We start from the raw sequence: 51,763 nt of genomic DNA on the forward strand, positions 1-51,763 counted from the left end.
GCGGCCCTCAGTGCTTGAGGTTGTCGCGGATCTCGCGCAGCAGCAGCACTTCTTCACTCGGCGCCGCCGGGGCGGCCGGCTCGGCCTGCTTCTTGCGCGCCAGGCGGTTGATGAACTTCACGACCATGAAGATCGCAAAGGCCACGATCACGAACTGCACCACGGTGTTGAGGAAGTCGCCGTAGCCGATCACCACCGCCGGAATTTCCTTGCCATCGGCGGCAATCCGGGCCGGGGCCAGGGTCCAGGCCAGCTCGGAGAAGTCCACGCGGCCGATCATCCAGCCCAGCGGCGGCATGATGATCTTGTCCACCAGCGCGGTGACGATCTTGCCGAACGCCGCACCGATGACCACACCGACGGCCAGGTCGATGACGTTGCCGCGCATGGCAAATTCTTTGAACTCAGTCAGTACACCCATCGGGCTCTCCTGTCGCAGTGGGGAAAAAGACGCCGCAGCGTAACGCAGCCGATGTCATCCAGCGATGATGCCGTGGCGTTCGGCCACGTTTTCCAGGCGCGCGCTGAAACGGTCGCCCGGCTTCAACGCGGCCACGCCCGACGGCGTGCCCATGAAGACCAGATCGCCTGCGCGCAGCGCCCACAGCTTGGACAGCTCATGCAGGATTTCCGGCACGTTCCAGATCATCTGGTCCAGCAGCGACTGCTGGCGCACTTCGCCATTGATCTCCAGCGACAGGTTGAGGGCGGCCAGGTCGCCCACTTCGCCGGCCGGCACCAGCTCGCTCACGGGGGCGGACTGATCGAATCCCTTGGCCGGATCCCACGGGTGGCCCTTGGCCTTGGCCTGCGCCTGCAGGTCGCGGCGGGTCAGGTCCAGGCCGACGCCGTAGCCGAACACCAGCGCTTCGGCCTGGTCGACCGGCAGCTCGCCGGCGGGAGCGTCCTTGCCGATCGCTACCACCAGTTCCACCTCGTGGTGCAGGTCCTGGGTGGCGAGCGGGTAGGGGATCACATCGTCATGCCCGACCACAATCGCATCGGCCGGCTTGCTGAAGAACATGGGGCGGCCGCGATCGTCGGCGGACGGCACGGCCGCGCCCATTTCGCGCGCATGATCGGCGAAATTGCGACCGACACAGTAGATGCGACGCACCGGGAAGGTACCGCCACCGGCGACCGGAATGCGGGGCTGCTCGGGGGTGGGGATTACATCGGTCATGCGTACGTCCTGTGGAGAGGTTTCGCCGCAGTCTAGAGCGTTTTTCCGCCCCCACAAACAGAAACGGCCGCGCAGGGCGCGGCCGTCATCAGGAGGGAAGCGCGTCGATCAACGCGACATCGGCAAGGCCTGCTTGCGGACCACCCGGTATTCGCCGTCCACGACCTGCGACGGAACGGTGCGCGCACTCTTGCGCTGGGCGAGCAGCTTCCATGCAAGACCGGCGATGATCATCGCCGCGCCCACGAACACACCCACGAACACCAGCGCGGCCAGGATCGCCAGGCCCAACAGACCGACCGCAACGCGCACCAACGGGTGGCGCGGCTTGCGCGGCGCGAACAGGGCACGGAACTGGTTGAACTGGAAGATGCGGCTGTACATGGCACTCTTTTTGGCTGAGGTCAGCAGTGGACGAGTATCCGTGCTGGCCTTTGTTACTGAGTGAAAAAAGCGTTAAACGTATCCCACACGCATTGCAAATCAATGACTTGTATTCATCCGGCAGCCAGTGACATGAGCGCGTGAGACACTGTGCCTCCACTGCCTGTTGTCTGGATGCCATGTCCCTGCCCGAGACCACCACCACCGCCCTGATTGTCCTGGATGTCTTGGCTGACGGGGGTTTCGCCGAAACCGATGCAAGCATTGAGGGCGACAGTGAATCGGTGGTGCTGTATCGCGAGGGCGACCAGGTGCGCGCGTGGCTGAACATCTGCCCGCACGCGGGCCGCCGGCTGGATTGGGCACCGGGTCAGTTCCTCAAAAGCAAGGAGGGCCATCTGGTCTGCGCGGCGCATGGCGCCTCGTTCTCGCTGGAGAACGGCGACTGCGTGGCCGGCCCATGTCGCGGCGATCGCCTGCGCGCGGTGCCTGTCCAGGTGCGCGACGGCCAGGTCTGGCTGGCGTGACAACGACCGGTGGGCCCGGGCCCATCGGTAGGTAGCGACTGTCGGCCGCTACGTTTCAGAGGTCGCCCACTGACCGGTAGTGCCGGCCAGCGGCCGGCACTCCCTAGAACATCAGGTTGATCATCAGCACCACGACCGCTGTATAGATCAACGACAGCGGGGCGCCGACGCGCCACAACTCACGCGGGGTGTAGTTGGCCGGACCGGTGATCATCGAAATCACCGGGTTCGAGGCGGTCATCAGGTTGTTGGAGGCCGACAACGCCACGATCAGCGCGAACGCGGTTGGGCTGCCCCCGGCGGCCAGCGCCAGGTTCACCGCGATGGGCACCATCACGATGGTCGCCCCCACGTGACTGATCACCAGCGAGAACATCGTGGTCAACAACGCCAGCGCGATTTCCAGCACCCACACCGGGATACCCGTGGGCAGGCGGTCGATGGTGTGGCCGGCGATCCACGCCGCCGCGCCACTGCTGTCCATCGCCCAGCCGAGCGGAATCAGCCCGGCCATCATGAACACGGTTTTCCAGTTGATCGAGGCGTAGGCCTCGTCCATGCGCAGCACGCCGGTCAGCAGCATCCCGGCCACGCCGGTCATCAGGGTCAGCGCCACCGGCAGCTTGGAGGTCAGCGCGATCAGGATGGTGAGGGCGAAGATGCTCATCGCGATCTTGAACTTGTGCGGGCGCTGCTCACCCTTGGGATAATCGGTCACCACCACGAAGTCGCGGCTCTTGGCGGCCTGCGCCAGGTCGGTCCAGATGCTGTGGAAGACCAGCATGTCACCGGCACGCAGGGCCACATTGCGCACGTCTTCGCGGATCACCTGCTTGTCGCGGTTGATCGCCAGCAGGCTGATGCCGCGCTGTTTGCGCAGGCGCAGGTCCGAAGCGCTCTTGCCGATCACATCGGAGGTTGGCGGCACCACCGCTTCGGAAATGCCAGCGCGGCTCGGGTTGAACAGATCGCCCAGGTGCTTCAGGCGCGAGGACATCCGCAGGAACTGGTTCTGCGCGAAATCGCTGACCTGCTGGCGCGCGCCCATGACGCCGAGCACGCTGCCCACCCAGATGCGCATCTCGGCCGGTGGCGCCAGGCGGGTGTCATTGCCGGTCTTGAGCGCCAGCAGCAGCGGTGCATCGTGCACGTTCTCGGCCTCGCCCAGGGTCATGCCGACCAGCGGGCTTTCGGCGGTGACCACCAGCTCGAATACATCACCTTCGATGCCGTAGGTCTTGGCGAAGTAGCTTTCGGTGCGCGAGGGGGTGACGCCATCGTTGGCCAGCGTCTCTTCCTCCACCAGCTTGCGGTCGCCGAAGTAGCGGAAGTACAGCAGCGAGGCGATCAGCAGGGCCACACCGATCGGCAGCGGCGCGAACATGCGCAGCGGTTCGATGGTGGCCAGGCCGGAGGGCAGGTTGTTGTTGGCCGAGGCCAGCAGATCGTTGAGCAGGATCAGTGGCGAGTTGCCGACCATGGTCAGCGCACCGCCCATCACGATGGCCGCCGCGATCGGCAGCAGCAGGCGCTGCAGGGTCAGCCCGGTGCGCGCGGCCAGCCGCGAGGCGACCGGCAGGTACAGCGCCATCACCGAAGGGTTCTGCATGAACGAGGAGTTCAAGCCGGCGATCGCGGTGGTCATCATCAGCAGGCGTGTTTCCACGCCATGCCCGCGCCGCAGCAGCCAGGCCGCCAACCGGTTCAGCGCCCCGGTGCGGTCCAGGCCCGCGCCGAGGATGGTGGTGGCGATGATGCTCATCACCGCGTTACCGGAGAAGCCCCCGAAGATTTCTTCCGGGGCGATCAGGCCGGTGACGCCGAGCACCACCAGCACCACCAATGCCACCACGTCGGCGCGGATGCGCTCGAACAGGAACATCGCCATCGTGAAGCCGACCAGCCCGAGGACGAGCTTCATGTCGGTAGTCAGCGTCAGCGCGGTATCCATGGGGTGGCGCGGTTCCTTGTGGGATCAGGTGCGGTCGTACAACAGGTCCCACACGCCATGGCCGAGCTTCTGGCCACGGGTTTCGAAATGGGTCTGCGGGCGCCATTCCGGCCGCTCCACCTGGCCACGCGGACCGGCGCGGTTGGTCAGCCCGGCGGTGGCGTCGAGCACGTCCCACATCTGCTCGGCATAGTCTTCCCAGTCCGTGGCGCAGTGCAGGCGGCCGCCGACGCGCAGCTTGCGCACCAGCAGCTCGGCAAAGCCAGGCTGGATCAGGCGACGCTTGTTGTGGCGCTTCTTATGCCACGGGTCGGGGAAATAGATGCGCACTTCATCCAGCGCGCCATCGGCGATTTCCTTCTCCAGCACCTCCACGGCATCGTGGTGGTACAGGCGCACGTGGTCGGCGTTGTCGTCGGCCAGGGCATTGAGCAGGCGACCCACGCCGGGGGCGTGCACTTCCAGGCCGATGTAATCGCGGCTCGGGTCCTGCTGTGCGGCGAAGCGCAGGGCGGCGCCATTGCCGAAGCCGATCTCCAGCACCTTGTGCGCATCGCGCCCGAAGGTGGCCTCCAGATCGCGTGGCTCACCGGTGAAGTCCAGCCCGAAGCGCGGCCAGCGGTCGTCGAACGCACGCTGCTGGGCGGGGGTGAAACGCCCCTGGCGCAGCACGAAACTGCGGACCTCGCGGCGGCCTTCGGTGATGGTGAAGGGCTTGGGCGGTGCCTTGGCACCGGCGCTGTCGAACGGATTGGTCATCAGGCGATCAACCCGTCGATCGGCGAGGACGCACTGGCGTAGCGCTTGCGCGGAATGCGCCCGGCCAGGAAGGCCTCGCGGCCGGCTTCCACGGCCTTGCGCATCGCGCTGGCCATCAGGATCGGATTGCGCGCACCGGCGATGGCGGTGTTCATCAGCACGCCATCGCAGCCCAGTTCCATCGCGATCGCCGCATCGGAGGCGGTGCCCACGCCGGCATCGACGATGATCGGCACCTTGGCGTCTTCGATGATCTGCAGCAGGTTGTACTTGTTCTGGATGCCCAGGCCCGAGCCGATCGGCGCGGCCAGCGGCATCACCGCAGCGCAGCCGATCTCTTCCAGGCGCTTGGCCAGGATCGGGTCATCGGAGGTATAGACCATCACCTCGAAGCCATCCTTGACCAGCTGCTCGGCCGCCTTGAGGGTCTGCACCACATCCGGGTAGAGGCTCTTCTGGTCGCCCAGCACTTCCAGCTTGGTCAGGTTGTGGCCGTCGAGCAGCTCGCGGGCAAGCCGGCAGGTGCGCACGGCGTCTTCGGCGGTGTAGCAGCCGGCGGTGTTGGGCAGGATGGTGTAACGGTCCGGCGGCAGCACGTCGAGCAGGTTCGGCTCGCCCGGGTTCTGCCCGATGTTGGTGCGGCGGATCGCCACGGTGACGATCCGGGCGCCAGCGGCCTCGGTGGCCAGGCGGGTTTCTTCCAGATCCTTGAACTTGCCGGTGCCGGTGAGCAGGCGGGAAGCATAGGTCTTGCCGGCAATCACCAGCGAATCAGTGGGGGCAGGTGCATTCATGGCCCGAATTATCGCCTATCGCGCGTCACGATGCTGCCTCAGCCGCCGCCCAGTGCATGCACGATCTCGACCACGTCGCCCTCGCGCAGGCCATGGCTGGCGTGCTGGCTGCGGGTCACGATCTCGCCGTTGACCTCGACCGCAACGCGGCGCTCGAGCAGGTCTTCGCTGCGCAGCAGATCGTGGACGGTGGCGGTGTGCGGAAGCTGGCGGTTCTCGCCGTTGAGCCGAATGTTCATGACGGTATTGTCCCGCAATCGCCCCGCAGTGCGTACCCTGTGCGCCCCGCGGCAGAGGTGCCGCGCGCGTCAGGCCAACGATGGCCGGGCGGCGGGCTGTAGCAGTTCATGCCGCAGCGCAGCGTGATGCCGGCGAGGTGCAGTGGAAACATGGCACCGTGCGCCGGCGTACGTCCGCCGTTTTCCCCACCTTAAAGGAATTTTCATGTTGCTCAGCAAACGCCCGATCCGCTCCCTCATGGCCATGGCCATCGCCTTGGCTGCGGTGCCGGCCATGGCGCAGTCGCCGTACACCAAGACCGTCTTCATCGGCGACAGCCTGACCGATGCCGGCTACTTCCGTCCGCTGCTGCCCGCCTCGGTGCAGCCGGTGACCGGCCAGTTCACCACCAACCCGGGCTGGACCTGGGCCCAGCACGTGGCCAACTACTACGGCACCAACGGTGCGGCCCACGGCAATGGTCAGAACGGTGACAACTACGCCATCGGCGGCGCCCGCGTCGGCGTGGACACCACCCAGGTGCTGGCTGCCGGTACCCCGGCCATTCCGGTGTACTCGCTCAAGACCCAGACCGCGCAGTACCTGGCGGCCAACGGCGGCAAGGCCGACCCGAACGCGCTGTACACCGTGTGGGGCGGTGCCAATGATCTGTTCGCCATCCAGGCCGGCGCGCCGCTGGTCTCGACCCTGACCAACGCCGTGCGCGACCAGGTCGGCATCGTTGGCACCCTGAAGGGCGCTGGCGCCGAATACATCGTGGTGCCCACCATTCCGGACGTCGGCCTGACCCCGGGCGCCCGCGCCGGTGGCCCGGCCGGCATGGCCGCCGGCACCGCGCTGGCCAAGGCGTACAACGACGCCCTGTTCGGTGGCCTGAAGGCCGCCGGCCTGCAGGTGATCCCGGTCGATACCTTCCACATCCTTCAGGAAATCGTCGCCAACCCGGGCCAGTACGGCTTCGTCAACGTGACCAGCCCGGCCTGCACCACGGCGTCGTCGCTGACCTGCAACCCGACCAGCTACGCCACCCCGAACGCGGCCAACAGCTACGTGTTCGCCGATGGCGTGCACCCGACCACGGCCACGCACGAGATGCTGGGCCAGTACACGCTGTCGATCCTGGAAGCCCCGCGCAACCAGCAGATCCTGACCCACTCGGCACAGACCATCGGCCGTTCGCGTGCTGACCAGGTCAGCTGGCACGTCGATGGCCGTCCGGCCGACGGCCTGAGCTGGTGGGGCAACCTGCGCGGCGACATGCAGCGCTACGCCCACGCCGATCTGTACGACGGCATGGCCCCGGCCGGCCTGTTCGGTGTGGATTGGGCGCGTGACGGCATGGTGGTCGGCGGCTTCGCCGGCTACGGCCGCATGGACGCCGATTTCGGCAACAACAAGGGTGACTTCACCCAGTCCGACACCACGCTGGGTCTGTTCGCCGGCTGGTATGGCGAGCGCGCCTGGGTCAATGGCCAGGTCAGCTACAGCTGGCTGGACTACGACGTGACCCGCAAGCTGCAGCTCGGCCCGGCAACGCGCATCCACAAGGGCTCGCCGGAAGGCAGCAACCTGACCGCCGCGTTGAACGCCGGCTACGAGTTCGGTACCGAGGGCGGCTTCCGCCACGGTCCGGTCGCGGCCGTGATCTGGCAGAAGGTGAAGCTGGACGGCTACACCGAGTCCAACCCGAGCGCCTCGGCGCTGGGCTATGCCGACCAGGACGTGGATTCGACCGTCGGCCGCGTTGGCTGGCAGGCCCGCTTCGATGGCGGCAACGTCAAGCCGTACGTGCAGGTCACCTACGACCACGAGTTCGAAGACAGCAAGCAGGCCAGCGCCTGGCTGCAGAGCATGCCGGACGTGGGCATGTACAAGGTGCCGGGCCTGGCGTTTGATCGGGACTACGCCACCGCCGTACTGGGTGCGCGCCTGAATCTGTGGGGCCTGAGCAGCAATATCGGCATGAGCACCACCACGATGCAGAAGCGTGCACGTGACGTGTCGCTGTTCGCCAGCTTCGGCGCCAGCTTCTGATCCAGCGTGCGCAGTGCCCGTTCGCGGGCACCGCGCACGGCAGCGGAAAGCGAGAAACAACGGGCGGCGCAGTGCCGCCCGTTGCCTTTCATGCCCCCGCCCGAATAGACTTACGCCGCGCCTTGCGGGTGTAGCTCAATGGTAGAGCTGTAGCTTCCCAAGCTACTGACGAGGGTTCGATTCCCTTCACCCGCTCCATATCCCCCAGTGCCTGCGGGGATTTGGGCCGCTCCGCAATATCCCAGCCGCTCCGCAATTCAGCGAGTCGGCGTAGCTTTAGAGCCCCTTTTCTTTCGCACGTAGATCTCGGTCGTGGTGACCGATGAATGCCCCAGCTGGGCCTGCGCTTCGCGAATGTCATTGGCCGAATCGGCCTTATCCGTGCCTGCCTTCGCGCGCAGGTCGCGGAACTGAAACTCCCCCTTTGCAATGCCGGCGTCGTCGCGCGCCTTGTCAAACCGGTAGCGCAGCGCTGCCCGGCCGAGTGCCAGCCCGCTATCGTCTACGATCAACCGGGTGCTGTATGGCTTGGATCTTCCGTCGGGTAGCTTCTCGCTTTTCCGTTTTGCGATCCGCTCCAGCAATGCTGCGAGCTCACCGGTGATCTCCATGATCACCTTGTTGGTGGACTTCGCCTGGGTGATGGCCAGGCCGCGAGGGGTGACCTGCCGCATATCCATGGACCAGACGTCGCCGACGCGCTGGCCGGTGAGGTAGGCAAGGTCCATCGCGTCGCGCAGTGAGGCGTCGGCGTGGCGGTAGACCGCCTGGAACACCTCGTCTTCCACGTACACGCCGCGGCCAGATTCCTTGTTCCGCCGGATGCCCTCGCACGGATTGGGAAGGTCGGTGACGCCCTTGCCGCGCGCCCAGTTCCATATGTGCGAGAACAGGGAGACCTCCCGGTTGGCGATCACCTTGGAAGGGCGCCAGTCCAGGTACTGCCGTATGTTGATCGGCCGGATTGCCTCGAACGGCGCCGGCGGCGCGTCGAAGAAGCTCAGCAGTGCAGTGATGCAGCGGTTGTTGAGGCGCTGGGTGGTGACTGCCTTGGTCGGCACGACCTCGGCTTGGTAGCGCTGAGCCACGTGGCGGAAGGTGACGACCGCGGCTGCCGGGATCGTATTGGCGTGTTCGAACTCGGCCCACTTCTTGATGGCCACACCATAGTCACTGCCCAGCGGCGTCTCCTTTCGGGGTCTCCCGCCGTGATCGTAGTAGTAGTGCACCACGCCAGACTTCTGCCGGCGTGCACGGAACCGGGGGATGGCCCCCGGCTTGTTCGGCTTCCTTCCCATTTACGCAACCTTGCTCGGGGTCCATGTCAGCGCCTGCTTGGCGCTCGCGCTCGTTCCTTCAACGCTGGAGCGCAACACGACAGGCCAGTCGTGCGCGTCCAGGTAGTGCTTGATCCCGTTCTTGCGAAGAAAGGCAGCTTGGCGCGCGCGCTGTGGCGTGCGGCACAGGGTGACGATCTCATCGCGCGATAGGAACATGTCAGCCACTGGCCACCCGTCCTTCGCCCGGCATAGGTAGGCGCATCTGGATAACGTTGTCCCCCGGTGCCGCGATTGCGGTGAGCACCTTTCGCGCGCTGCGGGCGGGGCGGTTGATGCGGCGCCATTCGGCGATGGCTGTATCCGGCTCAGCGTGCTTGCTGGTCATCCGGCATTTGCACTCGACGAAGTGGCCGCCGCCGGCGGCGATGCTGCGCAGGTCGTGGATGTGGCGCGCGGTGTGGCCGGCGGCGCAGGCCGGCAGCGGCTCGGGGTGGCTGATGTGTCGCTGGGTCATTGCCTGGCCTCTAAATCATAGCTTTTCATTGATTTGCCCATCCCGTTGTCACCGGAGGTAATCTCCGAGTGGCAATCCACAAGATATCCACAGGTTTGTGCATGGCTGGCCCGTGTTCGGGAGGCGTAGGATTTCATTGGCACCAACAGGAGGCCGCCATGAACTGGAATAACAGCGATAACAAGCACTATCGGGGTCCGATCGATCGCGTCTTTGTATCGATGAGCGAGCAGTACGAAGTGAGTTACTTCATCGACCAGTATCTGAAAACTCGTGGTTATGGCGTTACCGACGAAAATAGAAAGAAAGTAGGCAGTAAGCTCGAGAAATACACCGGGCGAGCGCCTTGGAAGCGAGAAGACCTCAACGCGTTCCTGGACCAGGGCTGGGCAAAGTGAAGTTTCAACGGGAGGGGAGCGAGTCTCTCCTCCCGTCTTGGTTGGAGCCTCTGCCACAGAGCGCTGGCGCTTCACGCTGCTTGCCTCAGTGAAGTCACCGCATGGTCTAAGTTGGCCTCAGCCAAAGCACGCAGCGGCGGAGGACTCACGCTGTTGCCAACCATGCGCACGGCGGCGCTGGTGGTGAGCGGCGTGCCGTCGGCGGTGCGATCGATGACGTACCCGACCGGGAAGCCCTGTGCGCGGTACAGCTCGTGCGGCTTTAGCATGCGCAGGCCGATATCCACGATGACGTAGGGCGTGCCTTTGATCACCACCGTGACCAGCGCCAACCGGTCCTTCGTGGTGATGGTATCTACCGGGTCAGCCAGGCTCGGCACGTTGGCGCCTGTGCCGTAGTACTTGATCAGGAAGGCGGCCACCCGCAGCGCGCCTTCCTGATGCTCGGGCGACAGCTGGGCCAGTTCGGCCTCGGCAACCGCGTGTCCACCGTTGCCGCTGGCAGTAACCGTGCCCACCGGCAGGCTGACGGATTTACTGCCATTTCCCCAGCGTTGCGCTCCGCCCGGACGGCCTTCGCCGTGCGCGGCCTGGACCATAAAGGCCGTGGACACCCCGAGCGCATGCGCGGCGCCAGCCGGCCGGGCAGCGCCCGCCCCTGAGGTGATCGTTGGGACCGGCTCTGTCACCGGCGTGCCGATGCTGTCGCCCCGGAACTTCACGAGGTGCGGCGCCGCGATCGCGTGCTTGATGCCACCGGCCACGACCGTGCCCAGCGGCTGCTGCAGGTCGAGCGCGCGCGGTGACTGGCCCTCGCGCTCGCCGTAGCCGGTCTGCACCAGCACCGGCGCCACCAGGGCGGTGTCAGCCTTTGCCGTCATCGTGTACAGCGGATCCGCGCCAGAGCGTGGCTCGGACTGGCCGGCCCGGCCGCCGACGCCGGCGAGGATCGGGGTAACCACGGAGAAGTGGCCGCCCTTCACCCCGGCGCAGACCGTGCGCAGCGGCTCGCCCGCATCCATGGTCCGCTGGGTGCTGGCGTTGGCATGCTCGGTGATGAAAGGGGCCAGTTCCGGCATCGCCAGCATCAGCTCGCCGCGGTGGGCAGCGGTGATGGTGCGCAGCGGGTCGTGCACGCCGTGGACGCGATCGGCGCCTTGATGCGTCGCCGGCACAATGAACGGGTCCGCAGAGTCGATGACGTGGCGCCTGGTGCCCTTGGCGATGCGGCGCATGGTGGCGTCGGCCAGCGGCCGCTTGCGCCCGAAGATGGACGGGCAAGGGATGCTGAAGTCCAGACAGTCGGCGGCGGATACGCGCGGCTTCTGGCCCGGCGCGGTGCCGTGGCTTGCCGCCGGCCACACGATCGGCTCGCCGTCGCGGCGGCCGAGCAGAAACAGTCGTTCCCGGCTGGTGCCGGCGCCGTAGTCGCTCGCGACCAGCTTGCGCCATTCCACCGCGTAACCCAGCGCCCGCAGGGCGGCGACGAACTGGCGCCAGGTGCGGCCGGTGTGCCGTTTGTCCGGCACCAGCTGTTGATGCTCGACCGGCACGCGCTCGCCGCGCGCCGCCACGGTGCCGTCCATCTTCAGCACGCGCCCGGTGGTCTTGCAGCGCTTGGCCACCAACGGACCCCAGGTCAGGATCTGCCACACGTTCTCCATGGAGAAGATGCGCGGCGCGGTGTTGGTGCCGTTGACCAGGTCGGCGCGCAGCAGCATGCCGATCCATTTCAGCACGACCCAGGACAGGGCGCGGGTCTTCCGGCTGCGCGGCTGTCCGCCCTTGGCCTGGCTGAAGTGGGTGCAGTCCGGGGACGCGTGGAACCAGCCGACGCGCCGGCCGGCCACGTCGACGCGCGGATCCGCATGCCAGATGTCCTCGCGGTGGTGGCTGGTGAGCGGGTGGTTCGCCGCGTGCATGCCGATCGCCAGGGCGTCGTGGTTGTAGGCGAGCGCAGGGTCTTGGCCCAGTGCCTGCTTCAGCGCCTCGCTGGCACCACCGCCGCCGGCGAACAGATCGACCACGATCTCACCGGGCCGCAGGCGGGAGCGCTGAGGCAGGGGGAAGTTGAAGGAGCGGGAGCCATCAGCCATGGGAGCAGTCCTTGTGTTCGGTATCGGGGCGCAGCCTGGTTCGCCGGTTACGCGGCGGCTTGACGGTGGCCAGGGTGGAGGGCGGGCTGCTCGCACGGTCAGCCGCTCTCTCTTCCACGCGGCAGGGCGAGGGCGTAAAGTGCTGCCGCCAATTCATCAGATCGTCTCGATGACAGACACCCCCTCGCGCCGTACCATTCGCGGAACTCTTTCCGGGCACAATTTCGTCGTGCTGGTTACGGAGGTCGAAGCAGGGCTCTTCGATTACAGCGTCACGGTCGATGGGGAGCCGGTTCCCTTGAAGAAGGCCGGTCGAATCCTGAGTAAGGGTGACGCGCTCCAGCTCGGCGTTGCCGCTGCCGAAATCCACATTGGCGCGTTGCCTCGGGGCTAGGGACTGTGCCGCCAGGGTGGCATCAGCCATTGCCCACCCCCGGCGCTGCATCGCGCTTACCGGCCTCACAGCTTTCGCCCAGATCCTGCGCCGTGACGGTGTGCACGTAGATGGTGCCGATCTGCCAAAAGGCAGGTTTCTCAACGCGGTCGGCCCACTCCGCGATCAGCGCCTCAAGTTCGCTCTTCTGCTCCTTGGTCACGCTGCCGAGGTAGTCTTCGGACGGTTCGCCGGCAAGGTCATATGCCTGGCAGGACATGTTGTCGATCACGCTGTCAGCGTCGACCAGCTGGCTGGCGTCAACTGGAATGATCTCGCCAATGGAGATCGTGGTGCCGATCTCCAAGCCTCCGTGGTGGTCCAGGGCCGCGGAAACTGCTTCTTCGATGCTGTCGCACTGGTCGCGGTACGTCTCTTCGTCCACGCTCCAGCTGTACTGGACGGATGCTGACTTGTTGTCGGGCGTCATGGCTGGCTTCCCTTCTCGTGGTCTCTGATGCGGTCGATGAGGTAGGTGGTTTCGTTGCGCCACTTGGCGCGGTCGAGCGGGCTGAGGAACTTGGTCAGGTACTGGAGCTTTTCGAGCGGCTCGATCAGCCAGGTGATGCGGAAGGGCATGGATGAGCGGTGGTCGCGGAGCGGGGCGTGCGGCCGGCAGTCCGGCCCTGCGAGCCATTCGGCTTCGTCGCAGTCAAGGCACCTGCCGTCACCGTTGCTTCCGGGCGGCCAGCGGTGCTGCTGCTTTCCGACCGGCGGGTGCAGGTAGAGCGCGCGGATGATCAGATTGCGGCGCCGCGGGTTGGCCACGTCCTCGGGCTCGGCCTCTTCCCAGGGCTCTCTGCTGCCGCGGCGCCGGCACTCGTACCGGACCGGCTTCTGCGAGCCGTAAAGCTGCTCCATGAAGACCTTTGCCCAGGCAGCGGCGACCTCTGCCGGCACTGGCTCGCCGGCGGCGCCAGCGCGGCGCATGGCGCGCACGGTGGAGGCCACGGTCGGATCAGCCATCGCGGCCGCGCCTCCAAGCGTCGGGCACTTGGGTGGCGCAGAGCAGGGCGCCCATGAGCAGGTAGACGCCGGTGTCCTGCATGCGGTGCCAGGCCATGGCGAAGGCGATGGTCGCGAGCAGGGCGCCGAGCAGCAGCAGGCCGCCGGCACGCCAGTGGCGGATCAGCCCGCGCATCGAATCTGCTCCATCAGGGCGGCGAAGTGCTCATCGTGGCGTCGCTGCAGCCAGGCGGTGGCCACGAGCGCGCCGGCGGCAAAGCCGACGATCAGGCCGAAGGTGAAATCGATCGCACTCATGCCGCGTCGCCTCCCGGCGCAGGACGGGCGGCGAGGGCGCGCGCTGCCATGCGGTTCTGCACGTCCTTCGAGTACCCGGCCCGGACCAGCTGGCCCACGGCGGCGCGGGAATCCCAGCCGCATGCGATCGCCTGCCGGCGGACGGACTGGGCGCGGTAGAACTGCTCGGCGGTCGTGACGCTCATGCGGCGGCCGCGCTGCTGACGGCCTCGCGAAGCTGTGCAGCTGCGCGCTGCAGGTCGACGGCAACGGCGTCGGCCTCATCGGCGGTGAAGTAGACGCGGCCGGCGACACCGACGTGCATCGCGACTTTGTTGGAGATGGGCTGCGCTTCGAACCGGACAGGCCCGGTCGAGCTGCTGAGGGTGAGGGTTGCCATGAAGTCTCCGCGCCCCGGCCCGAATGGGCTGTTACAGGGGTGATGGAATAAGATTAGGGGCGCTAATCTTCCTAGTCAATAGGGGCGCTTATAATTGTCTCTTACAGGCTGGTCAGTCCGTGCCTGTCACTCAGTTGACCAAAACAACAAACCCCGCATAAGCGGGGTTGACTGGTAAAGAAGCGTTGGCAGTTATGGCCCTACAGCAGCAGTGATCGCCTTGTAGACAGCCAAAGTAAGGGTTGCTATTCCCACCATCGCACCGAACACAGTAAGTAGAGCGCCGAACAACCAGGCGAGAACCTTGTAACCCGTTCCCATCATGGCGGTCTTGTTCTGTTCGCCTCCCAACTTGATCTCCGCAAGCAGCCGCCCAGCATCGGCGTAGAACTTGCTTGCGGCGGCGCTTGACTCAATTGCCTGAGCCTGCAGTCTCTCAGACTGCGCCTTCAACAGTGAGTTTCCTTCGCGAAGTTCGGCGCGAAGTTCAACGGAATCGGCTCGGAAGGATTCAACGACGGTCGCCACGCGTGCCTCCGAGGCGTCGATTGCGTGTTTCAGTTCTTCGCGAGTCAGGTCATTCACGGCCGGGAGTTCCTTGCCTACAGTTGAAGTCATTCCCCTAAGATGCGCCATCGAGCCTTGAGGCCTCATGAAGGGGCTACGTCTGCTGCGTTCCCTCGTCCCTCCATTGGAGTAGGGTCCCGTGTTCACTCATCATCCTCCGGCTTCGTCTTTTCGTCCACGTAAGGCTCTTTGGTAATACGAAGATGAACGGTCTCGTAGTCGAAAATCTTCATAAAACCGCAGGCGAAACAAATCACGGGAATTACGGGGCGCCCATGCATGTAGCTATTCACCATCGACTCGTTGCCCTCGTCAGGCAAGGCTGCGGCGGTTAGGGAGTACAACCCCTTAATCTCTTTTCCCTCTTCTCCTTCATACAAGTACTGGACTGCCCAACTAGTCACTCTCCGGCATTGAGGGCAGGCCGCATCTTTTGTGTTTTCGTTCAGGAACGTTGCAATTTGGTCAAAATTGATCATATCGGTCACTTAGTCAGCCCAGCCGCCAATCCAGTGGACACGGCCAATGACCGTGATGGGGTGCCGCTTGGAGGCCATGGGCTTCGGTTTGCGCCACTGATGGTCGCCATGCGGATTGTCGCTTTGGAAGTAGACGCCGGTATCGAGGACCATGGCCCGCTTCACGAAATACTCCGGTCGGGCCATGCCATCGACTTGGATCACATAAAGCAGGCCATCGACTACGCGAGTGTCTGACGTATCGAACAGGATGGCGTCGCCGTCCTTGATGGTCGGCTCCATGCTGTCGCCCTTGCCGTAGTAGACGGCTAGGTCTCGCCCGTAAATCCCGCGACGGCGCAGGCTGGTCTTCTTGAACTTGAGACTGTGCGTTTCCGCGTACTCGGCGGCCTCGGCACCTGCACCTAGGCCCGCAGCCTGTGAGTACCCGACGATGTCATCCCACGCGTCGTCGGGCGGATTAGGGGAGTTGTACTGCTGCTCGGGCAAATCATTCCTGATATCGGTGTCCTCAATTCCTAGAGATGCTGCGAACACCTTCAGAGTCCGGTAGTTCATCGGGATCTTGCCATTGAGGTACTGGCTGACCGCGCCCTGGGTGATGCCCAGTTCGTGTGCCAGCTTCTCTTGGGTGATGCCGAGTGAACGCGCCTTGTCAGCCCATGCCGCTTTCAGCCGCGATGCGGCTGCGATATCGGATGGGGTCGGCTTCGCCTTGCGTGATGCTTCCATATGAGGAACGCTAATTAATGCCTTCATGATTTGCCAATAGCGGCACTATTGACCGGAATATCAGGGGCACTCATACTTCGGCAATGGACATCCCCACCTACCGAAAAGAGAAGGGCCTGTCGCAGGCGGCATTCGCCGCATTGCTGACGGAAACGGGCACGCCCGCCACCCAAGGTCTCGTCTCCCAGTGGGAGAAGGGCACCACTGCCATCAAGGCGGAGCGAGCAATCCAGATTGATCGCGCTACCGGTGGGGCGGTTAGCCGGTTCGACCTGCTGCCCGCGGTGTTCGGACCGATGCCGGTCCAAGCCGAGCGGCAGAGCATTGCGGCGGAGGTCGACAGCCGGATGAGCAAGCGCGCGCTGCGGGCGAAGTTTGGTTTCAAGACCGATGCGCCCCTGGCGAAGCTGCTGAGACTGCCTGTTGAGCAGGTTGAGGCCTGGCCGGAAGAGCAGAGCGTCCCGTCGCTGCCGCAGGTGATGAGGCTGCTGGGCGTGCAGGAAACGCCGCCGGTCGCCCAAGAGGCGCCGAACGACCCGGACGCTGAGCGAATCATCAACGTGGAGGCGGCATGAGCCGGCCTCATCCTTCAAACGCTCATGCTGTATCGCTCCCCAGTATCGACCTCGTTGGTACAGGCGGGACAACGAGCGTGGATCGAACCGAGTGCGTACTGCCTCTGCAAGACCACCTTTCGCCCACTGTCGAAGCAAGGTTGACAGAGGTAGTGCATAGGCTCCGAGTTTCCTGGCTCGCTGGACCCGCTCTGCTGTGGAGCGACATTCACGCGATAGGCGTAGTTCCCGGCAGTGAGCTCGAACAGCGAGTAGCGACCCCGCTCCGCGAGGGATTCCTCCGCTTTTCGCAGCTTCTCTGCGGTCTCGAACTTCTCTCGCTGCAGATCGAAGAGCGCGGTGTTCTGAGCAAGCAGAGCCGTCTGAGCACTGATCAGGGCTTCGTTGAGCTTCGCGAGTTCTGCAGCTGCCTTGTTGAAGTCGCGCAGCTCGATAGCTGCCCCAAGTCCCTTTCGAATCAAATCGATAGCTGTGAAAGCAGTGCCGATTGAGGCCATGTCCATGTCGCCCTCCTTGCGGGCTGTGTTGTTCGCACATCCAGCGTACCGCAAGGCGGGCGACGCCTTCCTTCCCTGAGTAGTTGTTGTCCATGGCGCCAATCGTGCGCCGCCCGGGCCCGGCCCGAAACCTTGAAACACCCGCCCACCCAAGGTGAACCCATGACTTGCCGCACCTCTGCCCTCAACTGGATCGACGTCCTCTACAACTCGGTGCGCCGTACGCCCGGCGGTGTGGCTGACGCGGCCGCGTTCCTGGCCGATCGCCGCGGCAAGACCATGCACCCCGAGACGCTGCGCGCAAAGCTGCGCGGCTTGGAGGGTGAGTCGGTATCGATCGAAATCGCCGAGCTGCTGACCGAGTGGATGCAGGAGAAGGCCGGCGGCGGCGAGTACGCCCTTGAGTGGATGCAGGCGCTGGCCGGCCGCTTCGGCATGGCCGTGGACGTGGTGCCACCTCCGCCGGAGGGCGGCTGGTCCGACGAGATCGGTGCGCTGCAGATGAAGCTGCTGGACATCACCACCCGCGTTGGCCGGCTGACCGGCACGGCCGTTGAGGCGATGGCGGACCGCTGCATCGACAGCGACGAAGCCGGGCTGATGGTCAGCGAAGCCCGTGCGCTGCGGACCATGGCGCACCGCCTGGAGCGGAACGTGGCGCGTGCTGCGGCGAAGGGCAAGCAGCCGAAGAGGGCGTCCCGATGAGCCATCTGGCACGTTCCACCGATATCAGCACCAGCCATGAGGCTGCCGCGCACGTGGTGTCCAGCGGCCTGCAGGCAGCCCAGCAGGACCGGGTTGCCTGCGCGATCAAGGCGCATCCCGGCCTGACGAGCATGGAACTGGCCAAGGCCACCGGCCACGACCGCTACATGCTCGCGCGCCGCCTGCCGGAGCTGCTGGAAGACGGCCGCGCATGGCGTGGCCCGAAGAAGCCGTGCGCCGTGAGCGGCCGCAGCGCGTGCACCTGGTGGCCTGTGGCCCCCGGCGACAACTACACCTTGGCGGTCTGAACCATGTCCACGATCATCATGAGCCAGTGCTGGCCGCTGCAGGGCCTGAGCGTCACCCAGAAGGCTGTACTCATCTCCCTGGCCGACCAGGCCAACGACGACGGCGTGTGCTGGCCGGCAATCGGCACCATCGGCAAGCGCTGCTGCATGTCCGAGCGCGCAGTACGCACCGCCATGGATCACCTGGAAGCCGTTGGGCTGCTGAGCCGTGAGCGGCGCTTCAACAGCAGCAACGTGTATTCGGTGACTCCGGCCAAGTTTGACGCTTCGGCGGCTGGCACAAAGGCGAAGCGCAAGGCCAAGAAATCGGGTACTGCACCGGGCGCAGGGGGTGCAGCAGATGCAGGGGGTGCGCCCGGTGCACCCGGGGGTGCGCCCGCTGCAGGGGCTCCGGCACGGGGCGCAGGTCTGGAGGTGCGCCCCGTGCCGCCTAACCGTCATATAACCCCCATTGAACCGTCAGGAGAACCGTCATTTCCGGCGGCCCTGCCGGGCACGCCGCCGATGGCGGATTCGGAGACCGAGCTGCAGACCGCATGTCGGGCCACGTGGACGGCGTACGCCATCGCCTACCGAGCCCGCCATGGAGCGACGCCGGTCCGCAACGCGAAGGTCAACGCCAACGTGAAGCAGATCGTCCAGCGCTTGGGCCACGCCGAGGCGCCGCTGGTGGCTGGATGGTTCCTGCGGGTCAACGAGCGGCTGGTGGTTCAGGGCATGCACGACCTTGGCCTGCTGCTGGCTCGCTGCGAGGCCTACCGCACCCAGTGGGCGACCAATCGCCAGGTGACCGAGACGAGCGCGCGCCAGACGGACCAGACGCAGTCCAACGTCAGCGCGGCAGACGAAGCGAAGGCCATCCTGCGCCAGGGGAGGGCTGCCAATGCTGGCTGATCACGAACAGGACCGGCTCGTTGAGCTGCTGGTGGTTACGGCCGAGGTGATCGGCGACCAGCTGCGCCCCACCGCCGCCGCGTACATGGTCGGGGACCTGTCCTGCTACCCGCTGGCGCAGCTGGAGCGCGCGCTGGAGGGCTGCCGCCGGGAGCTGAAGGGCCGCTTGTCGCTCGCGGCAGTGTTGGAGCGCATCGACGACGGCCACCCGGCGCCGAACGAAGCATGGGCGGTGGCCATTCAGGCAGCGGACGAGCGCAATACCGTGGTCTGGACCACGCTCACCCAGCAGGCATGGAACACCGCGCTGCCGTTGGTGCAGGCCGGTGACAAGATCGCCGCCCGGCCCGCGTTCCTGGAGACCTATGCCCGTCTGCTGAAGGACGCGCGCGCTGCACGCCTGCCGGCCAGCTACACGCCGTCGCTGGGCTTCGACCTCACCAGCCGCAATGCGGCGCTCACGGATGCGGTGAGCAAGGGGCTGCTGGCGCACGACCAGGTGAGCGACCACCTACAGCTGACCGCGGCGGCGCCGGCTTTCAATCCAGTGGCTCTGTTGGCTGGAAAGGTCGAGGCCTCGCCGGGCGCCAACGCGCAGATCCTGGCGTGTCTGGAGGAACTGGCACGGGAGCTCGCCGCCTGATGCGCTCGGACAACAACCAGCTGGACATCTTCATCCACGACCCCCGCCTCAGCGCCGGTCGGGAGGCGCCCTTGTGGCGTGCCGCCGCTGCGCAGGCGCTGATGGACTTTCAGTTCAGCGCAGTGGTGCGGAAGGACCGCCACGACTACTACTTGGCGAAAGCGGTGGAGCTGGAAGAAGTCGCCGCCCAGTCAAGGGCCGCCGCCTGATGTGGTCCAAGGCACCGCCGGCGACCGCCGCGGAGGGCGCGCGCATCGAGGCAGCGAAGGTGGGACCGTGCATGGCCTGCCTTGTGTTGGCAGCCATGCGCCTGCTGTCGGGCAGTCAGGTGTTCTACGGCTGCGACTACAACCACGCCAAGAGCGGGAACAAGCGCCGGGGACACGCCTTCGGGTACGCCCTGTGCGTGTGGCACCACCGCCGCCATCCGATGCAGGGCAAGACCTTCGCCGAGATGCGGGAGACGTGGGGCCCGAGCTTGATGGACGGCTCGCGCACCTTCCACGAGACCTATGGCAGCGACGACGAACTGATTGAACAACAGACCTACATCATCGAGCTGAGGGCAGCTGCGTGAGTGAGAGCAAGAAGACATGCGCCGACCAGGTGCGCGCGGCGTTCGAGCAGACCCCGGCGGAGGGGCTGAGCTATGTGGGGCTGTACGAGAAGTTGGCAGCCGATGGCATGGACACGGACAAAGCCAAGGACGGGATCAACAGCACGCTGCGCTACCTGGTCACGCGGGGCTACCTGCTCAGGACTGGCGAACGTGAAGACGCGAGGTTCCGCAGGAGTGGCACGGCGATGACTCGGCCGCGGCTGACCGAATCGCAGAGGGCAGAGCGCACCAAGGCAAAGAACCGCCGTCGCGTGGAGAGGGCCAGGGCTGCGCGCGGTGCGACGGTCGGGCTGCGGGCCGCAATGATCCCCAAGCCCGTCCGGGCGGCTGCAGCGGCCACGCCGGTTTTCGAGACGTTCGAGCAGTGGCAGGCGAGGGGCGGGAAGGTCGAGCGCCTGACTGCAGCCTGGGAACGGCCGGGGTAGGTGGGAGGGCGTCGCGATCGGTGCGACGCACTGGGAAGAAGCTGGACGGATGGACCTGACCCGCTACGACGACAAGGCGCTGGCGCTGCTGAGCAGCATCCAGCAAGACATAGCCGCGATGCGATGGACGAGGGCGTGGACCGCCCAGCCGTACGCCGCGAGGCACAGCAGGCACTGCGCTGGGCACGCGCGCTGCGCCGTGAAATCAATCGACGAGAGCACAAGGGGAAAGGCCATGGGGAATGTACGTGAGCTGCTGTCCAGCCGGATGGGGCCAACAACCGTGAAATTTGACACCGGCCGTGGCGGTACGCCGGACCTGACCACGCAGGATATTGCCGCAGCGCTGGGTATGGTGCCTGCCGGCTTGGGGCGTGAGCTGCTGGAGGCCCTGTGGTGGCCGGAGAGCGCGGCGCGCCGCATCGACCATCTGCGAAAGGCCGTCATCGCGCTGGTTGCTCCGGAATACAACCGACACCAGCAGGTGCTGAGCCTGGCGCGGACGGAATACGGCATCGCCAAAACCTGCATGGGCTGGGCGGGAAACGCGGTGACGGACATGCAGCGCCGGGAGTTTGCGCGCGCTGAGGCAAAGCTGGAGGCCACGCGCGCGCTGTGTTGGCCCATCAGCACCATGGAGCAGCTTGGCGGACTGGCGGTGGCGGTGATCGGTGAAATGGCCGCTGCAGGCTGCTGTAAGCGATGCGATGGATTGCGTACACAGGCTGCACCGGAGGGCACCGGCGTTGTGGAGTGCGAAGCATGCGACGGAAGTGGACTGGAGCAACTGAGCGGCAGGAAGCGTGCAGCAGCCATCGGGGCCGACTGCTCGGCATACAGCAGGTTCTGGCAGCCAGTCTACGAGTGGATGCTCATCCAGATGCGAGCCGCAGAGAACGAAGCTGCGCGGCAGTTTGGTCAGGCGCTTTCGCGCGCTGCATAGCGATGACTTGAAGGGTCATCGGAAACGCGGGCATTCTTGCCACTATCCAGACGCAAGCCCCGGCCACAGCCGGGGCTTTTTCTTTGCCCGCTTCCCCAGACCGGATTAACCCTCGTGCCAAGCCGGCAGCGGGGCGGGCACCTATTGACCAAACCGGGAGGGGCGATATGCCGAACCGGACAATCCACGGGGCAACCATGCGGGACGAAATCATCAGCACCGCGGCGAGTGCTGCGGCAAAGGTCACGCCACCGGTTGCGGTCGCCGGTGCAGTCGCCGGCGGCGTCAACCTCGACCGCTTGGTCGTGATCCTGACCGTCGTTTACCTGGTCGGCCAGATCACCTATCTGGCGTGGCGCTGGGTTCGCGAGTGGCGGCAGGCTGCCAAGGCGGCCAAGGCATGAGCCGGGCCGGCGGCGCCTCAGGCCGGTCCCTTGTGGCGTTGCTGGTCCTGAGCGCGGCAGGCCTCGTAACGATCGTTTCCCGCGAGGGTTATACCGAGACGGCCGTGATACCCACCAAGAACGACCGCCCCACGGTTGGCTTCGGATCGACCTTCCATGCCGACGGCACGCCGGTGCGTCTCGGTGACCGAATCACCCCGGATCGCGCCCTGCACACCGCTCAGGCGCACATCGCGGGTGAGGAAAAGCGATTCCGCGCCTCGCTCCCCGGTGTCTACCTCACCCAGGGTGAGTACGACCTCTATCTGGACTTCACCTACCAGTACGGAACAGGCAACTGGCAGACATCGTCTATGCGGCGCCAGCTGCTGGTGGGCAACTACGGTGCCGCCTGTGACGCCCTACTGCTCTGGAAGCGAGCCGGAGGCTACGACTGCTCGACGCTGATCAACGGTAAGCCGAACAAGGTGTGTTGGGGCGTGTGGGATCGGCAGCTGGAGCGGCATGCCAAGTGCGTCGCCGAGCTTGCCCCATGAGCCGGGCGTACTTCGTCTCGGGGCTGCTGATCGCATGGGTCGTGTGCTGTGTGCTGTCGTTCGCTGCAGGCTGGTCCTGGCGCGGCGATCGCGCGGCTCTGAGTACCGCCACGGCCGAGGTGGCCGGCGGACGAAAGGCCCTGGCTGGAGAACAGGTGGCGCGGTCTGTCGATCGCGAGCAGGTGGCAGGCGTTCAGCAGGCGGGAGATACCGCCGACGAGCGAGAGGAAAAGATCAATGCTGACTATCAAGAGCGCATCGCAGCTGCTGTTGCTGGCCGCGATGGTGAGCTTGGCCGGCTGCGTGGCCACTGGGCCAGTTGCGAAACCAGCCGCCTGGCCGACGGTGCCGCCGCTGCCGCAGCGGCTGCAGAACAAGACCGACTACGCCGGCTCGGTGCGGCAGGAATTGTACGGGCCTGCGAGCTCGCCCAGTCCGAGCGAGACGAAACCGTAGACCGATACCGGGCCGTCGAGGCGACCATCAACGGCGCCGAGCGCCCCTGATCCCTGGAGATCACGATGTCACGAACCATCAAAGTACTCGGCGTCACCCTGTGGCCGCCGATCTCCCAGCGGCTTGCACAGCGCCTCCGTGCCGTCGAGGTCGACGCTGAGGCATTGCGCGCCGAACTGGCCGAGGTGAAGGCGCACAGCGAGAATGTGGATTCCGCCGCCGGCTCACAGATCACCTCGCTCAGCAGCCAGCTGGCCGCAGTCAACGGGGTTCTGATCGAAGTGCAGGGCCGCTTGCCTCCGCAGCCGAAGACCAAGAAGGCCAAGGCCCAGGTCCGCCGCCGCAGCCCGCGCTGATGTCTGGGCAGGGAAAGGCCATGTTGGCGCTTGGCCGGCTCAAGGTCGGCCAGATGAACAAGACCGAGGCGGCTTACGCGGAGCGGTTGCGTCAGCTGCAGGCGGCCGGCGAGATCCAGTGGCACAAGTTCGAAGGCATCAAGCTGCGACTGGCTGACGCCATGTTCTACACGCCTGACTTTGCGGTGCTAGCCGCTGATGGCGTGATGGAACTGCACGAGGTCAAGGGCTTCTGGATGGACGATGCCAGGGTCAAGATCAAGATGGCTGCTGCCCTGTACCCGATGCGCTTCATTGCGGTCCGGGTGAAGCCGAAGCGGGACGGAGGCGGCTGGGCCGTCGAGGAGTTCTGATGGACGAGCGCATAGACCGCCTGCTGTCATTGGCCGAGCAGCAGCACGCCACTATCGTGGAGCAGGGGCGCCAGATCGCTCAGCAGGCTGAGCATATCGGTCTGCTCACGCAGTCGGTCGTGCTGCTGCTGGGCGAAGAAATGGGCGTACCGGTGACTGACGGAGACGCCGCGCCCGAGCCACAACGCACCGACATGGACGGGAAACCGTACTGATGGCCGGCTTGGCAGGCAACCGTCAAGCCAAGCGGTCTATGCCTACCAACAGCCGGGCATGGCGCCAGCTCCGCGAAACCATACTGGTGCGTGATCTATACCGATGCCAGGAGCATGGTTGTGGAGTGACGTGCACCGGGAAGGGCGAGGCCCACGTCGATCACGTCGATGGCGATCCGAACAACAACAACCCGGCGAACCTCCGAACGATGTGCGTCAGCTGCCATAGCCGCAAGACTGCTCGCGAGGACGGTGGATTTGGCAACGCCGCGCACGTGGTCATCGGTTGTGACGATGACGGGTGGCCATTGAGACGGCTCCGGGCGAATGTCGCCGGCAACGACCGGGCGGAAGTTATCCACAGGGCGAAAGCAGGCCGAGGGTGGGGGGGCCGAAAAGTTTGAGCTGAACGGCTCACGATACGCGCGTCAACCTTTCCTCACGCATCCACAGTTGGAAAGACGACCCCCTGAGGGTGGGGATTGATGGCAAACCCGCGAACGCCGGCGGCCAAGGCGGCAGTGTCTGGCGCCGCGGCGAAGAACCCGAAAAGGCACCAAAACCGGAAGACCCCAAAGGCCACGAAGGCAATCGGCCCTCCATACAAGGGGATGACCAAGCAGCAGGTCGCCGTGTGGAAGGAGCAGGTGGAAAACATGCCCTGGCTACATGCCGGCCATCGATTGCTATTGCGCCAGGTCTGCATCCTCGGCGCGCGCATGGAGACAGATCCCGAGATGGGGGTGTCGGCTATGCAGGCTCTCGGGTCGCTGCTCTCTAAGTTGGGAGCAACGCCGGTCGACGAGACGAAAGTACACCATGGCAACGGCGAAGACGAAGACCCGGACGACAAACATTTCTAACTGCCGCACCAGCGAGTACCCACTCGCTGTGGTATCTGGGAAGGTGGTGGCCGGGCCCCATGTCCGGAACGCGTGTCGGCGTCATCTTAAAGACCTCGAAGAAGCTGGTGAGCGCGGACTCTACTTCGACCGCGAAGCTGCCGATAAGAAAATCGCCTTCTTCGAAGAGGTGCTGCGCCTCAGCGAGGGGCAGTTTGAAGGCAAGCCCTTCAATCTTCACCCGAGCCAGGCATTCAAGATTGGGAGCTTGTTCGGGTGGAAGCAGGCTGATGGAGAACGCCGATTCCGGCGCGCCTACATTGAGGAAGGCAAGGGAAACGGCAAATCACCTATGGCCGGCGGTATCGCGCTTATCGGTCTGTGTGCAGATCAGGAAGCAGGCGCCCAGGTCTACGCGGTAGCGTCCCACAAGGATCAGGCGGGAATCCTGTTCCGCGATGCCGTCAAGATGGTCAAGGCATCGCCGGCCCTCAAGAAGCGCCTGCAGTTCTCTGGCGGCGAGGGCAAGGAATACAACATCGCGCACCACAAGTCGCAGAGTTACTTCCGCCCCGCGTCCAGGGACGTCGGCAAGACTGGCTCGGGCTACCGACCACACTTCGTGCTGGCCGATGAAGTACATGAGATGGCCGACGGCCGGATCATCGAGATGATGGAGAACGGCTTCAAGTTCCGTCGCTCGCCGCTTCTGTTCATGATCACCAACTCGGGTAGCGACCGGAATAGCGTCGCTTGGGCGGAGCACGAGCATGCGGTGAAGGTGGCCGCCGGTAGCCATGAGGCGGTTACCGACCCGAGCTTCATTGGCGATGTGATCGACGACAAGACCTTCTCATTTGTCTGCGGTCTGGACGAGGGCGATGACCCGCTGGAGGATCCACGCTGCTGGTTGAAGGCGAACCCCATGTTGGGGATCACCATCACCGAGGAGTACTTGGCGGGCCGCGTGAGCCAAGCCAAGCAGATCCCGAGCAAGTTGAACGAGATTCTGCGCCTCAATTTCTGCATGTGGACCGACGCTGATCAGGCGTGGATGAGCCGCGACACAGTCGAACCCTCTCTGCAGGAATTCGACCCTGCGGATCACCACGGGGCTAAGGTTCACCTTGGGCTTGATCTCTCCCAGAACCGCGACATCACCGCCCTCGGCGCTGTGGTCGAGACGGGCACCACCGAAGTGACGGTGGAGGTCGAGGGAAAAAAGAAGGTCGTCAGCAAGCCGACGTTCGATGCATGGGTTGAAGCATGGACGCCAGGGGACACGGTCAAAGCGCGGGAGCTACGTGACAAGCTGCCTTACAGCACTTGGATCAGGAACGGCCACCTCCACGGCCCCAAAGGCCAGACGATCAGCTTTCGGCATGTCGCGCAGACGTTGGCCGAATACGACCGGGACTATGAAATCGCGCAGGTCGCTTACGACCGGTATGCGTTCCGCAAGTTCGAAGAGGAAGTCAATGACCTTGGTCTTTCGATTTCGTTCGTTGAACACCCGCAGGGCGGTTTGAAGAAGGGCAAGCCGCCCGAGGAGGCAGTGAAGGCCGCCGCTGCCGCGAAGAAGCCGCCGCCGGAGGGTCTATGGATGCCCGGGTCGGTCCGCCTCTTCGAAGAGGCTCTACTGGAAGGGCGCGTCCGCATCCGCGGCAACCCTGTCTTGGTCTCGGCAATCATGTCGGCCGTGATCGAGTGCGACAAGTGGGAAAACCGCTGGCTCTCAAAGGCTCGCTCGGTAAACAAGATCGATGCCGCAGTGGCCCTCGTGATGGCCTTCGGATCGGCTCACTCAGCGGTCAAACCTGCCTCCGTGTATGAGCGGCGTGGCATCAGATTCTTATAAGGAACGCAATGTCCAGGTTCAACGAAGCTCAGCTCCAGTCGCTGGACCGGTTCTGGAATCCCCTCGCCGAGGCTTCCGCGCCACCGCTCAACGCGCGCGCTGAAGCCGGGCAGTTCAAGGGAATGGATGATCCCGCGCTGCTCGAGTTCATGCGTGCTGCTGGCGGGCAGGGCAGCGGTGGCTACCAGCTACGGAACATGGCTGTATTGCGCTGCGTGTCACTGATCTGCGGCACGGTGGGCATGCTGCCGTTAAACGTGATTGAAGCTGGCCCGGCGAAACGCGTAGCCACCGAGCACCCCGCGCACCGATTGTTGCGGCTCAAGCCGAACCCCTGGCAGACGCCGATCGAGTTCAAGCGGCAGATGGAGCTGGCGCGGCAAAGGCATGGCGACGCCTACGCCCGAATCGTGTGGTCAGCCGGTCGGCCGATCCATCTGATTCCGCTGGAGTCCACGGCCGTCGATGCGGACCTTGGCGACGATTGGCGCATGGTCTATCGCTACAACAGCAAGAAGCGCGGCGAGGTGATCCTCAAGCAAGAGGAAGTGCTGCACGTTCGCGACATTTCTGTGGATGGCGTGACCAGCCTGTCTCGGATGAAGCTCGCAGACCGGGCCATTCGCCTGGCGCTGGACGCAGAGAGGGCCGCCAGCCGGATCTTCGAAACGGGAAACATGGCCGGTGGCGCCATTGAGGTTCCAGCTGCTCTCAGCGATGAAGCGTACGCACGTATGCGGGCGTCACTCGACACCGAGTACGCAGGTGCCAGCGCCGCGCAGAAGTGGATGCTGTTGGAGGAGGGCGGCAAGGCCAACAAGTTCGGAAGCACCGCCCAGGAGGCGCAGCACGTCGAGAACCGCAATGCCCAGGTCGAAGAGGTCGCCCGTCTGTTCGGCGTGCCCCGACCTCTTCTGTTCCTGGACGACACCAGCTGGGGCAGTGGCATCGAGCAACTCGGCATCTTCTTCCTGCAGTACACGATGCTCGAGCACTTTACGAACTGGGAACAGGCTATCGCGCGAGCACTTATCGCCGAGCGCGACCTTGAGCGCTACCAGCCCAAGTTCAACGTCCGCGCCTTGATGCGCGGCACCCTGAAAGATCAGGCGGACTTCTTCGCCAAAGCGTTGGGGTCTGGTGGCACAAAGCCCTGGCACACGCAGAACGAGATCCGAGACCTGCTGGACTATCCCGAATCGGATCAGGCTGGCACCAACGACTTGATCAACCCCATGACACAGAAGGGAAAAAGCAATGAGCCTCCGGCAGCTGCCTGAAATCCGCGCCGAGCGCAGGCTGGGCGCTGCCCAGTTCGACATGCGCCCTGATGCCTTGGAGCGCTGGGAGCCCGAGGTCAGGGCCGCCAGCTCCGGCGACAACAGCATCTCGATCTACGACTCGATCGGCGAGAACTGGGAGGGTTCGGGCGTGACGGCCAAGCGAATCAGCGCAGCCCTCCGCTCAATTGGTGATCGGGACGTTGTAGTGAACGTCAACTCCCCGGGCGGCGACTTCTTCGAAGGGGTGGCCATCTACAACCTGCTGCGCGAACACAAGGGCCGCGTTACGGTTCAGGTCATGGGCCTGGCCGCGTCGGCAGCGTCGGTGATTGCCATGGCCGCCGACGAGATCCTGATGGGTGATGGTGCATTCCTGATGATCCATAACGCTTGGGCGGTAGCTATCGGCAACCGGCACGATATGGCCGATGCCGCCAAGCTGCTGGAGCCTTTCGACGCGGCGATGGCGAACGTCTACGCAGCTCGCTCCGGCATCACTGTGGCTGAAGCGGCGCGGATGATGGACGAGGAAACGTGGATCGGCGCAGCGCAGGCTGTGGAGGACGGTTTCGCCGACGGCTTGCTCGATGGCGCTGCAGCTACGAAGGGTGCTACGCAAGCGGGCGGGGGGCGAAAGGCGCTCGCGTTGGTCGAGGCTGCGATGGCCAAGGCCGGCCACTCGCGCTCGATGCGCCGCGACACCCTGAAGTCCCTGTTCAACGGCAAGCCGAGCGCTGCCGAACCTGCCACGCCGCGCGCTGGCTCTAGTGAAACCTCGGCCCTGCTCCTGGGCCTTCTCGACAACATCAAAGGCTAAGAGGCCAACAATGAACAAGATGTCCCACGGTCGCGTCCCGCGCGGCCTCGTTTCCGTGCGCGCCGATGGCGGCGCACAGCCCGATGTGAAGGCTTTGGTGGAAAGCCTGAATAAGGCATTCGCCGACTTCCGGGCCGAGCACACCCAGCAGCTGGAGGAGGTCAAGAAGGGCAACGCCGACGCACTCCAGGCACTCAAAGTCGACACCATCAACGCCGATATCTCCCGTCTGCAGGCGGCCGTCGACGCTGCCAACACCCAGATGGCAGCGTTCCAGATGGGTGGTGGCGCCGCATCCGACAGCGTCGCGGATGCGGAATACACCAGCGCTTTCCGTGCCCACTTCCGCAAGGGCGAGGTACAGGCTTCGCTCAACAAGGGTGTGGCCGAGGAAGGCGGCTACCTGGCCCCGGTCGAATGGGACCGCTCGATCACCGATCGCCTGGTCATCGTCTCGGACATGCGTCAGCTGGCCAATGTTCAGCCGTGCTCCGGCGCCGGCTTGACCAAGCTCTACAACATGGGCGGCACCGCCTCTGGCTGGGTCGGTGAAGAGGACGACCGTCCCCAGACCGGCACGGGGAAGTTCAAGTCCCTCGGCTTCGGTTGGGGCGAGATCTACGCCAATCCGGCGGCCACCCAGCAACTGCTGGACGACTCCCAGATCAACTTGGAGGCCTGGCTGGCTGGCGAGGTGGAGCAGGAATTTGCAAAGCAGGAGGGATCCGCGTTCTTCTCCGGCAACGGCGTGAACAAGCCCTTCGGCATCCTGACGTACGTCGAGGGAGGCGCCAATGCGGCCAAGCACCCGTTCGGTGCAATCAAGGCCGTCAACAGTGGCGCTGCGGCGGCGATCACCAGTGACGGCATCATCGACCTGATCTACGAACTGCCGTCGGCATTCACTGCGAATGCGAAGTTCTCAATGAATCGCAAGACCCAGGGCACCGTGCGAAAGCTGAAGGACGGTCAGGGCAACTATCTGTGGCAGCCCTCGCTGGTCGCCGGCCAGCCGGCTACGCTGGGTGGCTTCCCGGTTCAGGATGTGGCGGCGATGCCGGACGTGGCCGCCAATGCCACCGCCATGCTGTTCGGTGACTTCAAGCAGACCTACACCGTCTACGACCGCGTGGGTGTGCGTGTGCTGCGCGATCCGTTCACCAACAAGCCGTTCGTGCAGTTCTACACCACGAAGCGTGTGGGCGGCGGTGTGCACAACCCCGAGCCGATGCGCGCTCTCAAGATCGCGGCTGCGGCCTGATCGTCAACCTGCCGGGTGGTCTCGCGCCACCCGGCCCCAGCCATGATCGAGGTTCAGCAATGGCAAAGTTCATCAAGCCTTTCCGTGGTGTGCGGGTGGGCCAGATCTACCCGGTCCAGTTCGCCGTTGGCGAGGAGTGCCCGGCCGAGCTGGAAGCCGGCGCACTGTCTGTCGGTGCGCTATCCCTGGCAGCCGCCCCACTGCTCTCGTCCAGCTTGGCGGGGTCCAACACCCTCCCGGACCAGGTGCCGTTGGCCGATGGCGTCACTGTGAGCGTGGAAGATATGGTCAGCCACGCGCACAACGCGTCTGGCCTTACCGCTGAAGCCTGGAATGCCTTGGATGAAGAACAGCGAGACCAGGCACTCGGCCTGTCCATCCAGCAGCTGACGGCCGAAGCAGAGGCCAAGCAAGCGACGACCAGCAGCGATCCCGCGGCTGCCGGCACTGGCGATGCAGGTAACACCCCGCCGGCAGCTGAGAAGGGTGAACTGATCCAACAGTTGGAGGCGGCTGGTGTTGCCTTTGACAAGCGCTGGGGCGTGGACAAGCTCACTGCGGCGCTTACCGAGGCCCGGAAGGACTGACAAATGAGCCTGATTTCGATCGAGCAAGCCCGGGCGCATGTCCGGGTGGAGGATGACTACCCGGTCGAGCAGCTTCAGTCTGCGGTGGACGGTGCGCAGGACGCCGCGCAGGCGTATCTCAACCGGCGCATCTATGAGAGCAAGGACGCTCTCGACGCCGACCGCGTGGAATACCCCGGCGCAGTGGGCGCCGCTGCGTCTTCCCGCGACAGTGCGCTGGCAGCAGCGGTGTTCATCCAAGACGCCGAGGAGCGATCAGCGGCAATTCGCCTTGCGCGCGTCGTGTATCAGGAAGCCATTGCTGATGCGGGGAGATGCGTGAACGGAGTCGTGGTGAACCCGAGCATCCGTTCAGCGATCTTGCTTACGATGGGCCATCTGTACGCAAACCGGTCTGATGTGGTGGTCGGCGCGCAGGTGATGGAGCTCCCGCAAGGTGCGCGGTCTCTTCTCCGCCCCTACCGCAGGGTGATGATGCCATGAGCCTTCAGGACGGTGAGCTGACGAGTCGGATTCGGTTCGAGCGAAAGGTGACGGAGCGGGATCCACTAGGTGGAGACGTCGCCTCACGGTGGGAACCCGTGGTCAGCGTGTGGGCAAAGACCACCAACAACCTGGCAGCGACCACGGAAATGATTGCCGCAGGGGCTGATCGATATCGTGAGCAGGTCCGGTTCGATATGCGGCTCCGCACGGTCGAACCGGCGTGGAGGATTCTGTTCCGCGGGAAAGCCTTCGACATTAAGTCGATTGCTCCCAGCAATGATCGGAGTGAACTCGCCATCATTGCCGTTGCGGGGATCTCAGATGGCTGAAGAGCTACAGCTACATGGGCTGAAGGGGCTTTTGACGACGCTTCGCGGATTGCCGGACGAGGTCCGTGGGAAACCCCTGCGCACCGGCATGCGCAAGGGCGGCAACATCATCCGTGACGAGGCACGCAACCGGGTGGTGCGGCACTCAGGCTTTCTTGCCAGCGAGATCGTGGTCCGCAGAGCCAACGCGAGGAACCGGCGCCGAGCAGGCGTGGGCAAGGACGGTGAGTACTTCACCGTCGGTGTCCGGGTCGGCCGAAAGGCCAAGTACTCGAACACGAAGCGCAACCAGCGCCTGCGACGCGTCGGCAAGGTCTATGAGACTACGGGATGGGCACACTACTGGCGGCACGTCGAATTCGGGACCAAGAAAATGGCGGCGAAGCCGTTCCTGACGCCTTCGGCTGAGGCTCGCGGGCCGCAAGCTGCCCAAGCGATCATCAATGAAACGTGGATCGCGATCACTCGCGCGCTGAAACGACAAGGCTGGGTGCTGTGATGGTTCCTCTGATCCAATCGATCTTGCAGGCCAGCGGCCCTGTGCACGCGCTGTTGGGCGACCCGATTCGCGTGTGGCCCGGCGTGGCGCCCGAGGGCGCGGCGCTGCCCTACGCGACTTGGAGCGTCGTGGGCGGGTCACCAATGGCGCAGCTTTCGGATCCGCCGCCGGCGGACGGTTGGCGCGTGCGCCTGACGGTGTGGGGCGCCGGGGCGAGTCAGGCCAACGCCGCGGCGGTGTCGATCCGCGACGAGGTGGAGCGTCACGGCAGCATCGAGTCCTACAACCCCCCGCCTGATGACGACGACACCGGTGCCTTCGGCATTTCCTTCGACGTGCGGCTGCTGGCCATCCGGTAGCCGGTCAAATTCGCAACCCCAACCGCCGGCGTAAGCCGGTTTTTTTGTGCCCGGCGACCGGGCTTCACACAAGAGGTAAACTGCAATGGGCGTTTTGAAGTCCAAGCACACCCAGCTGTTCATCGCTACCGCGCTCGCCGAGGTCACCAAGGTGACCCGTCTGCGTTCGGTCGGCTTCCCCGATGGCCAGGCATCTGAAATCGATGTGTCCGATTTCGACGATGACTGGGACCAGTTCGTTGCCGGCCGCAAGGCCACCGGCAGCACCACCATCGAGATCAACTACGACGCGGTGGACCACGAGAAGATCGAAGCCCTGCACACCAGCGGCGCTGTCGTGGACTTCTTGGTCACCGCACCGAAGTCTGAGACCGAGGGCGTAGAGAAGCCCGTCGCTGTCAATGGCGTCATCACGCCGCCGGACGATGTGGTTTCCAAGCAGTTCAAGGGCTTCGTCCAGAACTTCGCCGTCCAGGTGGCGGACAACGATATCTGGAAGGCCACCATCACCATTCGCGGTTCCGGCGCAGTCACTACCCACCGTCCGGCGCCCTGACCGGCGGAACGGCGCTCTCTCTTTCGGCCCGCTTCGGCGGGCCTTCTCTTTGGTCGGGCGCGCGGGAACCCCCGCGTGTTAGCCGTGCGCGGCCTGCGCGCCCTGCCACCATTTCAGGAAACGGCCCATGAGCAAGACCAACGACACCCCGGCGAGCGATACGCCTGCCACCTCCCAGACCGTGCTGCAGACCTTCACCAGCCTGGGCATGTTCGCGTCCAAGGACGTGCATGCAGACACCATCACCCTGCCCAGCGGCGACAAGGCGCAGTTCCACGTGCGCGAGCTGCCGGATGCGGAATTCCGCAAGCTGTTCCAGGACGGCGATCGTGCCAAGCTGATCGCGGCGACCATCTGCGATGAGGATGGCAAGCCGGTGATGACGGCCGCCCAGGCCTCGCAGCTCAAGCCGCTGGTGGCCGCCGAGCTGCAGCAGGTGGCCATGAAGCACTCGGGATTCGGCGACAAGGCCGCTGACGCCCAGGCAGAGGCGGGAAACGCCTAAGGCAGCGGGGCGAGGACTGGTTCTGGCATGTCCTTGCCGGCCATCTGCATCGTACTGTGGCCGAGCTGCGCGGGACCATGTCGCGCAAGGAGTTCCTGCGGTGGTGGGAGTTCCACAAGCGGAACCCCATCGATCCGGTGGGGTTGCATATCAAGCCGGCCGCATTCGCTGCCTTCACCTTCGCTGCGCACAGCCAGGCAGGCACGAAGCGCGGCATGCAGGATTTCATGGATGTGCTGGTGCCCAAGTCGGACGACGACGAGGCCCAGGACTGGTTCGATTCACTGGGATGACCAATGGCTGACAACTTCGGACGCTTCGCGGCGGTTCCCATTGGCCCGCTGCTGGCCGCGCGAGACGGCGGCCTGACGCTCGCCACCACGGCCGAGGCCAACCTCAACCGTATGGCGCGATCGGACGTGGCGCAAAGCGCTGGCACGGTGGGCGTAGAGTTCGCGGTCTGGGGCGATGACGACGTGTCGGCTGTGATCGGCCTCGCTACTGCAGCGGCGCCGCTCAACAGTTACCCGGGTGCTGCCGCCGGCGGCGTGGGGTGGGAGCTGGGCACCGGCCGGGTACTGCTGGACGGCGCGCCCGTCGCAAGCGGTCTACCGATCGTCAAACACGGCGATATTGTTGGGCTGCGGGCCGTGTTCGGCACTCCGTCACGCCTGCAGCTCTACCTGGGTGCCACCCAGGTGCATCAGCGGGATATCAACCTGGCCGGTCCTTTGCACTTTGCCGCCGCGCTGGCGTCGAGCAAGGCCGGTGGCCTCTGCATGGCGGTCAACGCTGGGCAGTGGAACGCGCGAGGGCCGGCCGCGCTTGCCGGCTGGAAGGTCGCTACGGCCTCCCGCCCTGTCACTCGCCTTGCGGACGCGGACTGGCTGACCGCGCCCGGTGACCTCCCGGCCAATGCCCGCTACGAGGGGCTGATCGCCGAAGGGGTGAACCTGATCAGCGAGATCAACTTCTGGCCGTGGGGCGGCGACCCGGTGACCCAGACCAGCGCCGCCGAGTGCGTGTTGCTCGACGCCGACGGGCTGCTCGACAACCTGGCGCTGTCCGGCGCCTCAGGGATGCCAGTCCAGATCCGGGCGGGCAGCTCCGCCGGCATGCTCGCCGACACCTCGGCCGTGTTCCGCTTCACCGTGGACCGCATCGAGATCAACGACGACGGCAGCAAGACGGTTCACTTCCGCGATGCCCACGACGATCTGGACGAGACAATCAACCGCGGCGTGTTCATGCCAAACATCGCCGCCCTGGCATGGAAGCCGCAGCCGGTCGTGATCGGGGCGGTGGCCAGCGTGCCGGCGATGGGTGCCAATTCTGATGCGACCGCGATGTTTGTGGCCGACGGCCTGGTCTATGCCGATGCGGTGATGGACCGCGGCGATCTGATGGAGCCGGGCACGTTCGATCTGTCGCCCGACGGGCAGCAGCTGCTCATGAAGTCGCCGCCGGTCACACCGGTGGTGGCGGACCTGTCCAGCGTTGGACCCGGCCAGCGACCTGCCACCCTGCAGCAGGCGATCGCCGACATCATGGGCCGCTTGGGTAAGACCTCATGGTCCGGTGGCGACTGCGCCGCGGTTGATGCCGCAACGGGCTATGCGGGCGTGGGTTACTACGCCGGCAATGCGATCACCGGGCGGGATGCCATGAACGCCATCCTCCCCAGCTATGGGGCGGCCTGCTACCAGGACGCAACCGGGGTGCTGCGCTTCACCCGTGTGGTGGCGCCCGAAACGTTCGGCGGTGCTCCGGCCTTCGAGCTCACGGCCAACGACCTGGCCGAGGATCTGCTGGCAGTGCCAGACGACGCGCCGAACCTGACACGCCGCATGGCCTACCGCCCGAACGCCCAAGCGTTGGCCGCCTCGGATCTGGTCACCGATGTGGTGGACGTGCCGCAGGCGCGCCGCGACGAGCTGACCGGCCTGTTCCGCGCGCAGGTTTACGGGGGCGGGGTGCTGCACCAGCACTATCGACGCGCGGACGCGGCAGACCCGGTGATCTCGCTCTTCTGGCACGCAGCTGACGCGCAGTCGGAGATCGATCGGGTGATGGGCATGTACCGCGAGCAGCGGTTCTTCTACCAGGTGACGGTGCGCGGCGATCAAAGCCTTGCCCCACAGCCCGGGCAGATCGGCCGGCTGACGTACCCACGCTATGGCTTGGACGAGGGCAAGGCCGTGCTGGTGCGGCGCGTTGAGCGCAACCCGGCCACGGGTGACGTGGTCCTGACGATGTGGGGTTGATCGGATGCTGATCGGATATGGAATGCCAGCCCCTCAATCGGTGGCGCTGGTGGGTGGGACCTGGCTGACGGCAGATGGCGGCGCCGCGCTGTTCGACGGCAAGCCCGCGCGACGGGCGCGCATCGCCCGCACCGGCGCACTGTCTATCAACATCACCCTCGCGGAGGCTGTGGTGCCGGGCATCGTGGCCGTGCTCGGCCTCAACGTGCCGGCCGGCGTCACCATCCGCGCAGCTGGCGCCACCGGCCAGACCGTACGCCTGCCGACCGGGACCGTATGTGCATGGCTGTTCCCAACCGGTAGCGCGGCGGTGAGCAGCGTGGCAGTTGAGATCGACACCACTATGGCCAACGTTGAGGTCGGGGAGATCGCGATCTTCCGTACGGTGGACGTCGGGATCACGGATGGATGGGCCGTGGCGCCGGTTGACGCCAGCACCCACACGCGGACCAAGGGCGGGCAGGTGAACACGGTGGCAGGTGCCGTGTACCGCCGCCTGACCGCCACGCTGTCCGGCCGCGCGACTGAGGTGGTCCGCAAGGGCGGCCTGAGCGGTACAGACTGGGAGACGGTCGCGATGGCGATGGCTGGGCGCCAACGCTCATGCGTGGTGCCGCAATACCGCGACATTCAGACCAAGGCGTTCGATCCGGTTCTGGCTGCGCGCGCTGCCATGTATGGCCACGCCACCCAGCTGCCCTCTGCCGAGAACATCAGCCGACAGTACTTCAGCGGATACATGGAGTTCGAGGAGGTTCCTGCGTGACGGTTCCGTTGGTCGACTTCCCGGTGAGACAATCCGCGGTTCTTCACCAAGGGAAGCAAGGATGATTGAACACACGAGCAAAGTGGATGTGCCTGACGCTGAGCCGCCGTCTGCGCCTGATGAGCTGCCAATCCGTGCAGGAGACACGCTGGAGGAAATTGGGAGGCTCATGCTTTTTCTGTCTGTTGCCGCAGGCGGCGTGGGAATTTTCGCCTTCGGCCGAATCCCCACCGTAACGAGTTGGGGCATCAGCTACGAGTGGCACCCCCTCGCGGTCTTGGCTGTTCTGATCGGTGCGGTCTGGACCGTCGCTCTTTCATGGGCGGTTTATAGAGCGGGAACGACGCTGCGGTGGATCGAGGCCATCGGCCGGAAGCTCGACATCAAATAGTCGCGTAGCCCTAGAGGCTCCGCTGTGACCAGGCCCGCCACGTGCGGGCCTTTTTTATGGACGCAATATGGCCCTTTATACCCTGACGGTTGATCTGCTGGCCGAGACGGGCAGCTTTGAGCGGGACTTGGGCAAGGCTGCGCGCGCATCTGATCGTTCGGCGCGTTCCATGCGGCAGATGCAGCGCGAGATGTCCGACAGCTTCGCCCAGGCTGCACGTGACGCAAAGGTGTCCGTAACCAGTATTGACCTGAGCATGGCCACACTCGCCAAGGGGTTCGGCGCGATCGGTGGTGGCGCGCTGTTGGGAATGTTCATCACCGAAACCATCAATGCGCAGAATGAGTTGGCGCAGCTGAATGCCGCCCTCAAGTCCACCGGACAGGCCGCTGGCTTCAACAGCAGACAGCTGACGGACATGGCCGACAAGATGGCCAAGGCGACGATCCATTCGTCGGGCGAGATCGTCAACGCGCAGACGCGCCTGCTGTCGTACACCGGCATCGTCGGTGAGAACTTCCCCCGCGCGCTGCAGCTGGCGATCGATCAGTCGGTACGCCTTGGCGAGAGCATTACCCAGTCCGCGGAGACGGTTGGCAAGGCGTTGGAATACCCGGCCGAGGGTGTCTCTGCGCTGACCAAGCAAGGCTTCAAGTTCACCGCACAGCAGAAGGACATGCTGGCGTCGCTGGAAGCGGCCGGAAGGCTGGGCGAGGCGCAGGCCATCGTCATGGGGGTGATGGAAGAGTCCTATGCCGGTGCAGCTAAGGCCGCGCGCGAGACGCTGGGCGGGGCGCTCATCGGCCTGAAGGAGTCCTTTAACGACCTGCTGGGCAGCCAGGCACAGAGCGGTGGAATCGCTGCCGCTACAGCAGCGGTCAATTCCTTCGCCGAGAATCTCAGTGTGGTGGCAGCGGCCGCCGTTCCACTCGGCGTAGGCTTGGGTGTGTTTTACGCTGGTGGCAAGCTGACCAAGGGCATTGCTGCACTGAATGCGCTCTGGGCGACGAACGCGGTCGTGGCCAATCGCGCCTCAGTAGGCATGATGGGCATGGTCCCAGCAACTGTTCGCCTCACAGCAGCGCAGACCGCCGCCCGCGTTGCAGCGCAGGGATTGTCATCTGCCTACGCTGCCCTTGGTGGCCCGGTCGGGATTGCCGCCGCACTCGCCACTGCAGCGGCCGGTTGGTGGGTGATTCGCGACAGCACGAAAGATGCCGATAGCGCGCTCATCGACTTCAACGGAACGATGGATGACACCATCGATAAGTTCCGCGAGCTGAACAAGCAGCAGCAGGCGGGCGAGATCCTGCGACTGCAGAAGGAAATGCAAGCGGGTTACGACGCAATCGCCAGCGCCATTGATCGTATGTACGGCGTGGCGAACAGCGAGGTCGGTGGCATTCCCGCTCGTGAGTATGGCAAGGAGGTGCGCGCGCTGCGCGAGCAATTGCAGGCCGGGAAGGTCAGCGCGGATCAGTTCGCTGCTGAGCTCGCTAACGCCAATGCCAGGCTCTTGGAAGGTGCGCCAGCCGCGAAGCGGATTACCGATAGGTTTGTTGAGCAGACAGCGTCAGCCGCCACGCTGGGCCTGAAATACGAGCAGCAGAATCAGCTGCTCGGCACGTTCATCGGCACCAGCAATGGCGCCGAACGGCAAACCGATGCAACGACGGCAGCGTTGAATCGCCAGGCAGTAGCATCCAAGGCCGCTTCCGACGGGATCGACCAGCACCTGAAGTCCCTACAGTCCAGCATCGACGGCCAACTGGTGAATCTCGTGCGCCTGAAGCAGGGCGCCGAGGCAGCCTTCATGGTTGACGTCGGGCAGAAGATCAACGCAGCCGGCGGCGCCGACAAGCTCAGCGCGGAGCAACGCGCTGAGTACAACAAGCAGATCGCGCTGGGGCTGAGCCTGATTCGTCAGACCGAGGTGGCCCAGAAAGCTGTGCAGTCTGCGAAAGCGGGTGACAAGGCGGCGATCAAGGAGCAGAAGGCCGCGACCGACGCGCTCGAGCGCTACCGCCAGCAGGCGGAGCTGGCCGCAGCGGCGATGAATGGCCCGCTCGACGAGGCGATGGCCAAGCACCTGCAGAACATGGCCGAGTACAACGCCGCGATGGCCAAAGGCAACATCGCCCAGGCTGATGCCAACGTGCTGATGGCCCAGAGCGCAATGGAATACGCCAAAGTGGCGGCGGAGGTGGATCGGGCCATTGCGAGCCCGGAGGCCTTGCTTGCGACCATGGACGGCGAGCTGGCGATGCTGGGCAAGATCGGCCGCGCACGCGAGCTGTATCGCCGGCAGCTGCTCAACGAGCGCGACATGCGCCAAGAGCTGCAGAAGGCGGTGGAGGCAGCCGGTGGCAAGGAAGCGCTGGCGCTGGCCAAGGGCGCGGCGAGCTACGAAGAGTACGAGCGTTCGATGCTGGCTGCGGCTGATGCGTCCGCGGCGTTGTCACTGCGCGTGGAAGAGGCGGCGGCCAACGTCGAAGCATGGGCCAACGTGGTGATCTACGGTGTCGGCGACGCCGCAGATGCCATGGCCGACTTCGTTGCCGGTGGGCTCCGCGACTTCAACGGATTGTGGGACGACCTGAAGGACGTGGCCAAGCAGGGCCTCCGCGACCTCGCGCGCCAGCTGCTGCAGCAGAAGCTGGTGATCCCGATCCAGACCCGCATCATGGAAGGCTTCAGCAACTGGGGCAGCCAGGGCGGCGGCTTCAGCATGCAGAGCATCATGGGCATGTTCGGCGGCAACGGATCTGCCGCCGGTGGCCAGAACGTTGGGACGATCGCCGGTCTGTTGTCCAAGGGGCAGGGCCTTTTCAGTGCCGGATCTGCCGCGTCGAGTGGCGCCAGCGCGGGCAGCCTCATGGGATTCGGCAACAACGTAGCAGCGCTCACCGGTGGCGGCGCCGCGGGTGGGTCCGCAGCAGCTGGTGCCGGTGCTGCTGGCTCTTCCGCGGCGGCGGCGGTGCCGATCATCGGCTGGATCATCGCCGGGATGATGAAGAACGCCGAGCTGTTCGATCAGGGCTGGGACATCGCCAATGGCGAAAGCTGGACGGGCAAGATCGCGACGGCCGGCGCTGTAGGCCTTGCGGACAAGAGCTTCCGTGGGCTGGGCCTCAACGACAAGACCGCCTCTATCTTGTCGGGGTCCAGCATCCACGCAAAGCTGTTCGGCCGCACCGCGCCCAAGATCACCGGGCAGGGCATCACCGGCAGCTATGGCTTTGACGGCTTCGCTGGCCAGAGCTACGCGGACGTCAAGGCGAAGGGCGGTCTGTTCCGCAGCGACAAGAAGTGGACGCAGTACACCGGCCTCGATCCCAACATTGACCGCACCTTCGATATGGCCGCACGCCAGGTGCGTGGTGCTACCACGGATCTGGCCAAGCAGCTGGGTGTGGATCTGACCCAACAGCTGGCCGGTGTGCGGGTGAATCTCGGCAAGCTGTCGCTGTCGGCCGACTCGGCCGAGGCCAAGGCCCAGCTGGAAGCCTACCTGGGCGACATGACCGACCGCTTGTTCACCGAGGCGGTGCGGGCGTCCGGCTTCGGCAACCAGCTGGACGGGTACTACGAGTCGGCCGACGTTTTCTCCGCGCTGAGTGCGTCGATCGCGCTGGCCGTCGGCAATGCCGACCAGCTGGGCCGGGCACTGAACAGCATGGAGATCGAGAAGGTCAACAAGGCGGTGGACTACTTCCAGGACCTGGCCGGCGTCGCAGGCACGGACCTGGCCACCCAGATCGAGAAGGTCACCGGCCTTCTGGGCAACTACGCCACGCTGATGGCGGATGTGTCCACGCAGCTGCTCACCGGCAACTTGACGCAGTACCAGTCCCAAGCGCTCACGATTGAGCGCACGTACCGCCAGCAGGTAAAGGCCGCCAATGACTACGCCAAGGCACTCGGCTTGTCCGGCGCGCGGGCAGAGGACCTGGCCAAGATCGAGGCACTGCGGGCGACCAACATGGGCAAGCTGCAGGCCCAGATCGATGCCGACAAGAAGGCGATGAAGTACGGGCTGTCGATCAGCGACCTGTCGCCGCTGACCGACCAGGAGAAGCTGCAGGAGACGATGCGCGAGCTGGAACGCGCGGTGTCAGGTGGGGACAGCAGCGCGGCGCAGGCGGCCGCACAGGCCGCTCTGGGCTTTGGTCGCAACCTCTACGCCAGTGGCCAGGACTACAACAGCCTCTACGGGCAGGTCACCGGCCTGATCGACAGCATGAAGGTGGGCAACCTCGACCTCGAGGACGGCACCAGCATGGGCAAGCTGGCTGACGTGATCGAGGCGCTGCCGGACAACTTCAGCCGGGCGGTGTTCGACCTGGTTGTCGATGGGAAAGGCCAGGCCGAGACGACCTCGGCGGTGCAGCAGAGCAACACCCTGCTGGCAGAACAGAACCAAGTGCTCCGCGAGCTGCTGCGCGTGACCACGTCCGGCGTGCGCACCAGCAACAGCTCCGCCATCCGCGAAACCCTCAACAGGTAACCCCATGCAAGAACGGAAACTCACCCTGATCGATATCGGGGCGGGCGCGCTGCCGTCTGTCACTCCGGTCACGGCGCAGAACTCGTCCTGGTTCCCGACGGTGTACGTGTCACCGGAGACGCCCCCGGTGGATGGGGTGACGCCAGAGCCGGTCGCCGACGGCGTCCTGATCGAATGGGACGCCGTTGACCAGGCCGGGGTGGTCTACATCATCGAGCGCGGCCCCGCCCATGATGGACCGTGGACGGAGATCCACCGGACCACCCAAACCCGCTACCTCTACAGCGATGGCAGCGGGCAGAAGTGGTACTTCCGCATCACCGCCTCGGTGCGAGGTAAGCCGGGGGTGGGGACGGTGGTGGAAGGTACACCGACGCCCACAACCGCAGAGTTGATCGCAGCCCAGCAAAAGCTGGACAAGGAAATTGCAGACAGGATCGAAGCGAATGCGCTTGAGGCGGCAGCTCGGGCGGAAGGGCTGGCACAAGCAGCCCAAGATCTAGCGCTCGAAGCACGAGCGCGTGCCGACGGTGTGCGCCAAGCGCTGGATGCCGTGGGAGCCGAGACACAAGAGCGAGCCGATGAGCTGCTCAATGAGCGGATGGAGCGGAGCGCCGCGATTACTGAGTTGTCTCATACGCAGCAGAGTGACCATGAATCGCTCTCCCGCGCGCTGTCGGAAGTTGCCGCCGGCAGTGGTACGCAATTTGACAGCAAGCGAATCTGGTACTTCGATGACGGCGTGGAAGGATGGACCGGCAACGGCGAACCCGGCTTCGATAGCGGGTGGCTGCGGCCGGCCAACGCAGACGCGTCCCCCTATGTCCAGTCTCCTGACACGCTTGGCCTAGATGCCGGCGCTTACAGCCATGTGAAGCTGCGGGTCCGGAAGATAGGTGCGCCCGTCTGGGTGGGTGTACTCCGTTGGGTAACGATTGACGATCGCGACTGGAAATCTGTCAGGACGTTCGAGATCTCCGAACCAGTTTGGGACACCAATGGGATTGCTACGGTCACCGCTGCAGAGATCCCCTGGGCCGGCGAAGTGACGGCCTTTCGTGTACAGCTCGGCGACTCGCAGACAGTTTCCCACTATTACCTGATCGACTGGGTTGCAGTGGGGCGCCCGACGCCAGGCGCGGGCGTGGCATTAGTCCAAGAGGAGTCAGCTGCTCGTGTCGCTGCCGATAGCATTGAGGCATCCAAGCGGGAAACCCTAGCGGTCCAGTTGCGCGGCGACTATGAGGGGACGGACCTGTCCCAGGTTGCCACCGGCCTGTTCGCGGCCGAGCGAGACGCACGCGTCAGCGCCGATGATGCCTCGGCATCAGCTATCGAGATCCTGCGGGCCCGCATGCCGGTTGGCGATGGACCGCTGGCCACCGAGGCGAGCGTGACAGAAGAGAGTCAGGTGCGCGCTGATGGGGATAGCGCCAACGCGCGAAATATCGAGTTGGTGCAAGCGCGTATGCCAGCCGGCGATGGAAAGGTGGCGTCGGTCGAGGCCTTGGACAGCGTTACGGCCAAGGTCGAAGGGACCGAACAGGGCCTGGTCTCCATGGGCGAGCGGGTGACCTCGTTGAATGCTCAGTTCGACGGCGAGCATGCCGGCGAAGACGATTGGAACGCCGGCGAGAGCGATTGGAGCGCCGGCACCGTAACCATCTACACGGTCATCGCCGATGGCGATCATACCCAAGCCAAGAAGACGGACGCGGTTACGACCGAATTTGGCGAGTTCAAGGCGGGGGTGACTGATCAGATCGACGCGATCGCGGACGATGTATCGGCGCAAGCGCAGCAGCTTGTAGGCGTACACGCGGAACTCGAGGGAAAGGCATCCACGGACGCAGTCAACCAGCTCCGGTCGAGGGTGGACCAAAACGCCGAAGGCATTACCGCAGTGTCCGAGCAGCTGGGGTCGGTCAAAGCGGAGGTTGCGGACAAGGCGAGCGCGCAGGTGGTACGGGGTATGCAGGCGCAGGTCCAGCAGACCGCCGACGGCCTTACACGGGTCTTGGCCAAGGCCTTCCTGCACCTGATCGCTGACGGCGGCAATGGACCCGTTGTCGGCGGCATGGAGATCGATAACAACGGGCGTGTGGTGAACACGCGGTTCCTGAGCGACACGTTCGAGATCATCGCTCCCGGCGCCGATCGCGGCATGGAATGGCGTGACGGTTACCTACGAGTCTGGAACGGCTCCGCGCAGCGAATCATTGGCACCGACTTCGGCAATGGAAGCGAGGGGCTGATGGACTACTTCGGCCCCAATGTCGGCGCCCGCGCGGCGACGAAGGCGAATGCCGTGATGTGGATGGACAACGGTGGCAACGCCTACTGGGGGGGCGCCCTGGCTGCTGGCGTCCTGCGTAATGCGGTGCAGACCACCACCACGGTCATGGCGGGAACGCAGTTGGTCTGCGGCCCGTTCTCCAGCAACGGGCGCAACAAGAGCGTGGTCTTCAGCTTCAGCCGTACGGTACGTCGCACCAAATCGGCGTATGGGTCGCAGGGATTCGTGGCCGGCGCGGGTGAAAACACCTGCACGATCAACATCTATCGAAAGGTGGAAAACGATCCGGAGACGTTCTGGACGCAGCTGGTAGCCCGAGGTGGGGTGAGCATCAACAACGAGGTCGACGGACCCGATGTCGCCATATCGGCGTGGGGCGGTGCGGTGACCCTCAACGATGGCGCCGACGGCAGCCGCCAGCGGCAGTACCGCGCAGAGATCGTCGGTGCCAGCGAACAGCAAGTGACGCACCAATCAGGCAGCTTCAATGCGCAGGCCATTGAACAAAGCATGTCGATTGTGTCCGTAGAATCCTAAGCCGGAGAGAACATGGCGCTCAAACACATTGACCAGGATGGTATCTATCCTGGCGGCAAGCGGGGGCTGCCCGGTCGGGCAGCGATGGCGATCGTTAACGAGAATTCAGCCGAAACCGAAGAGCGCTTGAGCGCACTCGAAAGCGGCACCGGTGGCGTGGTTGATGACATCGAGGCGTTGCAAAGCGGATTGGCGACCGAAGCTCAGAGCCGATCCCAGATGGATGCGGTGCTAGGGGCCCGAATTGACTCGGAGCGTGAGTCCTTGGAGGCACTTGACGCTCGCATTCTTGGCAAGAGTCGATTGATCAACGGCAACTTTGACTTCACCCGGCGCGGGGTGGCGGGTTCCCGCACCAGCGCAGAGTACGTCGAGTTCTACACGGTGGACCGCTGGGTGTGCGGCTTCGTGGGCATCAACGGAAACTGGGGTGTGGGAGGTACGCCGCTGGGTGCAATTGCCGGCTCTCGCCGCTTCCTCGGGTACAACATCGTGTCCGTCGCAAACAACAACTCTGCAGCCTATGTCGGGCAGAAGATTGAAAGCTGCGACACCTTTGCAGGTAAGACTGTCACCCTTTCCATATGGGCGCGCAGTAATGTAGCCGGGAAGAAAATTGGTGTGCGCATCTTGCAGCTGATGGGCACTGGCGGAAGCCCCTCGGCCAATACCTCGACGGAATGCTCTGCCGTTGCGATCCTAACAACCTCTTTCAAGCGTCATACCTTCACGGTCACACTGCCCTCAATGGCCGGCAAGACGCGCGGTAACAATGGCAACGACAGCCTGTTCGTCGTTTTGGACTACTGCGCCGACTCGACGTTTTACGCAGGTCAGATCGTGGCGCAGACGGGTCTCTTCGAGATTGCGCAGGCTCAGCTGGAAGAGGGGGGCGTCGCTACCGACTTTGACTTCCGCCCGCTGGCGTTGGAACTCACCCTGTGTCAGCGCTACTACGAGAATAGTTATGGCGAGGACATCTATCCAGGAAGCGCCGCCGCTGTCGGCTACGCCTCCGCACTGGTAGCCACCAGCGGTTACTTCTTGTCGGCATCACCAGTATTCAAGGTTCCTAAACGTTCCGTGCCTGCCGTGACGACCTACCGGTACGATAACGGCGCAACCGGGCAGATGACCGAATATGGCACTACGGGGTCGCTGATCGCAGGCCGCCCAACCTCAATCACCAACATCAGCACCAACGGGTTTGAGGTCCGGAGCGACAGCTCTCCGGGTGCAGGCAACGTGGTTCGTTACCACTGGGCAGCAGACTCGGAGCTTTGATATGTACAAACTGACCAACGACCCTGATGTGGTCCTCAGCACTGAAACCGGAACATTCATCCCTCGCGGCCATCGGTTGTGGGATGAGTACGAAGCATGGCTCGCAGCCGGCAACACCATTCCCCTGCCGGAAGACACGCGAACGCTTTCCGAGATCAAACAGCAGCTGATCGCTGCGGCGACAGCGTTGCGCTGGGAAAAGGAGACAGGCGGTATCGAGCTTGGCGGCGTGCGCGTGGGCACGACGCTAGACGATCAGAACCGGATCAGCGGTGTGCTCTCCGCCATCGCCCTAGGTGGCTTGGTGGAGGTGGACTTCAAGGCCCAGAACGGATGGGTCAGGCTGACCGCGTCGGAGATACAGGGCATTGCCCAGTACATCTCGGCACACGTGCAGGCGTGCTTCAGTGCTGAGCGGGTGCACCATGAAGCCATCGAGAGTCTCGCGAGTGCAGAAGAGCTCGCGGTGTACGACGTGACGCAATCCTGGCCAAGCTAGGCGAAGCCTATGCCTGCGGTTGCAGTAGATCTTTGACGTTGTTTCGGGGGGTGTTAACCGCTCGGCCGACGCGATAGGCCTCCATCGCCGGCGGCTCGCTGGCCAGCAGCATCGCCATCGCGTCGTCGGGCTCCGCCGCCAGCCACTCATCGGCTTGGTCGGCGGTCAGCCACACCGGCATGCGGTCGTGGATATCGGCCGACACGCCACTGCTGTCGCCGGTGATGACGGTGAAGGTTCCCAGGTTGTCCGGGTCGAGCAGGGGGCTAGTGTCTTCCCACAGGCCGGCCGCCAGCAGCGGCCCGGTCGCGTGGATGAACCACGGATCCTTCTTGCCGTCCTCGGTGTTCACCGACCACTCGTAGTAGCCGGCCATGGGGATCAGGCAGCGGCGCTTTTTGAATGCCGACCGGAATGCTGGCTTGGTGGCCACCGTCTCGATGCGGGCGTTGATCGTGGAGCCCTGCAGCTTCTTGGCCTTGGCCCAGAAGGGGAGCAGGCCCCACGCCAGGCGGGTGACCTGTAGGCCGGTGCCGCGATCGAGGATCACGGACGCGCGCTGCGTCGGCGCCAGGTTGTAGCTTTCGGGGATCGACATCAGGTCGCCGACCAGCTGGGGGAAGCCCAGGGTGTCAGCGTTTCGGATCGGGGTCTGGACGAATCGGCCGCACATTGTGTGATCCCGTGCCCCAGTCAGGGACGCTTCTTTCGCATCACTTTGACCGGTCCTGTGTGATTATCCGATGTCCGGCCAGTGAAGGAGATCGCCATGACGCCCGGCGCCGAGAGAATTCTCGACCACTGGGCGGCCGCCCCGGATTTTCGCCAGATTACCGTCCGAGAGGCCGCACGGCAGCTGCAGGAGTTGGTGCCCAGCTATCCCCATCCCTCCGACCACCCCGTGGCGATCTGCGTCAATGGCTACCGGTGGTTTGGCTCCGAAATGGAAGCGGTTGCCGACGCCATCTATCGCACGGCGCGAAGGCCTCATCGGCTGGATGAGACGCTGGCCGGCCCGCATTGGGACGTGGAACGCGATGATGAAGGCCGTTGGTCGGTGCCGGGCATGTGCTTGGCCCGTGTCCATGCCGAACGAGCCTCCGACCGCCTCCACACGGCCTGAGCTCGGCAGCCCAGTTGGACAGTTCTTCCGGCCGCAGGTCATAGTTGCAAGACCTAGTCCTTACGGCCACCCATGAGCATCCTCAATGTCCTGATGACGCCGGAGCGAGCATTCGTGGCCGTCGATACCCTTGCTCAAGACGCGGTCAGCGGGGAGGTCTCAGAGGGTGCCAAGCTGCTGCTTATCCCCCAGCACAACATTGTCGTTGCCGCGCGTGGATCCGGGCAGTTCTTCCTTCGGGTGTATCAGCTGTGCCTTGAGGCCAGCTTCCGAAAGGCCTTCAGCATCGAGCTGATCATGGGGGAGGTCGGGCCCGTCATGGACCAGATGTGGCCCAACTATGTCCAGGCGATCCGGGATGCCAAGATGGACTTGGGTCAGTTGCAGTCGGAAATTGTCATGGTTGGCTGGTCCAAGGCGCAAAGCCGGATCGTCGGCACCGCATACGCGAAGTCAGTTGTCGAGCAGCCCACCCATGTCGCCGAGTTGGTCGGCGGGATAGCCGCTCCAGGTCAGCCACTGCGCGATCTTACAGATAGCTTCCGTGCTGACGCGATTCTCGCCGCTGGGCGCCGGCAAGCCGAGTACGTCAACGCTGAAGAGGGGCGGCACGTCGCCGGCGGGCGGCTCATCGCGGCCTTTCTCCAGCGCGGTGAGACGGTCGTGAGGGATCTCGGCGCCATCTGACAGGCTTCGGTGGGTCCGTCGCGGAGTCTGAGACTCTGGTCCGTATCCTACGCGCATGCTCCCTCCCGACTTCCGCTGGCGCTCGGTCGCCAGCCGCCCTGATGAACTCCCGGATGCAATCTATTGCGGCATGACAGAGGTGCTGCGCCTGTCGCAGCGGGTGGACGATAAGATCTGGTGGGTCGAGGTGGACCGTCATCTTGACGATCAGCACCGCGGACGCCGGCTATGCACCAGCTACGAGCAGGGCGTAATCGGCTCGGAGCAGTGGGCGGTCAGGCACCAGCAGCGGCTTCGCCTGGAGATCGATCAGAGGGAAGTGGCCCGCGCCGCTCAGCGAAAGAACCGGACTTGGTAGGCAGTCAGCCGGCGTTGCCTCCGTATCGGCGCGTGCGACCGCCGGCGGCGACAGTAGCTGGATGGATCAGAAGAGCATCGGCAAGGCGCGCTGGGCGCGCGCGAAGGCGGCTTCGCTATGGCAGCAGGCCGACGACCTCGACAGGAATCACAGCGGCGACTGGCGGGCGAGGGCGCAGCGGGGGAGGGGGGCGGCACGTCTAAGAAAGGACGCCGCTAGGTTCGAGGGCATTGCTAACCGCCTGGATCCCTTGTGGGAAGATCATGACCCCGCCCGCTTTGGGCCGAAAGCGGCCTGAACGGTGATGCCAGCCACTGGTCGCCGACGGACGGCAAGTGAAATCGTCCGTCTCACTCCGATACTTTTTGTATCAGACATCTTTGAGACGCAGAAGTGTCTAAAAGCAACACCTCTTGCGGCCCGTTCATCTTAATCTGGATGAAGATGAACGAAGCTAACTCACTGTTTTTGTATGGATTTATTCTCCGTTGAATCATCAAATTGAACGTGATATGGCCCGTTGTCGTTAAGCACTAGTCAACGGACAAATTCTGCGGCAACATCCGCGGCCAAGCCTAGGTCAGGCCTTTCGCCACGAAGGCGAAAGATTTCATACACGCGGCCGTTATGGTCGTTAGCACAGGATGCTTAAAGCCGATGAGCGATGGTACGGGGGGACCCACCGGTCCGACGGTAGATATAGATTTGGAAGAAGTGTTGGCGGATGTGTGGGCCCGAGTGGTCGGCCAGGCCAACAAGCTGCTTGAAGCGCATGAGAGTTTTGGGTTCGTTCATTTCAATGCGAATCTGAACCCCACTCTGCCTGAAGTTTTGCAAGCCTTTGCAACTGTCGATTTCGTCCTTAATAAGATGGTAGACAGTGGTTTGTTGAAGCCCGAAGAGGCGATGACAGCCATCAACATTCGCCAATGTATTTTGAAGATGAAGGCTCTCTCTCTGGCCCTGTCGGCCAAGGACGAGGACGGCTATGAAAGAGTTATCGAAGAGCTGCGCGCGCACTCTCGGTGATCACCTCCCTGGAAAGCAAAGAATCACCAACTGGAGAAATATAATGAACGGCACCTACCTGAACTTTGATCTGTACGCACTAGCGCAGCCGAAGAACAGGACCGATCTAGCTGCTCTGGCGCACGAGATCAACGCCGAGCTGGACATCATTGATGCTCACCTGGACGCCGCCATTGCTCGTTGCACGGCGGAAGCCGCTGTGAACTGCTGATCCGGTTGCAATTGAGACGAAGAGGCCCCGCGAGAGCGGGGCCTTTTTTTGGGCTTTCGTCGGCTGGTGCGACTCGACGGGTGCAAGTGACCGCATGCCGCTGCGGGCAGTCATGGTTGATCGTCTCGCTCGCTCCGCAATCGACACATGATTGCAGTCCTACCGGGGAAAATTGAGTCCCGCTCAACGTGAATTGCGGAGCGGGTAGCGTATCTATGTGTCTGTTTTGCCGGCACTAGTCATGAGCTTCCCAAGCTACTGACGAGGGTTCGATTCCCTTCACCCGCTCCAACTGCCGCGCCTTTCTGCTGAATCCCCTTTTTTTCGATCTTCTCCGCCCGCTGTCGGCACGGTTGTCGTGCTGAAACATCGCGGGAAGATCGTCATCGCACCATCCCGGGCGCACGCTATGCTTCGCGCTTTCCCGCCCCTCCTGCGCCGCGATGAAACTCGCCATCCTGTCCCGCAACAGCAAGCTGTACTCCACGCGTCGCCTGGTGGAGGCCGCGCGTACACGGGGCCATACCGTGCGCATCCTCGACCCGCTGCGCTGCTACATGCGGATCGCGGCGGATGGCTTCACCATGCATTACAAAGGGCGGCCGATCACTGGGGTGGACGCGGTCATCCCGCGCATTGGTGCCTCGGTCACCCGCTACGGAACGGCCGTGCTGCGCCAGTTCGAGATGATGGGCGCCCGCACGCCCAACCCCTCCGATGCGATCCTGCGCGCGCGCGACAAGCTGCGGGCGCACCAGATCCTGGCCTCCAAGGGCATCGACATGCCGGTCACGGTGTTCGGTGACAACCCGGACGACACCGTCGATCTGCTCTCGATGCTCGGCCCGCCGCCCCATGTGGTGAAGCTCAACGAGGGCACCCAAGGCCGCGGCGTGATCCTCACCGAGAAGGCCAGCGCCTCACGCGGCATCGTGGAGGCCCTGCGGGGGCTGTATGCCAATTTCCTGATGCAGGAGTTCATCGGTGAGGCACAAGGCGCGGACCTGCGCTGCCTGGTGGTGGGCGATCAGGTGGTCGGCGCGATGCAGCGCCAGGCGCCGGAGGGCGACTTCCGCTCGAACCTGCATGCCGGGGGCAGTGCCCGCGCGGCCAAGGCCAGCCGGGCGGAGCAGCAGGTGGCCGTGCGTTCGGCCAAGGCACTGGGCCTTGGCGTGGCGGGGGTCGATCTGATCCGCTCCAGCCGTGGCCCGCTGGTGCTGGAGGTGAACTCCACGCCCGGGCTGGAGGGCATCGAGGCGATCTGCCAAGCCGATCTTGCCGGGCGCATCATCGACCACGTGGTTTCTCTTAAAAAACCTTCTGTTACAAAGGGTTAAGAGGAATCTTCAAGGCCGCGCGTGGTCTTAACATCGGTTTAATCGACCCCGGCGTACGCTCTGTCGAACCGCAGCTCTGCCCTCCTCAGCAGGATCGGTAATCGGGAAACACCTTCAGGCCCAGGCGGAAACGCCTGGGCCTTTTTCTCCCCGACCCCCAGCACTTGCTGCCAATGGCAACCGCGGCATACATTCGGCGTTCACTTCAAGCAAGGATCCGCTGCACATGAAGCGTTTGACGATGGTCATGGTGGTCGCAGCATTGGCACTGGCAATGGGAAGCGCAGTGGCGGCTCCAAAAAATACGGAGATTTTTGAGCCGGGCAAGCCCTTGGCTGAACAGATCACGCGAATCGAGCTGGAGTTGAACGACGGCGAGACCTACTCGGAAATCACCGCGGAGCAGCGTAGCCGGGTCCGTGAAGCCTTGGGGCGCATGCGCGGCATCATCGAGCGCAGCGGTGGGCCGGCGGCCTTGTCCGACGCTAACCGCACCGATTTGTTCAACGACCAGCAGGTGGTGAACACCGTTTTGACACAGGCGCGCGAAGATAGCCGTCTAATATGCAAGCGTGAGCGCGTGGTGGGCTCCAACATGCCGCAGACGCAGTGCATGACGGTTGCCCAGCGGGAACGTGTCAAGAATGCGTCCCGGAGCAGCATGGACCAAGCGCAGCGCGTCGGTCGTTTTTCCAACTAGAGGTCACAGTGCGAATCCTTGTAATCGAAGACAACAGCGACATTGCCGCCAACCTGGGCGATTACCTCGAAGACCGCGGCCACACCGTGGACTTCGCCGCCGACGGCGTGACCGGCCTGCATCTGGCGGTCGTCCACGAGTTTGACGCGATCGTGCTGGACCTCAACCTGCCGGGCATGGACGGGATCGAGGTCTGCCGCAAGCTGCGCAACGAAGCACGCAAGCAGACCCCGGTGCTGATGCTGACCGCCCGTGATTCGCTGGACAACAAGCTGGCCGGCTTCGATTCCGGTGCCGATGACTACCTGATCAAGCCGTTCGCGCTGCAGGAAGTGGAAGTGCGCTTGAACGCTCTGTCGCGTCGCGGCAAGGGTGTGCAGACGCGCGTGCTGGAAACCGGCGATCTGGAATACAACCTGGACACGCTGGAAGTGCGCCGCCAGGGCAAGC

The 51,763-nt window shown here is 64.4% G+C and carries 70 protein-coding genes and 2 tRNA genes (1 of these 72 running past the window's edge); 50 read left to right on the top strand and 22 right to left on the bottom strand.

Going from position 1 to position 51,763, the window contains the following annotated elements:
- Positions 1-7: 7 nt before the first annotated feature.
- The 3 genes from mscL to AC13F7_RS03495 form a co-directional block, all read right to left on the bottom strand.
- The gene (gene mscL / locus AC13F7_RS03485) at positions 8-421 is read right to left on the bottom strand and encodes a large-conductance mechanosensitive channel protein MscL (protein WP_121039325.1); all 414 of its coding nucleotides are present in this window, start codon (positions 419-421) and stop codon (positions 8-10) included.
- Positions 422-475: 54 nt separating this feature from the next.
- Positions 476-1,183 (bottom strand): fumarylacetoacetate hydrolase family protein, encoded by a 708-nt coding sequence (locus tag AC13F7_RS03490; RefSeq protein ID WP_121039322.1) that lies wholly within the window; start codon positions 1,181-1,183, stop codon positions 476-478.
- Positions 1,184-1,291: 108 nt separating this feature from the next.
- Positions 1,292-1,567: a hypothetical protein gene (locus tag AC13F7_RS03495; RefSeq protein WP_121039319.1), complete on the bottom strand. Its 276-nt coding sequence runs from the start codon at positions 1,565-1,567 to the stop codon at positions 1,292-1,294.
- A gap of 179 nt (positions 1,568-1,746) precedes the next feature.
- Between AC13F7_RS03495 and AC13F7_RS03500 the strand changes: the two genes are divergently transcribed.
- Complete coding sequence (locus AC13F7_RS03500) at positions 1,747-2,094, top strand: Rieske (2Fe-2S) protein (RefSeq protein ID WP_482999251.1); 348 nt, start codon at positions 1,747-1,749, stop codon at positions 2,092-2,094.
- Between the two features lie 103 nt (positions 2,095-2,197).
- Here the strand turns inward: AC13F7_RS03500 and AC13F7_RS03505 are convergent, their stop codons facing one another.
- From AC13F7_RS03505 to thiS, 4 genes are read right to left on the bottom strand one after another with little or no spacing between them, the layout of a single operon-like run.
- Positions 2,198-4,045, bottom strand: a complete 1,848-nt coding sequence (locus AC13F7_RS03505; protein ID WP_179460220.1) for an SLC13 family permease — start codon at positions 4,043-4,045, stop codon at positions 2,198-2,200.
- Positions 4,046-4,069: 24 nt separating this feature from the next.
- Positions 4,070-4,804: a tRNA (guanosine(46)-N7)-methyltransferase TrmB gene (gene trmB, locus AC13F7_RS03510; protein WP_481469889.1), complete on the bottom strand. Its 735-nt coding sequence runs from the start codon at positions 4,802-4,804 to the stop codon at positions 4,070-4,072.
- On the bottom strand, positions 4,804-5,598 hold the full coding sequence (locus AC13F7_RS03515; protein WP_259259348.1) for a thiazole synthase: 795 nt from the start codon (positions 5,596-5,598) through the stop codon (positions 4,804-4,806). The genes trmB and AC13F7_RS03515 overlap by 1 nt, the downstream gene beginning before the upstream one ends.
- A 38-nt stretch (positions 5,599-5,636) precedes the next feature.
- A complete protein-coding gene (gene thiS, locus AC13F7_RS03520) occupies positions 5,637-5,837 on the bottom strand; it encodes a sulfur carrier protein ThiS (protein ID WP_481469893.1) in 201 nt (66 codons plus the stop codon).
- A gap of 238 nt (positions 5,838-6,075) precedes the next feature.
- On the opposite strand from thiS, the gene AC13F7_RS03525 reads away from it, so the two are divergent.
- Both AC13F7_RS03525 and AC13F7_RS03530 read left to right on the top strand, forming a co-directional pair.
- Positions 6,076-7,872: an autotransporter outer membrane beta-barrel domain-containing protein gene (locus AC13F7_RS03525; RefSeq protein WP_482999489.1), complete on the top strand. Its 1,797-nt coding sequence runs from the start codon at positions 6,076-6,078 to the stop codon at positions 7,870-7,872.
- A 124-nt stretch (positions 7,873-7,996) separates the two neighbouring features.
- A tRNA-Gly gene (locus AC13F7_RS03530) sits at positions 7,997-8,070 on the top strand.
- Positions 8,071-8,129: 59 nt separating this feature from the next.
- Here AC13F7_RS03530 and AC13F7_RS03535 read toward each other — a convergent pair.
- Genes AC13F7_RS03535 through AC13F7_RS03545 form a run of 3 tightly spaced genes read right to left on the bottom strand, consistent with a single transcriptional unit; the run spans position 8,130 to position 9,666 of the window.
- Positions 8,130-9,170 carry a tyrosine-type recombinase/integrase gene (locus AC13F7_RS03535; RefSeq protein ID WP_482999252.1) on the bottom strand — a complete coding sequence of 347 codons (1,041 nt, stop codon included), beginning with the start codon at positions 9,168-9,170 and terminating at the stop codon, positions 8,130-8,132.
- Positions 9,171-9,368 (bottom strand): DUF4224 domain-containing protein, encoded by a 198-nt coding sequence (locus tag AC13F7_RS03540; protein ID WP_346492260.1) that lies wholly within the window; start codon positions 9,366-9,368, stop codon positions 9,171-9,173.
- A gap of 1 nt (position 9,369) precedes the next feature.
- Entirely contained in the window at positions 9,370-9,666 is a 297-nt protein-coding gene (locus AC13F7_RS03545; RefSeq protein WP_482999253.1) for a hypothetical protein, read from the bottom strand.
- A gap of 158 nt (positions 9,667-9,824) precedes the next feature.
- On the opposite strand from AC13F7_RS03545, the gene AC13F7_RS03550 reads away from it, so the two are divergent.
- Complete coding sequence (locus tag AC13F7_RS03550) at positions 9,825-10,064, top strand: hypothetical protein (protein ID WP_482999254.1); 240 nt, start codon at positions 9,825-9,827, stop codon at positions 10,062-10,064.
- 71 nt (positions 10,065-10,135) lie between these two features.
- On the opposite strand, the gene AC13F7_RS03555 is transcribed toward AC13F7_RS03550, so the two are convergent.
- Positions 10,136-12,160 (bottom strand): DNA cytosine methyltransferase, encoded by a 2,025-nt coding sequence (locus tag AC13F7_RS03555; protein WP_482999255.1) that lies wholly within the window; start codon positions 12,158-12,160, stop codon positions 10,136-10,138.
- Positions 12,161-12,329: 169 nt separating this feature from the next.
- Between AC13F7_RS03555 and AC13F7_RS03560 the strand changes: the two genes are divergently transcribed.
- Positions 12,330-12,554 carry a hypothetical protein gene (locus AC13F7_RS03560; protein WP_482999256.1) on the top strand — a complete coding sequence of 75 codons (225 nt, stop codon included), beginning with the start codon at positions 12,330-12,332 and terminating at the stop codon, positions 12,552-12,554.
- A 22-nt stretch (positions 12,555-12,576) separates the two neighbouring features.
- Here the strand turns inward: AC13F7_RS03560 and AC13F7_RS03565 are convergent, their stop codons facing one another.
- The 9 genes from AC13F7_RS03565 to AC13F7_RS03605 all read right to left on the bottom strand — a co-directional run bounded on the left by AC13F7_RS03565 (position 12,577) and on the right by AC13F7_RS03605 (position 16,040).
- Positions 12,577-13,023, bottom strand: a complete 447-nt coding sequence (locus AC13F7_RS03565; RefSeq protein WP_482999257.1) for a hypothetical protein — start codon at positions 13,021-13,023, stop codon at positions 12,577-12,579.
- Positions 13,020-13,559, bottom strand: a complete 540-nt coding sequence (locus AC13F7_RS03570; RefSeq protein ID WP_482999258.1) for a hypothetical protein — start codon at positions 13,557-13,559, stop codon at positions 13,020-13,022. Before AC13F7_RS03570 ends, AC13F7_RS03565 begins: the two co-directional genes overlap by 4 nt.
- A complete protein-coding gene (locus AC13F7_RS03575) occupies positions 13,552-13,734 on the bottom strand; it encodes a hypothetical protein (protein ID WP_482999259.1) in 183 nt (60 codons plus the stop codon). The genes AC13F7_RS03570 and AC13F7_RS03575 overlap by 8 nt, the downstream gene beginning before the upstream one ends.
- Positions 13,722-13,856: a hypothetical protein gene (locus tag AC13F7_RS03580; RefSeq protein WP_482999260.1), complete on the bottom strand. Its 135-nt coding sequence runs from the start codon at positions 13,854-13,856 to the stop codon at positions 13,722-13,724. The genes AC13F7_RS03575 and AC13F7_RS03580 overlap by 13 nt, the downstream gene beginning before the upstream one ends.
- Positions 13,853-14,041, bottom strand: coding sequence for a hypothetical protein (locus tag AC13F7_RS03585; RefSeq protein ID WP_346488827.1), 189 nt, complete (start codon positions 14,039-14,041; stop codon positions 13,853-13,855). Before AC13F7_RS03585 ends, AC13F7_RS03580 begins: the two co-directional genes overlap by 4 nt.
- Complete coding sequence (locus tag AC13F7_RS03590) at positions 14,038-14,235, bottom strand: hypothetical protein (protein WP_482999261.1); 198 nt, start codon at positions 14,233-14,235, stop codon at positions 14,038-14,040. The genes AC13F7_RS03585 and AC13F7_RS03590 overlap by 4 nt, the downstream gene beginning before the upstream one ends.
- A gap of 192 nt (positions 14,236-14,427) precedes the next feature.
- Complete coding sequence (locus tag AC13F7_RS03595) at positions 14,428-14,820, bottom strand: hypothetical protein (protein ID WP_482999262.1); 393 nt, start codon at positions 14,818-14,820, stop codon at positions 14,428-14,430.
- A gap of 125 nt (positions 14,821-14,945) precedes the next feature.
- Positions 14,946-15,290: a hypothetical protein gene (locus AC13F7_RS03600; protein ID WP_482999263.1), complete on the bottom strand. Its 345-nt coding sequence runs from the start codon at positions 15,288-15,290 to the stop codon at positions 14,946-14,948.
- On the bottom strand, positions 15,291-16,040 hold the full coding sequence (locus tag AC13F7_RS03605; protein WP_482999264.1) for a LexA family transcriptional regulator: 750 nt from the start codon (positions 16,038-16,040) through the stop codon (positions 15,291-15,293).
- 56 nt (positions 16,041-16,096) lie between these two features.
- Here AC13F7_RS03605 and AC13F7_RS03610 point away from each other — a divergent pair, with 56 nt between their 5' ends.
- Positions 16,097-16,588 carry a YdaS family helix-turn-helix protein gene (locus AC13F7_RS03610; protein ID WP_482999265.1) on the top strand — a complete coding sequence of 164 codons (492 nt, stop codon included), beginning with the start codon at positions 16,097-16,099 and terminating at the stop codon, positions 16,586-16,588.
- Between the two features lie 14 nt (positions 16,589-16,602).
- Here the strand turns inward: AC13F7_RS03610 and AC13F7_RS03615 are convergent, their stop codons facing one another.
- Positions 16,603-17,091 carry a hypothetical protein gene (locus AC13F7_RS03615; RefSeq protein WP_482999266.1) on the bottom strand — a complete coding sequence of 163 codons (489 nt, stop codon included), beginning with the start codon at positions 17,089-17,091 and terminating at the stop codon, positions 16,603-16,605.
- Between the two features lie 156 nt (positions 17,092-17,247).
- Between AC13F7_RS03615 and AC13F7_RS03620 the strand changes: the two genes are divergently transcribed.
- The 35 genes from AC13F7_RS03620 to AC13F7_RS03790 all read left to right on the top strand — a co-directional run bounded on the left by AC13F7_RS03620 (position 17,248) and on the right by AC13F7_RS03790 (position 45,868).
- On the top strand, positions 17,248-17,790 hold the full coding sequence (locus AC13F7_RS03620) for a hypothetical protein (protein ID WP_482999267.1): 543 nt from the start codon (positions 17,248-17,250) through the stop codon (positions 17,788-17,790).
- Positions 17,787-18,098, top strand: coding sequence for a winged helix-turn-helix domain-containing protein (locus AC13F7_RS03625; RefSeq protein WP_482999268.1), 312 nt, complete (start codon positions 17,787-17,789; stop codon positions 18,096-18,098). Before AC13F7_RS03620 ends, AC13F7_RS03625 begins: the two co-directional genes overlap by 4 nt.
- 3 nt (positions 18,099-18,101) lie before the next feature.
- Positions 18,102-18,992, top strand: coding sequence for a helix-turn-helix domain-containing protein (locus AC13F7_RS03630; RefSeq protein ID WP_482999269.1), 891 nt, complete (start codon positions 18,102-18,104; stop codon positions 18,990-18,992).
- Complete coding sequence (locus AC13F7_RS03635; protein ID WP_482999270.1) at positions 18,982-19,635, top strand: hypothetical protein; 654 nt, start codon at positions 18,982-18,984, stop codon at positions 19,633-19,635. The genes AC13F7_RS03630 and AC13F7_RS03635 overlap by 11 nt, the downstream gene beginning before the upstream one ends.
- Positions 19,635-19,844 carry a hypothetical protein gene (locus AC13F7_RS03640; RefSeq protein WP_482999271.1) on the top strand — a complete coding sequence of 70 codons (210 nt, stop codon included), beginning with the start codon at positions 19,635-19,637 and terminating at the stop codon, positions 19,842-19,844. The genes AC13F7_RS03635 and AC13F7_RS03640 overlap by 1 nt, the downstream gene beginning before the upstream one ends.
- Positions 19,844-20,212 (top strand): Ref family recombination enhancement nuclease, encoded by a 369-nt coding sequence (locus AC13F7_RS03645; protein WP_482999272.1) that lies wholly within the window; start codon positions 19,844-19,846, stop codon positions 20,210-20,212. The genes AC13F7_RS03640 and AC13F7_RS03645 overlap by 1 nt, the downstream gene beginning before the upstream one ends.
- Positions 20,209-20,679: a hypothetical protein gene (locus AC13F7_RS03650; protein WP_482999273.1), complete on the top strand. Its 471-nt coding sequence runs from the start codon at positions 20,209-20,211 to the stop codon at positions 20,677-20,679. The genes AC13F7_RS03645 and AC13F7_RS03650 overlap by 4 nt, the downstream gene beginning before the upstream one ends.
- Before the next feature lie 49 nt (positions 20,680-20,728).
- Complete coding sequence (locus AC13F7_RS03655) at positions 20,729-21,622, top strand: hypothetical protein (protein ID WP_482999274.1); 894 nt, start codon at positions 20,729-20,731, stop codon at positions 21,620-21,622.
- Positions 21,623-21,819: 197 nt separating this feature from the next.
- Positions 21,820-22,026 carry a hypothetical protein gene (locus AC13F7_RS03660; protein WP_353086562.1) on the top strand — a complete coding sequence of 69 codons (207 nt, stop codon included), beginning with the start codon at positions 21,820-21,822 and terminating at the stop codon, positions 22,024-22,026.
- Positions 22,023-22,562: a lysozyme gene (locus AC13F7_RS03665; protein WP_482999275.1), complete on the top strand. Its 540-nt coding sequence runs from the start codon at positions 22,023-22,025 to the stop codon at positions 22,560-22,562. Before AC13F7_RS03660 ends, AC13F7_RS03665 begins: the two co-directional genes overlap by 4 nt.
- Positions 22,559-23,068, top strand: a complete 510-nt coding sequence (locus AC13F7_RS03670; protein WP_482999276.1) for a hypothetical protein — start codon at positions 22,559-22,561, stop codon at positions 23,066-23,068. The genes AC13F7_RS03665 and AC13F7_RS03670 overlap by 4 nt, the downstream gene beginning before the upstream one ends.
- A 15-nt stretch (positions 23,069-23,083) precedes the next feature.
- Positions 23,084-23,374 carry a hypothetical protein gene (locus AC13F7_RS03675; RefSeq protein ID WP_482999277.1) on the top strand — a complete coding sequence of 97 codons (291 nt, stop codon included), beginning with the start codon at positions 23,084-23,086 and terminating at the stop codon, positions 23,372-23,374.
- Positions 23,375-23,394: 20 nt separating this feature from the next.
- A complete protein-coding gene (locus AC13F7_RS03680; RefSeq protein ID WP_482999278.1) occupies positions 23,395-23,727 on the top strand; it encodes a DUF1064 domain-containing protein in 333 nt (110 codons plus the stop codon).
- Complete coding sequence (locus tag AC13F7_RS03685; protein WP_482999279.1) at positions 23,727-23,942, top strand: hypothetical protein; 216 nt, start codon at positions 23,727-23,729, stop codon at positions 23,940-23,942. The genes AC13F7_RS03680 and AC13F7_RS03685 overlap by 1 nt, the downstream gene beginning before the upstream one ends.
- Positions 23,943-23,980: 38 nt before the next feature.
- On the top strand, positions 23,981-24,346 hold the full coding sequence (locus AC13F7_RS03690) for an HNH endonuclease signature motif containing protein (RefSeq protein ID WP_482999490.1): 366 nt from the start codon (positions 23,981-23,983) through the stop codon (positions 24,344-24,346).
- Between the two features lie 207 nt (positions 24,347-24,553).
- The gene (locus AC13F7_RS03695; RefSeq protein ID WP_462082527.1) at positions 24,554-24,805 is read left to right on the top strand and encodes a hypothetical protein; all 252 of its coding nucleotides are present in this window, start codon (positions 24,554-24,556) and stop codon (positions 24,803-24,805) included.
- Positions 24,762-26,642, top strand: coding sequence for a terminase large subunit (locus tag AC13F7_RS03700; RefSeq protein WP_482999280.1), 1,881 nt, complete (start codon positions 24,762-24,764; stop codon positions 26,640-26,642). Before AC13F7_RS03695 ends, AC13F7_RS03700 begins: the two co-directional genes overlap by 44 nt.
- A gap of 8 nt (positions 26,643-26,650) precedes the next feature.
- A complete protein-coding gene (locus AC13F7_RS03705) occupies positions 26,651-27,922 on the top strand; it encodes a phage portal protein (RefSeq protein WP_482999281.1) in 1,272 nt (423 codons plus the stop codon).
- Positions 27,900-28,742 carry a head maturation protease, ClpP-related gene (locus AC13F7_RS03710; protein ID WP_482999282.1) on the top strand — a complete coding sequence of 281 codons (843 nt, stop codon included), beginning with the start codon at positions 27,900-27,902 and terminating at the stop codon, positions 28,740-28,742. Before AC13F7_RS03705 ends, AC13F7_RS03710 begins: the two co-directional genes overlap by 23 nt.
- 10 nt (positions 28,743-28,752) lie before the next feature.
- Positions 28,753-30,003, top strand: coding sequence for a phage major capsid protein (locus tag AC13F7_RS03715; RefSeq protein WP_482999283.1), 1,251 nt, complete (start codon positions 28,753-28,755; stop codon positions 30,001-30,003).
- A gap of 59 nt (positions 30,004-30,062) precedes the next feature.
- Positions 30,063-30,590, top strand: a complete 528-nt coding sequence (locus AC13F7_RS03720) for a hypothetical protein (RefSeq protein WP_482999284.1) — start codon at positions 30,063-30,065, stop codon at positions 30,588-30,590.
- A gap of 3 nt (positions 30,591-30,593) precedes the next feature.
- Positions 30,594-31,073: a head-tail connector protein gene (locus tag AC13F7_RS03725; protein WP_482999285.1), complete on the top strand. Its 480-nt coding sequence runs from the start codon at positions 30,594-30,596 to the stop codon at positions 31,071-31,073.
- On the top strand, positions 31,070-31,405 hold the full coding sequence (locus AC13F7_RS03730; protein WP_482999286.1) for a head-tail adaptor protein: 336 nt from the start codon (positions 31,070-31,072) through the stop codon (positions 31,403-31,405). The genes AC13F7_RS03725 and AC13F7_RS03730 overlap by 4 nt, the downstream gene beginning before the upstream one ends.
- Positions 31,398-31,904 (top strand): HK97-gp10 family putative phage morphogenesis protein, encoded by a 507-nt coding sequence (locus AC13F7_RS03735; RefSeq protein ID WP_482999287.1) that lies wholly within the window; start codon positions 31,398-31,400, stop codon positions 31,902-31,904. The genes AC13F7_RS03730 and AC13F7_RS03735 overlap by 8 nt, the downstream gene beginning before the upstream one ends.
- Positions 31,904-32,263, top strand: a complete 360-nt coding sequence (gene gp17, locus AC13F7_RS03740; RefSeq protein ID WP_482999288.1) for a tail completion protein gp17 — start codon at positions 31,904-31,906, stop codon at positions 32,261-32,263. The genes AC13F7_RS03735 and gp17 overlap by 1 nt, the downstream gene beginning before the upstream one ends.
- Before the next feature lie 85 nt (positions 32,264-32,348).
- Entirely contained in the window at positions 32,349-32,819 is a 471-nt protein-coding gene (locus tag AC13F7_RS03745) for a phage tail tube protein (protein WP_353086590.1), read from the top strand.
- A 127-nt stretch (positions 32,820-32,946) separates the two neighbouring features.
- A complete protein-coding gene (locus AC13F7_RS03750; protein WP_482999289.1) occupies positions 32,947-33,324 on the top strand; it encodes a hypothetical protein in 378 nt (125 codons plus the stop codon).
- Between the two features lie 56 nt (positions 33,325-33,380).
- Positions 33,381-33,617 carry a hypothetical protein gene (locus tag AC13F7_RS03755; protein ID WP_482999290.1) on the top strand — a complete coding sequence of 79 codons (237 nt, stop codon included), beginning with the start codon at positions 33,381-33,383 and terminating at the stop codon, positions 33,615-33,617.
- A gap of 3 nt (positions 33,618-33,620) precedes the next feature.
- Positions 33,621-35,588, top strand: coding sequence for a hypothetical protein (locus tag AC13F7_RS03760; RefSeq protein WP_482999291.1), 1,968 nt, complete (start codon positions 33,621-33,623; stop codon positions 35,586-35,588).
- Between the two features lie 22 nt (positions 35,589-35,610).
- The gene (locus AC13F7_RS03765; protein ID WP_482999292.1) at positions 35,611-36,354 is read left to right on the top strand and encodes a hypothetical protein; all 744 of its coding nucleotides are present in this window, start codon (positions 35,611-35,613) and stop codon (positions 36,352-36,354) included.
- 61 nt (positions 36,355-36,415) lie between these two features.
- Positions 36,416-36,745 (top strand): hypothetical protein, encoded by a 330-nt coding sequence (locus AC13F7_RS03770; protein ID WP_465163872.1) that lies wholly within the window; start codon positions 36,416-36,418, stop codon positions 36,743-36,745.
- Positions 36,746-36,812: 67 nt separating this feature from the next.
- Positions 36,813-41,252, top strand: a complete 4,440-nt coding sequence (locus AC13F7_RS03775) for a phage tail protein (RefSeq protein WP_482999293.1) — start codon at positions 36,813-36,815, stop codon at positions 41,250-41,252.
- 4 nt (positions 41,253-41,256) lie between these two features.
- Positions 41,257-44,085: a hypothetical protein gene (locus AC13F7_RS03780; RefSeq protein ID WP_482999294.1), complete on the top strand. Its 2,829-nt coding sequence runs from the start codon at positions 41,257-41,259 to the stop codon at positions 44,083-44,085.
- A gap of 12 nt (positions 44,086-44,097) precedes the next feature.
- Entirely contained in the window at positions 44,098-45,369 is a 1,272-nt protein-coding gene (locus AC13F7_RS03785) for a hypothetical protein (protein WP_482999295.1), read from the top strand.
- Position 45,370: 1 nt separating this feature from the next.
- Entirely contained in the window at positions 45,371-45,868 is a 498-nt protein-coding gene (locus AC13F7_RS03790) for a DUF4376 domain-containing protein (protein ID WP_482999296.1), read from the top strand.
- Between the two features lie 7 nt (positions 45,869-45,875).
- Here the strand turns inward: AC13F7_RS03790 and AC13F7_RS03795 are convergent, their stop codons facing one another.
- Positions 45,876-46,541, bottom strand: a complete 666-nt coding sequence (locus AC13F7_RS03795) for an SOS response-associated peptidase (RefSeq protein WP_482999297.1) — start codon at positions 46,539-46,541, stop codon at positions 45,876-45,878.
- Between the two features lie 96 nt (positions 46,542-46,637).
- Between AC13F7_RS03795 and AC13F7_RS03800 the strand changes: the two genes are divergently transcribed.
- The 9 genes from AC13F7_RS03800 to AC13F7_RS03840 all read left to right on the top strand — a co-directional run.
- Complete coding sequence (locus AC13F7_RS03800) at positions 46,638-46,991, top strand: hypothetical protein (RefSeq protein WP_421116062.1); 354 nt, start codon at positions 46,638-46,640, stop codon at positions 46,989-46,991.
- A 72-nt stretch (positions 46,992-47,063) separates the two neighbouring features.
- Complete coding sequence (locus tag AC13F7_RS03805; protein WP_482999298.1) at positions 47,064-47,678, top strand: hypothetical protein; 615 nt, start codon at positions 47,064-47,066, stop codon at positions 47,676-47,678.
- Positions 47,679-47,733: 55 nt separating this feature from the next.
- On the top strand, positions 47,734-48,036 hold the full coding sequence (locus AC13F7_RS03810) for a hypothetical protein (protein WP_482999299.1): 303 nt from the start codon (positions 47,734-47,736) through the stop codon (positions 48,034-48,036).
- Between the two features lie 657 nt (positions 48,037-48,693).
- Entirely contained in the window at positions 48,694-49,065 is a 372-nt protein-coding gene (locus AC13F7_RS03815) for a hypothetical protein (RefSeq protein ID WP_482999300.1), read from the top strand.
- 43 nt (positions 49,066-49,108) lie between these two features.
- Positions 49,109-49,276: a hypothetical protein gene (locus AC13F7_RS03820; protein ID WP_482999301.1), complete on the top strand. Its 168-nt coding sequence runs from the start codon at positions 49,109-49,111 to the stop codon at positions 49,274-49,276.
- 200 nt (positions 49,277-49,476) lie between these two features.
- Positions 49,477-49,567 (top strand) — tRNA-OTHER (locus AC13F7_RS03825).
- A gap of 152 nt (positions 49,568-49,719) precedes the next feature.
- Positions 49,720-50,613 carry a 30S ribosomal protein S6--L-glutamate ligase gene (gene rimK, locus AC13F7_RS03830; protein WP_481469895.1) on the top strand — a complete coding sequence of 298 codons (894 nt, stop codon included), beginning with the start codon at positions 49,720-49,722 and terminating at the stop codon, positions 50,611-50,613.
- A 226-nt stretch (positions 50,614-50,839) separates the two neighbouring features.
- The gene (locus tag AC13F7_RS03835; protein ID WP_482999302.1) at positions 50,840-51,313 is read left to right on the top strand and encodes a hypothetical protein; all 474 of its coding nucleotides are present in this window, start codon (positions 50,840-50,842) and stop codon (positions 51,311-51,313) included.
- Between the two features lie 8 nt (positions 51,314-51,321).
- Positions 51,322-51,763 carry the 5' portion of a response regulator transcription factor gene (locus AC13F7_RS03840; protein WP_019183933.1) on the top strand. It continues 236 nt past the right edge of the window, so the window shows 442 of its 678 coding nt (coding positions 1-442); its start codon is at positions 51,322-51,324; its stop codon lies off the right edge, out of view.

The organism is Stenotrophomonas sp. K-6, from assembly GCF_056861555.1.

What these genes read in the sequence shown, in the direction of transcription:
- mscL (WP_121039325.1), bottom strand. Translation starts at nt 421, where the DNA reads ATGGGTGTACTGACTGAGTTCAAAGAATTTGCCATGCGCGGCAACGTC.
- AC13F7_RS03490 (WP_121039322.1), bottom strand. Translation starts at nt 1,183, where the DNA reads ATGACCGATGTAATCCCCACCCCCGAGCAGCCCCGCATTCCGGTCGCC.
- AC13F7_RS03495 (WP_121039319.1), bottom strand. Translation starts at nt 1,567, where the DNA reads ATGTACAGCCGCATCTTCCAGTTCAACCAGTTCCGTGCCCTGTTCGCG.
- AC13F7_RS03500 (WP_482999251.1), top strand. Translation starts at nt 1,747, where the DNA reads ATGTCCCTGCCCGAGACCACCACCACCGCCCTGATTGTCCTGGATGTC.
- AC13F7_RS03505 (WP_179460220.1), bottom strand. Translation starts at nt 4,045, where the DNA reads ATGGATACCGCGCTGACGCTGACTACCGACATGAAGCTCGTCCTCGGG.
- trmB (WP_481469889.1), bottom strand. Translation starts at nt 4,804, where the DNA reads ATGACCAATCCGTTCGACAGCGCCGGTGCCAAGGCACCGCCCAAGCCC.
- AC13F7_RS03515 (WP_259259348.1), bottom strand. Translation starts at nt 5,598, where the DNA reads ATGAATGCACCTGCCCCCACTGATTCGCTGGTGATTGCCGGCAAGACC.
- thiS (WP_481469893.1), bottom strand. Translation starts at nt 5,837, where the DNA reads ATGAACATTCGGCTCAACGGCGAGAACCGCCAGCTTCCGCACACCGCC.
- AC13F7_RS03525 (WP_482999489.1), top strand. Translation starts at nt 6,076, where the DNA reads ATGGCCATGGCCATCGCCTTGGCTGCGGTGCCGGCCATGGCGCAGTCG.
- AC13F7_RS03535 (WP_482999252.1), bottom strand. Translation starts at nt 9,170, where the DNA reads ATGGGAAGGAAGCCGAACAAGCCGGGGGCCATCCCCCGGTTCCGTGCA.
- AC13F7_RS03540 (WP_346492260.1), bottom strand. Translation starts at nt 9,368, where the DNA reads ATGTTCCTATCGCGCGATGAGATCGTCACCCTGTGCCGCACGCCACAG.
- AC13F7_RS03545 (WP_482999253.1), bottom strand. Translation starts at nt 9,666, where the DNA reads ATGACCCAGCGACACATCAGCCACCCCGAGCCGCTGCCGGCCTGCGCC.
- AC13F7_RS03550 (WP_482999254.1), top strand. Translation starts at nt 9,825, where the DNA reads ATGAACTGGAATAACAGCGATAACAAGCACTATCGGGGTCCGATCGAT.
- AC13F7_RS03555 (WP_482999255.1), bottom strand. Translation starts at nt 12,160, where the DNA reads ATGGCTGATGGCTCCCGCTCCTTCAACTTCCCCCTGCCTCAGCGCTCC.
- AC13F7_RS03560 (WP_482999256.1), top strand. Translation starts at nt 12,330, where the DNA reads ATGACAGACACCCCCTCGCGCCGTACCATTCGCGGAACTCTTTCCGGG.
- AC13F7_RS03565 (WP_482999257.1), bottom strand. Translation starts at nt 13,023, where the DNA reads ATGACGCCCGACAACAAGTCAGCATCCGTCCAGTACAGCTGGAGCGTG.
- AC13F7_RS03570 (WP_482999258.1), bottom strand. Translation starts at nt 13,559, where the DNA reads ATGGCTGATCCGACCGTGGCCTCCACCGTGCGCGCCATGCGCCGCGCT.
- AC13F7_RS03575 (WP_482999259.1), bottom strand. Translation starts at nt 13,734, where the DNA reads ATGCGCGGGCTGATCCGCCACTGGCGTGCCGGCGGCCTGCTGCTGCTC.
- AC13F7_RS03580 (WP_482999260.1), bottom strand. Translation starts at nt 13,856, where the DNA reads ATGAGTGCGATCGATTTCACCTTCGGCCTGATCGTCGGCTTTGCCGCC.
- AC13F7_RS03585 (WP_346488827.1), bottom strand. Translation starts at nt 14,041, where the DNA reads ATGAGCGTCACGACCGCCGAGCAGTTCTACCGCGCCCAGTCCGTCCGC.
- AC13F7_RS03590 (WP_482999261.1), bottom strand. Translation starts at nt 14,235, where the DNA reads ATGGCAACCCTCACCCTCAGCAGCTCGACCGGGCCTGTCCGGTTCGAA.
- AC13F7_RS03605 (WP_482999264.1), bottom strand. Translation starts at nt 16,040, where the DNA reads ATGAAGGCATTAATTAGCGTTCCTCATATGGAAGCATCACGCAAGGCG.
- AC13F7_RS03610 (WP_482999265.1), top strand. Translation starts at nt 16,097, where the DNA reads ATGGACATCCCCACCTACCGAAAAGAGAAGGGCCTGTCGCAGGCGGCA.
- AC13F7_RS03615 (WP_482999266.1), bottom strand. Translation starts at nt 17,091, where the DNA reads ATGGACATGGCCTCAATCGGCACTGCTTTCACAGCTATCGATTTGATT.
- AC13F7_RS03620 (WP_482999267.1), top strand. Translation starts at nt 17,248, where the DNA reads ATGACTTGCCGCACCTCTGCCCTCAACTGGATCGACGTCCTCTACAAC.
- AC13F7_RS03625 (WP_482999268.1), top strand. Translation starts at nt 17,787, where the DNA reads ATGAGCCATCTGGCACGTTCCACCGATATCAGCACCAGCCATGAGGCT.
- AC13F7_RS03630 (WP_482999269.1), top strand. Translation starts at nt 18,102, where the DNA reads ATGTCCACGATCATCATGAGCCAGTGCTGGCCGCTGCAGGGCCTGAGC.
- AC13F7_RS03635 (WP_482999270.1), top strand. Translation starts at nt 18,982, where the DNA reads ATGCTGGCTGATCACGAACAGGACCGGCTCGTTGAGCTGCTGGTGGTT.
- AC13F7_RS03640 (WP_482999271.1), top strand. Translation starts at nt 19,635, where the DNA reads ATGCGCTCGGACAACAACCAGCTGGACATCTTCATCCACGACCCCCGC.
- AC13F7_RS03645 (WP_482999272.1), top strand. Translation starts at nt 19,844, where the DNA reads ATGTGGTCCAAGGCACCGCCGGCGACCGCCGCGGAGGGCGCGCGCATC.
- AC13F7_RS03655 (WP_482999274.1), top strand. Translation starts at nt 20,729, where the DNA reads ATGGACCTGACCCGCTACGACGACAAGGCGCTGGCGCTGCTGAGCAGC.
- AC13F7_RS03660 (WP_353086562.1), top strand. Translation starts at nt 21,820, where the DNA reads ATGCGGGACGAAATCATCAGCACCGCGGCGAGTGCTGCGGCAAAGGTC.
- AC13F7_RS03665 (WP_482999275.1), top strand. Translation starts at nt 22,023, where the DNA reads ATGAGCCGGGCCGGCGGCGCCTCAGGCCGGTCCCTTGTGGCGTTGCTG.
- AC13F7_RS03670 (WP_482999276.1), top strand. Translation starts at nt 22,559, where the DNA reads ATGAGCCGGGCGTACTTCGTCTCGGGGCTGCTGATCGCATGGGTCGTG.
- AC13F7_RS03675 (WP_482999277.1), top strand. Translation starts at nt 23,084, where the DNA reads ATGTCACGAACCATCAAAGTACTCGGCGTCACCCTGTGGCCGCCGATC.
- AC13F7_RS03680 (WP_482999278.1), top strand. Translation starts at nt 23,395, where the DNA reads ATGTTGGCGCTTGGCCGGCTCAAGGTCGGCCAGATGAACAAGACCGAG.
- AC13F7_RS03685 (WP_482999279.1), top strand. Translation starts at nt 23,727, where the DNA reads ATGGACGAGCGCATAGACCGCCTGCTGTCATTGGCCGAGCAGCAGCAC.
- AC13F7_RS03690 (WP_482999490.1), top strand. Translation starts at nt 23,981, where the DNA reads ATGCCTACCAACAGCCGGGCATGGCGCCAGCTCCGCGAAACCATACTG.
- AC13F7_RS03695 (WP_462082527.1), top strand. Translation starts at nt 24,554, where the DNA reads ATGACCAAGCAGCAGGTCGCCGTGTGGAAGGAGCAGGTGGAAAACATG.
- AC13F7_RS03700 (WP_482999280.1), top strand. Translation starts at nt 24,762, where the DNA reads ATGGCAACGGCGAAGACGAAGACCCGGACGACAAACATTTCTAACTGC.
- AC13F7_RS03705 (WP_482999281.1), top strand. Translation starts at nt 26,651, where the DNA reads ATGTCCAGGTTCAACGAAGCTCAGCTCCAGTCGCTGGACCGGTTCTGG.
- AC13F7_RS03710 (WP_482999282.1), top strand. Translation starts at nt 27,900, where the DNA reads ATGAGCCTCCGGCAGCTGCCTGAAATCCGCGCCGAGCGCAGGCTGGGC.
- AC13F7_RS03715 (WP_482999283.1), top strand. Translation starts at nt 28,753, where the DNA reads ATGAACAAGATGTCCCACGGTCGCGTCCCGCGCGGCCTCGTTTCCGTG.
- AC13F7_RS03720 (WP_482999284.1), top strand. Translation starts at nt 30,063, where the DNA reads ATGGCAAAGTTCATCAAGCCTTTCCGTGGTGTGCGGGTGGGCCAGATC.
- AC13F7_RS03725 (WP_482999285.1), top strand. Translation starts at nt 30,594, where the DNA reads ATGAGCCTGATTTCGATCGAGCAAGCCCGGGCGCATGTCCGGGTGGAG.
- AC13F7_RS03730 (WP_482999286.1), top strand. Translation starts at nt 31,070, where the DNA reads ATGAGCCTTCAGGACGGTGAGCTGACGAGTCGGATTCGGTTCGAGCGA.
- AC13F7_RS03735 (WP_482999287.1), top strand. Translation starts at nt 31,398, where the DNA reads ATGGCTGAAGAGCTACAGCTACATGGGCTGAAGGGGCTTTTGACGACG.
- gp17 (WP_482999288.1), top strand. Translation starts at nt 31,904, where the DNA reads ATGGTTCCTCTGATCCAATCGATCTTGCAGGCCAGCGGCCCTGTGCAC.
- AC13F7_RS03745 (WP_353086590.1), top strand. Translation starts at nt 32,349, where the DNA reads ATGGGCGTTTTGAAGTCCAAGCACACCCAGCTGTTCATCGCTACCGCG.
- AC13F7_RS03750 (WP_482999289.1), top strand. Translation starts at nt 32,947, where the DNA reads ATGAGCAAGACCAACGACACCCCGGCGAGCGATACGCCTGCCACCTCC.
- AC13F7_RS03760 (WP_482999291.1), top strand. Translation starts at nt 33,621, where the DNA reads ATGGCTGACAACTTCGGACGCTTCGCGGCGGTTCCCATTGGCCCGCTG.
- AC13F7_RS03765 (WP_482999292.1), top strand. Translation starts at nt 35,611, where the DNA reads ATGCCAGCCCCTCAATCGGTGGCGCTGGTGGGTGGGACCTGGCTGACG.
- AC13F7_RS03770 (WP_465163872.1), top strand. Translation starts at nt 36,416, where the DNA reads ATGATTGAACACACGAGCAAAGTGGATGTGCCTGACGCTGAGCCGCCG.
- AC13F7_RS03775 (WP_482999293.1), top strand. Translation starts at nt 36,813, where the DNA reads ATGGCCCTTTATACCCTGACGGTTGATCTGCTGGCCGAGACGGGCAGC.
- AC13F7_RS03780 (WP_482999294.1), top strand. Translation starts at nt 41,257, where the DNA reads ATGCAAGAACGGAAACTCACCCTGATCGATATCGGGGCGGGCGCGCTG.
- AC13F7_RS03785 (WP_482999295.1), top strand. Translation starts at nt 44,098, where the DNA reads ATGGCGCTCAAACACATTGACCAGGATGGTATCTATCCTGGCGGCAAG.
- AC13F7_RS03790 (WP_482999296.1), top strand. Translation starts at nt 45,371, where the DNA reads ATGTACAAACTGACCAACGACCCTGATGTGGTCCTCAGCACTGAAACC.
- AC13F7_RS03795 (WP_482999297.1), bottom strand. Translation starts at nt 46,541, where the DNA reads ATGTGCGGCCGATTCGTCCAGACCCCGATCCGAAACGCTGACACCCTG.
- AC13F7_RS03800 (WP_421116062.1), top strand. Translation starts at nt 46,638, where the DNA reads ATGACGCCCGGCGCCGAGAGAATTCTCGACCACTGGGCGGCCGCCCCG.
- AC13F7_RS03805 (WP_482999298.1), top strand. Translation starts at nt 47,064, where the DNA reads ATGAGCATCCTCAATGTCCTGATGACGCCGGAGCGAGCATTCGTGGCC.
- AC13F7_RS03810 (WP_482999299.1), top strand. Translation starts at nt 47,734, where the DNA reads ATGCTCCCTCCCGACTTCCGCTGGCGCTCGGTCGCCAGCCGCCCTGAT.
- AC13F7_RS03815 (WP_482999300.1), top strand. Translation starts at nt 48,694, where the DNA reads ATGAGCGATGGTACGGGGGGACCCACCGGTCCGACGGTAGATATAGAT.
- AC13F7_RS03820 (WP_482999301.1), top strand. Translation starts at nt 49,109, where the DNA reads ATGAACGGCACCTACCTGAACTTTGATCTGTACGCACTAGCGCAGCCG.
- rimK (WP_481469895.1), top strand. Translation starts at nt 49,720, where the DNA reads ATGAAACTCGCCATCCTGTCCCGCAACAGCAAGCTGTACTCCACGCGT.
- AC13F7_RS03835 (WP_482999302.1), top strand. Translation starts at nt 50,840, where the DNA reads ATGAAGCGTTTGACGATGGTCATGGTGGTCGCAGCATTGGCACTGGCA.